The sequence below is a fragment of the Streptomyces sp. NPDC046909 genome (assembly GCF_040644695.1).
Lineage (GTDB): Bacteria > Actinomycetota > Actinomycetes > Streptomycetales > Streptomycetaceae > Streptomyces.
In genome coordinates this window covers 394910-450770 of record NZ_JBEYXC010000009.1, presented here as the reverse complement: position 1 = coordinate 450770, position 55861 = coordinate 394910, and the positions used below count along the sequence as shown (strand labels likewise).

Sequence of the window (55861 nt, the reverse complement as noted above, 5' to 3'; positions counted from 1 at the left end):
ATCGTGCCGTTGGTCTGGGACTTGCGGGCGTCTTCCGCCAGGCGGTGCCACAGGTCGGGGTTGTTGACGAGGACCTGGGGGTCGAGTTCGACGCGGGCTCCGAACGCGTCCCTGAGCACCAGGCGTTGGGCGATGCCGTCACGGCAGCGGACCGAGACCAGCAGGTCGGTACGGACGCGGCGCGGGCGGAGGAGCCGACGGGAGGCGAGCCAGCCCTCGCCGGCCGAGACACGGGAGGGGCACAGCACCACGAAGAGCAGGGCGGCCAGCGCGGCCCACAGCAGGCTCCGCCACAGGGTGAGCGTGCCGGCGGCCCAGTCGACGAGGAAGAGCAGGCCGAGGATGACGGCCGCGCAGCGGATCGAGTCGAGCAGATCGCGTGTCCAACGGCGGTCGTACGCCGTCTCGTTCGCCGTCGCGTTGCGGTGTTCCATCCGGACGACGGTAGGGACCGCGCACGCCGGAACAGCGGACCTTGACGGGACTCTGACGGGAACGCGGCTCTTCTTGACGCGGACCCCGCGACCACAGGAGTCCACGAGTTCGCACGAGTCCACACGACAAAGTGACGTCAAGGTCTGCCCTTCGGGCGCGAAGAACGCGCAAGGAACCGGCGGCACCGGCCGGATACGGACAGAACCTGGGCACAACCGTTCGTTCCGTCCGAAGGAGCCCGCACCCATGTCCGTCCTGACCACCGAGCCCGGGGCGACCCCCGCCGAGGAGGAACCGCCGGATACCGGCGAGCGGCATCGGCTCACCGCCGTCACCGGCCTCGCCGCCCTGTCCCTGGACGCCATGGCGTCGGTGGCCTACGGCCCCGAGGCGATCGTCCTGGTGCTGGCCGCCGCGGGGGCGCACGGGCTCGGCTTCACGCTGCCGGTGACGCTGGCCATCGCCGCCCTGCTGGGGGTGCTCGTGGCGTCGTACCGGCAGGTGATCGCGGCCTTCCCGGACGGCGGCGGGTCGTACGCCGTGGCGAAGACGCATCTGGGAGCACGTACGAGTCTGGTCGCGGCCGGGTCGCTCGTCCTGGACTACGTCCTCAATGTCGCGGTCGCCGTCACCGCCGGTGTCGCCGCGCTGACCTCCGCCTTTCCGGGGCTCTACGCCGACCGGCTGGTCCTGTGCCTGGTCGTGCTGGTGCTGATCACGGCGGTGAATCTGCGGGGCATCGTGGAGTCGGCGAAGGCGTTCATCGTGCCGACGGTCGTGTTCGTGGGGTCGATCCTCGTGCTGATCGTCGTCGGCCTGTTCCGGTCCGGGCCGGTGAGTACCGAGGCCGCGGCCGGACACGCCTCCGTCCTCGCCGACAACGCCACCACGGTGGGCGCCCTGCTCCTGCTGAAAGCCTTCGCCTCAGGCTGTTCCGCCCTCACCGGCGTCGAGGCCATCGCCAACGCCGTCCCCTCCTTCCGCGTCCCGCGCGTCCGACGCGCCCAGCGCGCGGAGGTCGCCCTCGGTGCCGTGCTCGGCGTGATGCTGATCGGCCTGTCGGTGCTGATATCCCGCTTCCATCTCCAGCCGGTCGAGGGAGTCACCGTCCTCGCCCAGCTCGCGGACGCCTCGCTCGGCCACAACTGGGCGTTCTACGTCATCCAGTTCGCGACGATGATCCTGCTCGCCCTGTCCGCCAACACGTCCTTCGGCGGGCTGCCCGTCCTGCTGAAGCTGCTGGCCCGCGACAACTACCTGCCGCATGTCTTCATGCTCAAGGCCGACCGCCAGGTCCACCGGCACGGAGTGCTCGCCCTGGCCGTCGTCTCGGCCGCGCTGCTGGTCTTCTCCGGCGGCGACACCAACACCCTCGTGCCGCTGTTCGCCATCGGTGTCTTCGTCGGCTTCACCATCGCCCAGGTGGGGATGGTCCGGCACTGGCGGCTGGAGCGCGGGCCCGGGTGGCGGGGCAAGGCCCTCCTGAACGGCTTCGGTGCCGTGCTCACCGGTGTGTCCGCCGTCGTCGTCACCGCGACCAAGTTCGAGGAGGGCGCCTGGCTGATCGTCATCGCCCTGCCGCTGCTGGTGGCCGCCTTCGAGACCGTGCACCGCGCCTACGCGCGCATCGGTGAGCGGCTCGGCCTCGGCCGGATCCCCGAGCATCCGCACCGCGACCGGTCCGTCGTGATCGTCCCCGTGTCGTCGCTGTCCCGGCTCACCTCGGAGGCCCTCACCGCCGCCGCCTCCCTCGGCGACGAGGTCCGTGCCGTCTCCGTCTGCTGTCCCGACCCCGAGGACCGGGTCGCCCTGCACGCCCTGGAGCGGGCCTGGGCCGAGTGGGACCCCGGGGTGCCCCTGGTACGGCTGACCAGCGAGCGGCGGAGTCTGGGCCGCCCCATCGCCGCCTACGTCCGTGAGGTCATGGCGTCCGAGCCGGCCACCCGGGTCACCGTGCTGATCCCGGAGACGGAGCCGGAGCGGCTGTGGCAGCGGCTGCTCCAGAACCAGCGGGGCGCTGTCGTCGCGCATGCCGTACGGCGGGAGACCGACGCGGTGATCTGCCGGCTGCGGTTCCGCTTGTCCTGACCTGGCGAAGACCGGCGTAAGAGTCCCGTCAAAGGCGTGCAGCGCCCCGTAAGGGACCCGTCAACGGCGCTCGAATTCGGCCACGCAGGCTGTTTCCTCGAACCGTCCCTGTTCAACGAACCTCACTCCAGGAGTTCACGATGGCCGATCTGGCCTTCGTCGTCATCACGGTCGCGGCCTTCGCGCTGGTGGCACTCGTCGCCAGGGGGGTGACGAAGCTGTGACCGCCGAGAACATCGTCGGCCTCGTCGTGGCCGTCGCCCTGCTGGGCTATCTCGTCCTCGCCCTGATCTTCCCGGAGAGGTTCTGAGAGCAGACATGGGTCCCGTACTCGCAGGCGTTCTCCAGCTGCTCGCCCTGATCGGCGCGCTCGCTCTCGCCTACATCCCCCTCGGCAACTACATGGCCAAGGTCTACTCCTCCGACAAGCACTGGCGTGTCGAGAAGTGGATCTACAAGGGCATCGGCGCCAACCCCGACGCCGAGATGCGCTGGACCGCGTACCTGCGCGGCGTCCTCGCCTTCTCCGCGGTCGGCGTCCTCTTCCTGTACCTGCTCCAGCGGCTCCAGGGCGTCCTGCCCGGATCGCTCGGCTTCTCCTCGATCGACCCGGACCAGGCGTTCAACACCGCCGTGTCCTTCGTGACCAACACCAACTGGCAGTCGTACTACGGCGAGCAGGCCATGGGCCACGTCGTGCAAACCGCTGGTCTGGCCGTCCAGAACTTCGTCTCCGCGGCCGTCGGGATCGCCGTCGCGGTGGCGCTGGTGCGGGGGTTCGCGCGGTCGCGGACCGGTGAACTCGGCAACTTCTGGTCCGACATGGTGCGGGGTGTCGTCCGCGTCCTGCTGCCGGGTGCTTTCGTCGCCGCGATCGTGCTGGTCGCCTGCGGTGCCATCCAGAACTTCTCCGGCATTCACGAGGTCGGGCAGTTCATGGGGGGTTCGCAGCAGTGGAACGGGGGCGCGGTCGCCTCGCAGGAGGCCATCAAGGAACTCGGCACCAACGGTGGCGGTTACTTCAACGCCAACTCCGCGCACCCGTTCGAGAATCCGACGCCCTTCACCAACCTCTTCGAGATCTTCCTGATCCTCGTCATCCCGTTCGCACTGACCCGGACCTTCGGCGTCATGGTCGGCTCGGTCAAGCAGGGTTACGCGATCCTCGCGACGATGGCCACCATCTGGATCGGCTTCACCGCGCTGATGATGTGGACCGAATTCGCCCACCACGGACCGGCGTTCGACATCGCGGGCGGCGCGTACGAGGGCAAGGAGGTGCGCTTCGGCGTCGGCGCCTCGTCGATCTTCGCGACCTCGACGACGCTCACCTCGACCGGTGCGGTGGACTCCTTCCACTCGTCCTTCACCGGCCTCGGCGGCGGCATCACCATGCTCGGCATGATGCTGGGCGAGATCGCGCCCGGCGGTACCGGCTCCGGCCTCTACGGCATGCTGATCATGGCGGTCATCGCGGTGTTCATCGCCGGTCTGATGGTCGGCCGTACGCCCGAGTACCTGGGCAAGAAGATCGGTGCCCGCGAGATCAAGCTCGCGGCCTGCTACATCCTCATCACCCCGGCGCTGGTGCTCATCTTCACCGCGGCCGCGATGGCCCTGCCCACCCCGGGCAACTCCATGACCAACAGCGGGGCGCACGGCTTCTCCGAGATCCTGTACGCCTACACGTCCGCCTCGAACAACAACGGCTCGGCGTTCGCCGGCCTGAACGCGGACACGCAGTGGTTCAACTCGACGCTCGGCCTGTGCATGCTGTTCGGCCGCTTCCTGCCGATGGTGTTCGTGCTGGCGCTGGCCGGCTCGCTCGCCGAGCAGAAGCCGGTCCCGGCCACGGCAGGCACCCTGCGCACCGAGAAGCCGCTGTTCACCGGCCTGTTGGTGGGCGCGATCCTCATCATCACCGGTCTGACCTACTTCCCCGCCCTGGCGCTGGGACCGCTGGCTGAAGGGCTGGCGTCATGACCACCGACGTAAAGAAGCAGGACTCCATGTCCACCTCCACCCTTGCGCCCCACCAGGACGCGCCCACCGGGCACAAGCCCGCGGAGGGGCGTGTCGGAGCGGGCCTCTTCGACCCCAAGCAGCTGCTCAAGTCGCTGCCGGACGCCTTCCGCAAGCTCGACCCGCGGGTGATGGTCAAGTCCCCCGTGATGTTCGTGGTGTGGATCGGGTCCGTGCTGACCACGGTCTTCTCCTTCAAGGACCCGGGCGACTGGTTCGGCTGGACCATCAGCGCCTGGCTGTGGCTGACCGTGATCTTCGCCAACCTGGCGGAGGCCGTCGCCGAGGGTCGCGGCAAGGCGCAGGCCGACACCCTGCGCAAGGCCAAGACCGACACCGTGGCACGCCGGCTGCTCAAGGACGGCGTCGAGGAGCAGGTGCCCGGCACCGAGCTCAAGATCGGCGATCTGGTCGTCTGCGAGGCCGGCGACATCATCCCCGGCGACGGTGACGTCGTCGAGGGCGTCGCGTCCGTCGACGAGTCGGCCATCACCGGTGAGTCCGCCCCGGTCATCCGGGAGTCGGGCGGCGACCGCAGCGCCGTCACCGGCGGTACGAAGGTGCTCTCCGACCGGATCGTCATCAAGATCACGACGAAGCCCGGCGAGACCTTCATCGACCGGATGATCAACCTGGTCGAGGGCGCGGCCCGGCAGAAGACGCCGAACGAGATCGCCCTCAACATCCTGCTCGCGTCGCTGACGATCGTCTTCCTGCTCGCGGTGGCCACGCTGCCGCCGCTCGCGGACTACGCGGGCACGCACCTGACCATGGTCGTGCTGGTCGCGCTGCTGGTCTGCCTCATCCCGACGACCATCGGCGCCCTGCTCTCCGCGATCGGCATCGCGGGCATGGACCGTCTCGTCCAGCGCAACGTCCTGGCGATGTCCGGCCGTGCCGTCGAGGCCGCCGGTGACGTCTCCACGCTGCTGCTCGACAAGACCGGCACCATCACCCTCGGCAACCGCCAGGCGTCCGAGTTCGTGCCGGTGCGCGGGACGACCGAGGCCGAGGTGGCCGACGCCGCCCAGCTGTCGTCGCTGGCCGACGAGACGCCCGAGGGCCGCTCCGTCGTCGTACTGGCGAAGGAGAAGTACGGACTGCGCGAGCGCCACCAGGGTGAGCTCGTCGGGGCCGAGTGGATCGAGTTCACCGCGCAGACCCGGATGTCCGGTGTCGACGTGGACGGGCGCAAGATCCGCAAGGGCGCGGCCGGTTCGGTCATCGCCTGGGTCCAGGAGCGCGGCGGCTCGGTCGCCGAGGACGCGGACACTGCCGCCAACCGCATCTCCGAGGCGGGCGGTACGCCGCTCCTGGTCGCCGTCGAGGACAGCGAGGGCGCCCGGATCCTGGGTGTCATCCACCTCAAGGACGTCGTCAAGGACGGTATGCGCGAGCGGTTCGAGGAACTGCGCCGCATGGGCATCAAGACCGTCATGATCACGGGTGACAACCCGCTGACCGCCAAGGCGATCGCCGAGGAGGCGGGCGTCGACGACTTCCTCGCGGAGGCGACTCCCGAGGACAAGATGGCGCTCATCAAGCGGGAGCAGGCCGGCGGCAAGCTCGTCGCGATGACCGGTGACGGCACCAACGACGCGCCCGCACTGGCCCAGGCAGACGTCGGCGTGGCCATGAACACCGGTACTTCCGCGGCCAAGGAAGCCGGCAACATGGTCGACCTCGACTCCAACCCGACCAAGCTCATCGAGATCGTCGAGATCGGCAAGCAACTGCTGATCACCCGGGGCGCGTTGACGACGTTCTCCATCGCCAACGACGTCGCGAAGTACTTCGCGATCATCCCGGCGCTGTTCGCGGCCGTCTACCCGGGCCTGGACAAGCTCAACATCATGGGCCTGGCCTCGCCGGACTCCGCGATCCTGTCCGCGGTCATCTTCAACGCGCTGATCATCATCGCGCTGGTGCCGCTGTCCCTGAAGGGCGTGCAGTACCGGCCGGTCAGCGCGGACAAGATGCTGCGGCGGAACCTGACGGTCTACGGGCTCGGCGGTCTGATCGCCCCGTTCATCGGCATCAAGCTCATCGACATGCTCATCTCTCTCATCCCCGGAATCGGCTGATCGCGATGAACAACTCCGTATCGAACACGGTCCGGTTGCTGGGGGCGGGCCTGCGTGCCCTCCTCGTGCTGACCCTGGTGACCGGTGTCATCTACCCGCTGGTCGTCACCGGCATCGCGCAGGGGCTGTTCAACAACCAGGCCAACGGCTCCGAGGTCAAGGCGGACGGCAAGGTCGTCGGCTCCTCGCTGATCGGACAGGCCTACAACCTGCCGCTGAAGAAGGGCGAGGAGACCCCGTCGCCCGATCTGAAGTGGTTCCAGGGCCGCCCGCAGAACGGGCTCGGCAGCAACAGCGTCAACACCCAGTACAAGCTCATCCTGTCCGGCGCGACCAACCGGTCCGGTGACAACGAAGAGCTCATCCAGTGGGTGAAGGACGCCAAGGCCGCCGTCATCAAGGACAACTCCACCGCCGACTACACGGTCAAGGCCTCCGAGGTCCCCGCCGACGCGGTCACCTCCTCGGGCTCCGGCCTGGACCCGGACATCTCCCCGGAGTACGCCGACATCCAGGTCCACCGGATCGCCGAGCAGAACGGCCTCTCCGTCGAACAGGTGCGGAAGCTGGTCGACGACCACACCGAGGGCCGCACCCTGGGTTTCATCGGCGAGCCGCGGGTGAACGTCCTCGAACTCAACATCGCGCTCAAGGAACTCGCGGCCAAGAGCTGATGGCTTCAGGTGAACCGAGCGGGAGCCGGCGGCCGGGCAGATCCGGGCGCCGGCTCCCGCAGCCATGGAGAAAGGCGTACACCCATGACCCGGGTGCTGGTGGTGGAGGACGACCCGCAGCTCGTACGAGCCCTGGTGATCAACATGCAGGCACGCCGGTACGGAGTGGACTCCGCGCCCGACGGGGCCACCGCGCTGCGGCTCGTGGCCGCCCGCCAGCCGGACGTGGTGCTGCTCGACCTCGGACTGCCCGACATGGACGGTGTGGACGTCATCAAGACGCTGCGCGGCTGGACCCGGGTGCCCATCCTCGTGCTGTCCGCGCGCCGCGCCTCCGACGAGAAGGTCGCCGCGCTGGACGCGGGCGCCGACGACTACGTCACCAAGCCGTTCAGCATGGACGAGTTGATGGCCCGGCTGCGGGCCGCCGTGCGCCGTACCGAGGAGAGTCCGCTCGCCGCCGGGACGATGTTCGTGGAGACCGCAGACTTCACCATCGACCTGCGTGCCAAGAAGGTCGTCCGGGGCGCCCACGACGTACGGCTCACGCCGACCGAATGGCACCTGCTGGAGATCCTGGTCACCCACCCGGGCCGGCTCATCACCCAGCGGTTCCTGCTCCAGGAGGTCTGGGGGGTGTCCCGGCGCGACAAGACCAACTACCTGCGGGTCTACATGGCTCAGCTGCGCCGCAAGTTGGAGACGGATCCCGCCCGTCCCCGCTATCTGATCACCGAACCCGGCATGGGTTACCGCTTCGAAGGGTGAACATGGCACGCGGCAGACTCCGGATCTATCTCGGTGCGGCACCGGGCGTCGGCAAGACGTACGCGATGCTGTCCGAGGCGCACCGGCGCGTGGAGCGCGGCACCGACTGCGTGGTCGCGTTCGTGGAGCACCACGGCCGGCCGCGCACCGAGGTGATGCTGCACGGCCTGGAGGAGATGCCCCGCAAGGAGCTGGAGTACCGGGGCACCACCTTCACGGAGATGGACATCGACGCCGTCCTCGCCCGCCGGCCCGAGGTGGTGCTGGTGGACGAACTCGCCCACACCAACATCCCCGGCTCCCGCAACACCAAGCGGTGGCAGGACGTGGAGGAGCTGCTCGCGGCCGGGACCGATGTCATATCGACCGTCAACATCCAGCACCTGGAGTCCCTGGGCGACGTCGTCGAGTCCATCACCGGCGTACGGCAGCAGGAGACCGTCCCCGATGAAGTGGTGCGCCGCGCCGACCAGGTCGAGCTGGTCGACATGTCGCCGCAGGCGCTGCGGCGGCGGATGGCACACGGCAACATCTACAAGTCCGACAAGGTCGACGCGGCCCTGTCCAACTACTTCCGGCCCGGGAATCTGACCGCCCTGCGGGAGTTGGCGCTGCTGTGGGTGGCCGACCGGGTCGACGAGTACCTCAACGCCTACCGCAGCGAGCACGAGGTCTCCACGATCTGGGGCTCACGGGAACGGATCGTGGTCGGTCTCACCGGCGGCCCGGAGGGACGGACCCTGATCCGGCGGGCCGCGCGGCTCGCGGAGAAGGGCGCCGGGGGTGAAGTACTGGCCGTCTACATCGCCCGCAGCGACGGGCTCACCGCCGCCTCGCCGAAGGAACTCGCCGTCCAGCGCGGGCTGGTGGAGGATCTCGGCGGCACCTTCCACCATGTCGTCGGCGACGACGTCCCTGTGGCCCTGCTGGACTTCGCGCGCGGGGTGAACGCCACCCAGATCGTGCTCGGCGTCTCCCGCCGCAAGAGCTGGCAGTACGTCTTCGGGCCCGGCGTCGGCGCCACCGTCGCCCGGGACTCCGGGCCCGACCTCGACGTCCATCTGATCACCCACGACGAGGCGGGCAAGGGACGCGGACTGCCCGTCGCCCGCGGCGCCCGTCTCGGACGGTCCAGGGTCATCTGGGGCTGGGCGGTCGGCGTGCTCGGCCCGGTCGTCCTCACGGCGCTGCTGACGAACGCCGTCCCCGGAGTGGGTCTCGCCAACGACATGCTGCTGTACCTGTCGCTGACGGTCGCCGCGGCCCTCCTCGGCGGACTGCTGCCCGCGCTGGCCTCGGCGGTGGTCGGCTCCCTCCTGCTGAACTGGTTCTTCACCCCGCCCGTCCACACGCTCACCATCGCCGACCCCGAGAACATCGTCGCCATCGCGATCTTCATCGGCGTGGCCGTGGCGGTGGCCTCCGTCGTGGACCTGGCCGCCCGGCGCACACAACAGGCGGCGCGGCTGCGGGCCGAGTCGGAGATCCTCTCCTTCCTCGCCGGGAACGTGCTGCGCGGCGAGACCAGCCTGGAGGCGCTGCTGGAACGCGTCCGGGAGACCTTCGGGATGGAGTCGGTGGCGCTCCTTGAGCGGGAGACCGAGGTCGCCCCCTGGACCTGTGCGGGCAGCGTCGGCCCCCGGCCCTGCCAGGACCCGGACGACGCGGACGTCGACGTACCGGTCGGCGACCATCTGGCCCTCGCGCTCACCGGCCGGGTGCTCCCCGCCGAGGACCGCCGGGTGCTCGCCGCCTTCGCCGCCCAGTCCGCCGTCGTACTGGACCGGCAGCGGCTCCAGCACGAGGCCGACCAGGCGCGTGCGCTGGCCGAGGGCAACCGGATCCGGACCGCGCTGCTGGCCGCCGTCAGCCACGACCTCCGGACGCCGCTCGCCGGCATCAAGGCCTCGGTGTCCTCGCTGCGCTCCGACGACGTGGAGTGGTCCGAGGAGGACGAGGCCGACCTCCTGGCCGCGATCGAGGAGGGCGCCGACCGGCTCGACCACCTCGTCGGGAACCTCCTCGACATGTCCCGCCTCCAGACCGGCACGGTCACCCCGCTCATCCGGGAGACCGACCTCGACGAGGTGGTGCCGATGGCCCTCGGCGGGGTGCCCGAGGACAGCGTCGAACTGGACATCCCGGAGACGCTGCCCATGGTCTCGGTGGACCGGGGGCTGCTGGAGCGGGTCGTCGCCAACGTCGTGGAGAACGCCGTCAAGCACAGCCGTGGGGACGAGCCGGTGCTGGTCTCCGCCAGCGCCATCGCCGACCGCGTCGAGGTCCGGGTCGTCGACCGGGGCCCGGGTGTCCCCGACGAGGCCAAGGAACGCATCTTCGCGCCCTTCCAGCGGTACGGCGACGCCCCGCGCGGTGCCGGGGTCGGGCTGGGGCTGGCCGTGGCGCGGGGGTTCGCGGAGGCGATGGGCGGGACGATCAACGCGGAGGACACGCCCGGGGGTGGGCTCACGATGGTGCTGAGTCTGCGGAGGGTGGCGGAGGGACAGGGGCAGGGGCCGGGGGAGCGGGGTGAGGACGGTGAGCCTGAGGTGCCTGCGGCGGTGGTGTCGTAGGGCGCGCCGCTCCTGACGTCTGCTCCTGACGTCTGCTCCTGACGTCTGCTTCTGAGGCCTGTTTCTGGCGCCGGGGCCACCTTGTCCGCGCCCAGGACCGCTCGTACAGTCCGCTCCGTAATGTTCGTGACCGAGACCGAATGTTTCGGTCGGACGGGCCGGAGGTTCACTTATGCGGATGTACGACAACCCCGTGATCGGCGGGTTCCACCCCGACCCGAGTGTGTGCCGGGTCGGGGAGGATTACTACCTGGTTTGTTCCAGTTTCGAGTACTTCCCGGGCGTCCCGCTCTTTCACAGCCGTGACCTCGTCCACTGGCGGCAGATCGGCAACGTCCTGGACCGGCCGGGCCAGTTGGAGCTGCCCGACGACCTCCCCGCGTCGGCCGGCATCTACGCCCCCACCCTGCGCCATCACGACGGCCGCTTCCACCTGATCACCACCAACGTCGGGGCCCGCGGCAACTTCATCGTCACCAGCGAGCGCCCCGAGGGGCCCTGGTCCGACCCCGTGTGGATCGAGCTGGACGGGATCGACCCCGACCTGGCCTGGGACGAGGACGGATCCTGCTGGGTCGCGGTCGCCGGCTGTGCGGTCGCCCGCATCGACCCGGAGAACGGGAAGGTGCTGGAAGGGCCCCTTCCGGTGTGGTCCGGGACGGGCATGCAGGACCCGGAGGCGCCGCACCTGTACCGCATCGGCGAGTGGTGGTATCTGCTGGTCGCCGAGGGCGGCACCGGCCTCGGTCACAGCGTCTCCGTCGCCCGGGCGCGCACCCCGCGCGGGCCGTTCGAACCGGCCCCCGCCAACCCGGTCCTGAGCCACCGCAGCACCGGCTCGCCCATCCAGTGCACCGGCCATGCCGACCTGGTCGAGGCGGCCGACGGCACCTGGTGGATGGTGCTGCTCGGCACCCGCCCGCGCGGCTACTTCCCGTCCTTCCATGTCCTGGGCCGCGAGACCTTCCTGACCCCGGTGGAGTGGGACGCCGACGGCTGGCCCAGGGTCGGTCCGGTGCTCGAACAGCACCCGGCGCCGGCCGCCCGGCGTCCCGTCGAACTCCCGCCCGCGCGCGACGAGTTCGACGCCCCCGGCCTCGCCCCGTACTGGCTCTCCCCGCGCCGCAGGCCGGACGACTCCTGGTCGCTGAGCGAACGGCCGGGATGGCTCACCCTGCGCGCGACGGGAAACAGCCTCGACCGGCTGGGACACACCTTCGTCGGGCGCCGCCAGCAGCACCACGACTGCCGGTTCACGACCCGCCTGGACCCCGGAACGGGCCGCGCCGGACTCTCCGTACGCCTCGACGAGGCCCATCACTACGACATCGAGGTCAGCGGGGGAGAGGCGGCCGTCCTCGCCCGCATCGGACCCGTGCGGCAGTGCCTCGCGCGGCGGGCGGTGGCGGCGGGTCCGGTCACGCTCGGCGTGGAGATCCGCACCGACGCGCTGGTCTCCCCGTCCGGCGAGCAAGGCGTGCGTGCCGGTGGCCCCGACGTGATCGCGCTCGCCGTCGACGGCGTACGGCTGGCCGAGCTCGACGGCCGCTATCTGTCCACGCAGGTCGCGGGGGGCTTCACCGGGCGCGTGGCCGGGATGTACGTCACCGAGGGCACCGCCGCCTTCGACTGGTTCGCGTACGAGCCCGCGCCGGAGCGGTAGTTCCGGAAGGCTCCGGAAACTCTCGGACCGGGCCGGTCGGCGGCAACCGGCCCGGACATCGTGGGAGTTGCCCGCAGATTCACCGCGTACAAGGGGTTGCCACCGTTTGGTAGCTGTCTCTAGGGTGCGGCAACAGCGAAGCTTTCTGGATCAACTCCGAAACTTTCGGTCCAGTGGACGGGCGTGGACGCGCCGTCCCGTACCCAAGGAGCACACCATGGGCGACCCGGCACTGTCCCGCCGCGGCTTCCTGGCGGCGTCCGCCGCGGCCGGTCTGGGCATGACCGCACTGAGTGGTTGCGGCGGCGACTCGGACGAAGGTGAGTCGGCCGACGGGACGACCACGATCGAATGGTGGAACATCTCCACCACTGAGCCGGCCCACACCGTCTGGGCAGGTCTGGCCAAGAAGTTCGAGGCCCAGAACCCCAAGGTGAAGATAAAGATCGTCCAGTTGGAGAACGACGCCTACAAGTCGAAGATGACGGCGCTGATCGCCTCCGGGAAGCTCCCCGACATCTTCCACACCTGGGGCGGCGGCGTCCTCAAGCAGCAGGTCGACGCGGGACTCGTGGAGGACCTCACCGACAAGACCAAGCCGTGGGCCGACGGCCTGCTGAAGGTGTCGAAGGAGGCCTACCTCCTCGACGACAAGGTGTACGGCATCCCGTTCGACATCGGCATGATCGGCTTCTGGTACAACAAGGCGCTCTTCAAGCAGGCCGGCATCACCGAACCCCCCACCACCTGGGGCGCGTTCCTCGAAGCCGTCAGCAAGCTGAAGGCGAAGAACATCACGCCCATCGCCCTCGCGGGCAAGGAGAAGTGGCCCGGCATGTACTACTGGGCCTACCTCGCGATGCGCACCGCCGGCGCGAGCGCCCTCCAGAAGGCCTACGACGACAAGGACTTCACCGGCGCCGAGTTCGTCGAGGCGGGCGCCCACCTCAAGACCCTCGTCGATCTCCAGCCGTTCCAGAAGGGCTTCCTCAACGCCGCCTACTCCACCCCGACCGGCCAGGCGGCCACCGTCGGCAACGGCAAGGCGGCCATGGAGCTCATGGGCCAGTGGGCCCCGAACGTGCAGGCCGACTCCGGCAAGGGCCTCGGCAAGGACCTCGGCTTCTTCCCGTTCCCGGCCGTCGAGGGCGGCAAGGGCACCATCACCGAGGTGTTCGGCGGCGGTGGCGGGCACGCCCTGCGCCGGGGCGCCCCGCAGGCGGCGATCGACTTCCTGAAGTTCTTCGCCTCCGAGGCCACCGACCTGGAACTGGTCAAGAAGACCGGCGCCCTCCCGGTGGTCCCGAACGCCGAGAGCGCCATCACCGACCCCAACATCAAGGCCGTACAGGAGCAGTTGAACGCCGCCACCGGCTTCCAGCTCTACCTCGACCAGGCGTACGCCCCCGCGGTCGGCCAGGAGGTCAACGACAGCGTGGCCGCGCTCATCGCCGGCTCCAAGTCGCCCGAGCAGGTCGCCCAGTCGATCACGAAGGTCGCGAAGGAAGAGCAGTAGCAGCCGATGACCTCCACGTTCCTCGCAGACAAGCGGAGTGGTCCCGGCACCGACGTCCCGCCCCCGGACAACGTCAGGGCCCGGGGGCGGGCCCGGCGGCGCGTCCTCAACTGGCTCACCGCGATGGGCTTCCAGCTGCCCGCCCTGGTCCTGTTCACCGGGCTCGTGCTGCTGCCGATGCTGTTCGCCCTGTACGCCGCCTTCTTCCGCTGGGGCGGCTTCGGGATGCCCGAGGACTACGTCGGTGTCGACAACTTCACCGACCTCTTCGACAACCCGGTCTTCCTGGGTGACCTGTGGCGCTGCCTCCTCCTGGTGCTGCTCACGCTCGCGTTCCAGCTGCCGTTCGCGCTCGCCATGGCCGTCCTGCTCAACCAGCGGCTGCGCGGCCGGGCCGTCTACCGGATGCTGTTCTTCGCGCCCTACGTCCTGTCCGAGGCCATCACGGGCGTGCTCTTCAGCATGGTGTTCACCCCGGACGACGGTCTTGCCGACCACCTCCTCGGCAGCATCGGCCTGGACAGTCTCGGCGGTGAGTGGTTCGCCGACCCCAACTGGGTCATGCCGACCCTCTTCATCGTCATGACCTGGAAGTACTTCGGCTTCCACATGATGCTCTACCTGGCCGGACTCCAGTCCGTGCCGAAGGAGCTGACCGAGGCCGCGCTGATCGACGGGGCGAGCGCCTGGCAGCGCTTCCGCAGTGTCACCCTGCCGCTGCTCATGCCCACCGTCCGCATCAGCATCTTCCTGGCCGTCATCGGCTCCATCCAGCTCTTCGACCTGGTCTGGGTGATCACCCAGGGCGGCCCGGACCACCACTCCGAGACCATGGCCGTGACCATGTTCCAGTACGGCTTCAAGCGCTACCAGGTCGGCTATGCCAGCGCGATCAGCGTGGTCATGTTCGGCATCTGCCTCGTCTTCGCCCTCGGCTACCAGCGGTTCGTGCTCCGCCGCGACCTCGAAGGGGCCACCACCACGATGAGGGGGAACGGCAAGTGACCCGCAAGAGCAAGGCCGCACGCACGCTGCCGCTGCACATCATCCTCGTCGCCGTCGGCGCCGTCATGGTCGTCCCCCTGGTCTACGCCGTCCTGTCCGGCTTCAAGTCCACCGACGAGCTCTCCAGCAACCCCTTCGGGCTGCCCGAGAAATGGCTGACCGGGAACTACACCGAGATCCTCGGCGGCGGCGACTTCTGGCGGCTGCTCGGCAACAGCACACTGATCGCGGTCGCCACGACCGTGATCCTCGTCGCGGTGTCCGCGCTGGCGGCCTTCTCCTTCGCCCGGTTCGCCTTCAGGGGCAGGGAGGTGCTGTTCACCTTCTTCACGATGGGGCTGATGTTCCCCTTCGCGGTGGCCGCCCTCCCGCTGTTCCTGCTGCTGCGCTATCTCGGCCTGCTGGACAACCCGTTGGGTGTGATCCTGCCGCAGGCCGCGTTCGGGCTGCCGATGACCATCATCATCCTGCGCGCCTTCTTCCGGGAGATCCCGGGCGAGTTGGAGGAGGCGGCCACCCTCGACGGGTGCAGCTCCTTCGGCTTCTTCTGGCGGGTGCTGCTGCCCATGGCCCGGCCGGCGCTCGGCACCGTCTCGGTGCTGGCCGTCGTCACCAGCTGGAACAACTTCATGCTGCCGCTGCTGGTGTTCACCGACAACACCTGGTGGACCCTGCCCATCGGCGTCCAGCAGTTCCAGGGCCAGTACTCCGCCGACTACGCGCGCATCTTCGCCTATCTCGTCGTCGCGATGGTTCCCGCCCTCGCCTTCTACTCGGTCGCCGAGCGCCAGCTCGTCGGCGGCCTCACCGCCGGAGCCACCAAGGGCTGACGGCGGTCTCCGAAAAGTACGGCTCACCCACCCCCGCACGTGAGGAGTCGCACCACCATGCACAAGAACCGCCTCAGACTCGTCGGCGCCCTCGCCGCCGCCCTGGTCGCCACCGGCCTCGGCACCCCCGCGCAGGCGCACGACGGGCCACCCACGCTCGCCGAACTGGCCCAGGAACACGGCCGCTATTTCGGCAGCGCCACCGACAACCCCGAACTCGTCGACGAGCCCTACAAGGCCGTCCTCGGCAGCGAGTTCGACCAGATCACCCCCGGCAACGGCATGAAGTGGTACGCCACCGAACCCCAACAGGGCGTCTTCGACTGGACCAACGGCGACGAGATCGTGAACCTCGCCCGCGCCCACCACCAGAAGGTGCGCGGTCACACCCTCGTCTGGCACAGCCAGCTGCCCGACTGGCTGACGAGCAAGGAGTGGACGGCCAAGGAACTGCGGGCCGTCCTGAAGAACCACATCCAGACCGAGGTACGCCACTACCGCGGCAAGGTGTTCGCCTGGGACGTCGTCAACGAGGCCTTCAACGAGGACGGCACCTACCGCGAGACGATCTTCTACAAGACCCTCGGCCCCGGCTACATCGCCGACGCCCTGCGCTGGGCCCGCCAGGCAGACCCCAAGGTCAAGCTCTACCTCAACGACTACAACATCGAGACGGTCGGCGCGAAGAGCGACGCCTACTACAACCTCGCCAAGCAACTGAAGGCGCAGGGCGTCCCGTTGAACGGCATCGGCCTCCAGGCCCACCTCGCCCTCCAGTACGGCTATCCCACCTCGCTGGAGGACAACCTCCGCCGCTTCGCCAAGCTCGGTCTCGACACCGCGCTCACCGAGGTCGACATCAGGATGATCCTGCCCGCGACCGAGGAGAAACTCGCCCAGCAGGCCGAGTGGTACGGCGATCTGACCGACGCCTGTCTCGCGGTGCGCCGGTGCGTGGGCATCACGGTGTGGGACTACACGGACAAGTACAGCTGGATCCCCGCCTTCTTCGAGGGACAGGGCGCCGCGCTGCCGTACGACGAGCAACTCCAGCCCAAGCCCGCGTACTTCGCGATCAGGGACGCGCTGAAGTAGCGGCTTCGCCAGACGCCCGGCGGCTGGGCAAGGAGGGGAGTCCGCCGGGGTGCGACCCGGCCCGGCGGTGTGGCCCACCGCCGGGCCGGTGTCGGTTCAGCGGGCCGCGGGGGCCGTGCTGGCGCGGACCACCAGCTCCGTGCCCAGCTCCACCCGCGGTGAGTCCGGCTGTTCGTCGCGGGCCAGCCGGAGCACCGTACGGACGGCCAGCTTGCCCATGTCGGCGAGGGGTTGGCGGACCGTGGTGAGGGGCGGGGCGGACCACCGTACTTCCGGAAGGTCGTCGAAACCGACCAGGCTCATGTCCTCCGGGACCCGCAGACCCCGCCTGCGCAGTGCCTCGACCGCGCCGAGTGCCATCTGGTCGCTGGCCGCGAAGATCGCCGTAGGGGGTGCGGGCAGGTCCAGCAGGGCGTTGCAGCCGGCGAATCCGGACTCGGGACGGAAGTCGCCCGGGACGACGAGGGTGTCGTCGACCGTGAGTCCCGCACCCTCCAGAGCGGCGCGGTAGCCGTCGAAGCGGGCCCGGGAGCACAGCAGCCGGGGCGGGCCCGCGATCAGGCCGATCCTGCGGTGGCCCAGGGACAGCAGATGCTCGGTGGCCGCCATGCCGCCCGACCAGTTCGCGGCGCCGATGGTGGGGGCGTCCAGCGCGGGGGAGCCCGCCGGGTCGACGACGACCAGCGGGACGCCGAGGATGCGCAACTCCTCGTGCAGCACCGGCTCCAGGTCCGAGGTGACCAGGATGACGCCGTCGGAGGCGCGGGCCCGCAGATTGCGCATCCACTCGCGGGCGTCGCCGGAGCGGCCGTGGATCGCCGAGACCACGGTCCCGACCCCGGCCGCGTGCGCCACCTCCTCGACCCCCCGGATGATCTCCACGGCCCAGGGGCTGTCGAGGTCGTTGAAGACCAGGTCGAGCAGGGCGGCGCCGGTTCCGGAGGCCGTCGGGCGCTTGCGGTAGCCGTACCGGCGCAGCAGCTCCTCGACGCGGGCGCGGGTCTTCGGCGACACGTCGGAGCGGCCGTTGACGACCCGGGAGACGGTCGGCACGGAGACGCCGGCCTGCCGGGCGATCTCGGTGATGGTGATCCGCCCCCCGGTCTCCGCCGGCCCCTCGGTGTCGACCTCGTGTGCTGCCAACTCCCCACCTCCGTCGACGGATCGAAACTTCCAGAAGTCTTCCGGAAAACGGGCGGTCATGGGAAGAGAACCACCATGATGAGCGCGTTCCGCATGGGCGGCTACCCGCAGTGAGCGACCCCGGACACGCGTCGGGGCCGGTGCGCAGTGCGTGACTGCGGCCGGCCCCTCAAGTCACCGGGCGGTCGGTCCCCCCGCCCGGCAGCGCCTCAGGCGGCGGTCATCACCTGTTCACTGCCCAGCGGGCGGTGCGGGGCGATGATCTTGCCGTCGGGCAGGAGCTCACCGGTGTCCTCGAAGAGCAGAACGCCGTTGCACAGCAGGCTCCATCCCTGCTCCGGGTGGTGCGCCATGAGTCGGGCGGACTCCCGGTCGGCGGATTCGGCGGTCGGACACGGTGGCTGGTGCTGGCACATTGGTGGGATCTTTCGCTTTGTCGTGGTTTTCATGGCCGCCCCCGTTGTGATAAGTCGGTCGGAACCAGTGTTGCCCCACGGGCGTCAATCCGCAGGGATTTGGCAGCACCGCTACTCACAGGTTCATGACGCATCACCCGGGCGGACGGTTCATTCCAACTGCACTGTCTCTTCGGATGGTTCGAGATGGTCGGATGGGGCTAGTCCGGATGGGCGCGGACATGAAAAAGGCTCGTACGAGCCGGATTCCGCTCGTACGAGCCAATGTCGTTTCACATCGCCGATTCCGCCGTCTCTCTCAGGCGAGCTGGCCCAGCAGCGGTGCCGGAGAGGCCCGGTGGGTCAGCACCGGCAGCAGCTCGGCGACCCGGTGCGGCCGGTGGGCGGCGATACCGGGCGGCGCGGGGGCGAGCGGGACGAGCAGATCGGTGGCGGCGGGGTGGCCGGTGGCGCCGTCCGCGGTCCAGTCGCCGTGCAGCCAGAGCGTGAGCATGTAGAGCCCAGGAACCGACAGCAGTCGGGGCTGATAGGGCTGTTTCATCGTCTCGGCCTGGCGCAGCGCGCGCTCGGTCGAGGCGATGTAGGGCCCCTCGAAGAAATGCGAGAAGGCCCAGCCGTCCGGCGTCAGCCGGGTCTCGGCGGCGGCCACCGCACGGTCCCCGCAGCGGATCAGGAAACGCCATCCGGCCAGCCGGGTGGCGGACGCGCCCGCGGCGGTGATCTCGTCGAGTACGTGGACGGGCAGGGGGAGTTCGGGTGTCGCGGGTCCCTGGGCGGCGCGCAGGGAGGGAGTTCGGGCCTCGCGGACCGCGGTGGGCGAACCGAGCGCAGTGAGGACGGAGCGAAGTGCGGGTGCGGGAGCCGGGGGAACATGCAGCGGCATGGTGGGTCGCCTCTCATTCGACAGGCACGGTGGCGCGAGGGCGTGGGCGGACGGCGCTGTCAGCTCGCGGGGTCAGAGAGGCGAGGGCCCGGTCAGGGGTACGCGGGGGGTGGGTGAGAGCTGCCGTACGTCACCTAGACGGCAGGATCATTTCGACCGTGGGCGCCAACCTTCTGCCTCGCTCGCGGAGTTTATACGACACGTGTTCAGACGGTGTTTCGTCTAGCCGTATCCGATGTGAAGAGCAAGGGTCCATTCGGTCGGCGTTACGTGGGAATCATCCCGATTCTCGGCGGCCGTACGGACGATGACCTCGATGAATATCGAAGGAGCGGTCGGCCGATTCTCGTCGGCGTTTTTCACGAGGCGGCTGGGGAACTCGAAACTGCACTGTGCCGCATGCCCGGTGAATGTGCCGCCGGTCTTGTGTGACAGCGTAGCGGGCGCCGGGTCGGCGCGGGACGTTATCGAGCGGCTCCGCTGGGCATCATCCCACGTGACCCGATACCGGCGGCCGGATCTTCGGCCCGCCCATCCGAGGAGGGACGCTTCGATGGGGGAGAAGGTCGTGGCAGGTCGGTTCGATCTGTCCGATCGGCAGCTCTACCGCGGCAAGCTCCGCAAGTGCCTGACGGGACTGGAGCGGCTGCTGGCGGAGAAGCGGTTCGATCGCCCGCAGAACCTCATGGGGCTGGAGATCGAATTGAATCTCGCCGGCGCGGACGGCATGCCGAGAATGCTGAATGGCGAGGTTCTCGAACGGATCGCGAGCCGAGATTTCCAAACAGAACTCGCCATGTTCAATCTGGAAGTCAACATAGCCCCACACCGATTGGGAGGCCGGGTATTCGACCGGCTCGCCGAGGAACTCCGCACCTCGCTGGCCTACGCGCATCGAAAAGCGGGCGAGGTCGACGCGGGAATCGTGATGATCGGCATTCTGCCGACCCTGGACCGGGACGACCTGGTCTCCTCCAACCTCTCCGCCGTCGACCGCTACACCCTGCTCAACGACCAGATCGTCGCCGCGCGCGGGGAGGACTTCGTCCTCGACATCGACGGAGTGGAGCGCCTTGTCTGCACCTCGAAGTCCATAGCCCCGGAAGCCGCTTGCACCTCGGTCCAGCTGCACCTCCAGGTCACCCCGGGCCGCTTCGCCGCCGTGTGGAACGCGGCGCAGGCCGTCGCCGCCGCGCAGATCGCCGTCGGCGCCAACTCGCCCTTCCTCTTCGGCCATGAGCTGTGGCGCGAGTCCCGCCCGCCGCTGTTCCAGCAGTCCACGGACACCCGCCCACCCGAACTCCAGGCGCAGGGCGTACGGCCCCGGACCTGGTTCGGGGAGCGGTGGATCTCCTCGGCGTACGACCTGTTCGAGGAGAACCTGCGCTTCTTCCCGCCGCTGCTGCCGATCTGCGACGACGAGGACCCCCTCGCGGTGCTCGACGAGGGCGGTGTCCCCTCCCTCGCCGAACTCGTCCTGCACAACGGCACCGTCTACCGCTGGAACCGCCCGGTCTACGGCATCGCCGACGGCGTCCCGCACCTGCGCGTCGAGAATCGCGTCCTGCCCGCCGGGCCCACGGTCACCGACGTCATCGCCAACGCCGCCTTCTATTACGGCGTCGTCCGCGCCCTCGCCGAGGAAACCCGGCCGGTGTGGACCCGGATGCCGTTCGAGGCGGCCGCCGCCAACTTCGACGCGGCCTGCAAGCACGGTATCGACGCCCGCTTCGACTGGCCCCGGCGCGCGCGGTACGGCGGGATGACCCAGGTCGACGCCGTCACCCTGGTCCGCGACGAACTGCTGCCGCTCGCCGAGGCGGGGCTCGCCGCGTGGGGGGTGGAGGCGGCCGACCGGGACCTGTACCTCGGCGTGATCGACGAGCGGTGCCGCCGCCGGACCAACGGCGCGACCTGGCAGGCGGCCACCTTCCACCGGGCCCTGGAGTCGGGCATCGGCCGCGACGCCGCACTGGCCGCGACGACCCGCCGCTACGCCGAGCTGATGCACCTCGGCGAGCCGGTGCACACCTGGCCGGTGGGGTTGCCGGAGCCGGTGCCGCTGGGGTGAGCCGGAGCGGGAGGAGACAGTGGGAGGAGGGAGCGGGCGAAACCGGCTGCTCCCTCCGGCCCGGTCCGCTCAACGCCGACGGCTCAGCCCAGCCCGCCCAACGTCGACCGCTCGGCCCAGCCCGCTCAGCCCAGCCCGCTCCCCTGGGCCCCCGCCGCCACGATCGCCTTCAGGATCACCTCGTGGATCTCGGCCGGGTCGCTGACCTCCTGGCCCGTGCCGCCGGTGGCCTGCGCTATCTGCTGGGCCTCGGCGCGGTCGGCGTCCGGGCCGACGGCGATCATGATGAGGGGGACCGGCCGGTCGGGGTCGGTGAGCTGCTGGAGACGGTTGATGAGGGCGCCCCGGGAGATGCTGCCGGGGTCCTGGTTGACCCCGTCGGTCAGCACGACCAGGGCGTTGAACTTGCCCTCGGCGTAGGAGGCGGTGGCCTCCTTGTACGCGGCGAGCGTGGTGTCGTACAGGCCCGTCGCCCCGTTCGGGACCGGCGTCAGGCCGCTGAACGCCGCCGAGAGCTTGTCGCGCTGGGTACCGCCGTCGCCGCTGTCGCCGAGCCGGCCGGTCGGTACGAGGACGCGGTAGTCCTTGTCGCCGTCCAGTTTCGTGGAGAACTCCCACAGGCCGATCTCGTCCTCGGGCGTGAACGTGGCGAGCGCCTGGAGCAGGGAGGCCTTGGTGACGTCCATCCGCGACTGGCCGGTGCCCTCGACCAGTTCGGACATGGAGGAGGACGCGTCCACGACCGTCGTGATCCGCGCGCTCTGCACCGTGATCGTCCAGGTGCCCAGCGCCTCCTGGAGCGCCGTCTCCGAGGCCGGCTGGAGGGCGGCCCGCGTGTACGGCTGCGGCTTGCTGCCGCCGGCCTGGGTCACGAGGGTCTGCGGCACCTCGTCGTCGGAGGTGCGGAAGCCGTACTTCTCCAGCAGCCGCTGCTGCTCCGGCTTGCGCAGATAGTTCACGAACCGCAGCGCCGCCCGGCTCTCGTCGGTGCTCAGCCCGGCCTGGTCGACCAGCGCGTACGGATAGTCGAGGCGGGGCGAACCGTCCTTCGGATAGAAGAGGTCGAGCCCGTCGCCGTCGGCCGAGTCGTTGTACGCGAACGCCGCCTGCTCGCTGAGGATCAGCGCCTGATTGCGCTTCGGGTTGCCCTGCTCGGTGCCCGAGGAGTCGCGCGGCAGGGTGTCGAGCACCTGCGTGTCGCTGTCCGAGGTGCGCTGCGACAGGGTCTTCATCATCGCCGCGGCCTGGGTCTCACCACCCTTGATCTTGCCCGCGCCGGCGGCCAGCTGGGTGAGCGCGAGCAGCCCGGTCGCGCTGCGCGAGGGGTCGGCCCCGCCCAGCTTGAGGGAGTCGTCCTGCATCCCGGCGCCGACCAGCTCGATCCAGCTGTACGTCTTCTTAGGCCAGCCCAGCGACTTCGCGGCCGCGGGGACCATGGCCACGCCGACGGGACTGGAGGCGACACTGCCGGCCGGCGTCACCTCCGTCGCCTTGGTCGAGCCCGAGACCCGCTCGATCCACACCTCCGAGTCCGGCACCCACACCTGGACGTCGGTCTTCCCGCCCGCGAGCAGGGTGTCGGCGAGCTTGTACGAGTCCTGCGCGGTCACCTCTACGTCGACGCAACGGCCGTCGGAGGTGAGGCTGTCGTCGCGGGCCCGCTCCGCCGCGGCGCGCAGGGCGGGGGCCATGTCGGGGGAGGCGGCGAGCTTCAGGTCCACCGCGTCGTCCCTGCACGAGGCACCGAAGGAGAGCAGCCCGCTCTGGACGGCGGCCGCCGTACCCCCGGCGACGGTCAGGACGAGCACCGTCGCGATGGCCACCGTGCGGCGGCGGGCGCGTGGGCGGGGGTCGCTGCCGCCCGCCCCATACTGATCGGGCAAGCTGTGACGTCCCATGACGGTGATGTCCCTCCCTGTTGAACCTTCTGCCGGATTCACGGCCGTATGGCATGCAAAGGGGAGGTCAGCCCCGTACGGTGTCCGTCCCCCAACGGCCTGTCACGCACGATCTTCGTAAGTTCTTTCGAGACCCTAGCGGGGCGGCGGTGGGGATGAGGCGGGATTGCTCAACTGGAGGCAGGTGTGCAGGGAGAGGCGGGCCTCGTGGCCGATTCTTTTCCACAGGAGGGACCTTCGCGACGGATCTTCCGTGACGAGACGCTGCTCGTTCTGGGGCTTTCGCTCGGTGCGAGCGGAGTGTCCGCACTGATCAGCTTTGTCGGATCGGTCACCAAACCGGGGGGTCTCAAGGACCAGGCGGCGACCCTCAACGCCTCGGCCGCGCCCGGCCGCCCCTGGCTGGATCTGGCCTGGCAGCTCTTCGGGATCGCCTCGTCCCTCGTGCCCGTCCTGCTCGTCGCGCACTTCCTGCTGCGCGAGGGCGGCAGCCTGCGCACCCTCGGCTTCGACCGCACCAAGCCCTGGTTCGACCTCGCCCGCGGGGCGGCCATCGCGTCGGTGATCGGCAGCGCCGGAATCGCCTTCTACCTGGCCGCACGCGGTCTGGGCTTCAACCTGACGGTGGTGCCGGAGGCGCTGCCCGACGTGTGGTGGAAGTACCCGGTGCTGATCCTGTCCGCGATGCAGAACGCGATCCTCGAAGAGGTCATCGTCGTCGGCTATCTGCTGCGCCGACTGCACCAGCTGGGCTGGACGCCCGGCACCGCGCTGGTGGCCAGTTCCGTACTGCGCGGCTCGTACCACCTCTACCAGGGCATCGGCGGCTTCATCGGCAACATGGTGATGGGCGTGGTGTTCGTCTACCTCTATCGCAGGTGGGGCCGGGTGGGTCCGCTGGTGGTGGCGCATTCACTGCTCGACATCGGGGCGTTCGTCGGCTACGCGCTGCTCGCGGGAAAGGTGGACTGGCTGCCGACGCCTGCCGGCGGCTGAGCCGTGACGAAGCCGCGGCCCGGTGGGGGCTGGGCGCGCAGTTCCCCGCGCCCCTTTCGGGGCGCGGTGGAGCCGCCTAGACGAGCAGGTCGCCCTCGATGGTGGTGACTGCACTGCCCGTGAGAAGCGTGCGGTCACCGCGCAGTCGCGTCCGCACCCGCCCGGAGCGCGGCGAGGCCTGGAGCCCGGTCAGTTCGGTACGGCCCAGGCGCTCGGACCAGAACGGGGCGAGGGCCGTGTGGGCGCTGCCGGTGACCGGGTCCTCGTCGATGCCGTAGTTCGGGAAGAAGCAGCGGGAGACGAAGTCGTAGCCGAGCTCGGGCTTCTGGGCCGGGGCGGTGGCGATGATGCCGCGCTCGGAGAAGGCGCCGAGGGCCTTGTGGTCCGGGGTCAGGGCGTGGACCGTCTTCTCGTCGGCGAGCTCGACGAGCAGGTCGCCCACGTTCGGCCCGGTGTCGAAGGCGGCGAGCGGCTCGGTGCCGAGGGCCGCGGCGACCCCGTCCGGGAGCTCGACCGGGGTGAGGGGCGCGGTCGGGAAGTCGAGGGTGATCGAGCCGTCCTCGTCGGGCGTCGCGATGAGCACCCCGCTGCGCGTGGCGAACCGCACCGGCCCCTCATGGGCGCCCGTGGTGTGCAGCACGTGCGCCGTGGCCAGCGTCGCGTGGCCGCACATGTTGACCTCGGCGGCCGGCGTGAACCACCGCAGCGCCCAGTCGGCCTCCCCGCCCTCGGGAAGGCGGTGGGCGAAGGCCGTTTCCGCGTGGTTGACCTCGACGGCGATGTTCTGGAGGCGCTCGTCGTCCGGGAAGGCGTCCAGGAGCAGCACCCCGGCCGGGTTGCCGGCGAACGGGCGGTCGGTGAAGGCGTCGACGATTCGAATACGCATGGAGACGAAGCTAAAGGGCCACGTGAGCGCGGACCAAGGCCAATTCCGGGTCACTGGACCGATTTGCGGCCCGGGCGTGATCCAGACGCACCCGGGCATGCTCTGGACGCGCCCGGACCGCGGTGCGACTGTCGTCAACGCGCCCCGTGCTCACGACAGTTCAGGAGGTCACCATGACCAAGCCGTCCGTTCTCGCCGCGCTCCTGCACGGACTGCGCGGCGGGTCCATCGAGGTCGTCGATCTCACCGCGCCCCTGTCGTCGGCGACACCGGTGATCCAGCTGCCGGAACCGTTCGGGCAGACGCAGGTGTTCGAGCTGGAGGAGATCAGCCGCTACGACGACCGCGGCCCGGCCTGGTACTGGAACAACTTCCGCACCGGCGAGCACACAGGCACCCACTTCGACGCCCCCAACCACTGGGTCACCGGCAAGGACCTCGCCGACGTGGCCTCCGTACCGGCGAGCCGGCTGATCGCCCCGGCCGCCGTACTGGACTTCTCCGCCCTCGCCGCCAAGGACCCCGACTTCCTCGTCGAGGTCGATCACATCAAGGCCTGGGAGACCGAGCACGGCCCGCTTCCCGAAGGCGGCTGGCTGCTGCTGCGCACCGGCTGGGACGCCCGCTCGGAGTCGCAGGAGGAGTTCCTCAACGCCGACGGCGACGGCCCGCACACCCCGGGCCTGTCCCCGGAGTGCGCCCGCTGGGTCGCCGAGGAGTCACCGGTCATCGGCCTCGGCACCGAGACCGTGGGCACCGACGCCGGGGCGGCCCATTCCTTCGACCCCGTCTTCCCGTGCCACTCGTACCTCATGGGCAACGACAAGTACGGGCTCACCCAGCTGCGGAACCTCGCCGAACTGCCCGCCACCGGTGCCGTCGTCATCGCGGGCCCGCTGCCGATCGTGACGGGCTCCGGCTCACCTGCCCGCGTCCTCGCCCTCGTGGAGCGGCCCGTCGGGGAGCGCTCATGAAGGTCGCCGAAGCCGTCGGCCGGGCCCTGACCGCCGCCGGCGTTGACCATGTGTTCGGCGTGGTCGGTTCCGGCAACTTCCACCTCACCAACGCGATGGTCGCCGCCGGTTCCCGCTATGTCGCCGCCCGCCACGAGGGCGGCGCCGCCACCATGGCCGACGCCTACGCCCGCACGAGCGGTACGGTCGCCGCGCTGAGCGTGCACCAGGGCCCCGGACTGACCAACGCCCTCACCGGCATCGCCGAGGCCGCCAAGAGCGGTACGCCCCTCGTCGTGCTCGCCGCCGAGGCGACCCAGCGCACCTCCAACTTCTACGTCGACCAAGAGGCGTTGGCGCGGGCGGTGGGCGCGGTCACCGAGCGCGTGACGTCGGCGGAGGAGGCGGTCGAGCAGGCCTGCGGCGCGGTCCGACGGGCGGTGCGGGAGCGTCGTACCGTACTGCTCAACCTCCCGCTGGACGTGCAGGCCATGGAGGCGCTCCCGGCCGGGCCGGTCCCGGTCGTCACGCCGCGAGCGCCCGTCGAGCCTTCCTGGTCCGACATCGCCGCGCTGGCCACAGCCCTCTCAGCGGCCCGCCGTCCCGTCTTCGTGGCCGGTCGAGGGGCCCGCTCACCCGGCGCCCGTGACGCCCTCATCGCGCTCGCCGACCAGCACGGCGCGCTCCTCGCCACGTCGGCCGTCGCCCACGGGCTGTTCCACGACCACCCCTGGTCGCTCGGCATCTCCGGCGGCTTCGCGTCCCCCCGCACGGTCGAACTGATCCAGGGTGCCGACCTGATCGTCGGCTGGGGCTGCGCCCTCAACATGTGGACCATGCGGCACGGCCGCCTCATCGGCCCGGACGCCACCGTCGTACAGATCGACGACGATGCGGCCGCGCTCGGCGTCCACCGGGACGTCCACGTCGGCGTCACCGGCGACGTGGAACTCACCGCCCGGCTCGCACTCGATCACACGGGCACGGAGCGGCGGGAGGGCTATCGCAACCGGACTCTCGGCCCCGGTATTCGTCTGCGGAACGTGCCGTACGAGGACGAGAGCACCCGGGACCGTATCGACCCGCGCACGCTCAGCATCGCGCTCGACGACATCCTCCCGGCGGAACGGGTCGTCGGGGTGGACTCGGGCAACTTCATGGGCTACCCGAGTGCCTATCTGTCGGTCCCCGACCACCACGGCTTCTGCTTCACCCAGGCCTTCCAGTCGATCGGCCTCGGCCTCGCGACCACGATCGGCGCGGCGCTGGCCCGCCCCGACCGGCTGCCGGTGGCGGCGCTCGGTGACGGCGGGGCGCTGATGGGGGCGGCCGAGCTGGACACCGTCCGCAGGCTGGGGCTGCCGATGGTGGTGGTCGTCTACAACGACGAGGGCTACGGCGCCGAGGTCCACCACTTCGGACCCGACGGCTTCCCGCTCGACACCGTCACCTTCCCGGCGACCGACATCGCCGCCATCGCCCGCGGCTACGGCTTCGAGGCGGTGACCGTGCGAACGCGCGCCGACCTCAAGGCCGTCGAGGACTGGGTGGCGGGGCCGCGGGCGGAGCCGCTGCTGGTGGACGCCAAGGTGGCGGGGGAGCGGGGTTCTTGGTGGCTGGAGGAGGCGTTCAGGGGCCATTGAGGGGCAGCCGGGCGATTCAGGGGCGGCCGGAGCCGATGGCTGTCAGTCGAGCTGGATCAGCCCCCGCCGCGCGGCCTCCGTCACGGCGGCCGCGCGGTTCTCCACCTTCAACTTCCGGTAGATCCGCACGAGATGCGTCTTCACGGTCGCCTCGCTGAGGAACAGGGCCTGGGCGATCGCCCGGTTGCTCAGGCCTTCCGCCGCCAGCCGCACGACCTCCACCTCGCGTTCGGTGAGATCGACGTCGGGCCGGACCACCTGCCCGACGAGCTCGCCGACCACCTCGGGGGCGAGGGCCAGCACGCCGACGGCGGCCCCGCGCACGGCCCGGAAGAGCTCCTCGGGCGGCCCGGCCTTCAGGACGTACCCCCGCGCGCCCGCCTCCAACGCCCGCACCACGTCGGCCCGCCCGGAGTAGCTCGTCAGCATCAGCACGGGTACGGCGGGGACCTCGGCGCTCATCCGGCGGACCGCGTCGACACCGTCGAGGTCGGCGCCCGCGAACCGCAGGTCCATCAGCACGACGTCCGGCTTCAGTTCCGCGGCCAGCCGTACGGCCTCCTCGCCGCTGCCCGCCTCCGCGACCACGTCGAGATCCGGCTCGCCCTCCAACAGGGCCCGCAGTCCGGCCCGTACGACGGCGTGGTCGTCCGCGATCACCAGGCGTACCGTCATCCGGCGGCCGCCGGGGTCAGCGAGGGAGCCGTCGCCGGGAGGACGGCCCGGACCCGGGTGCCGCGGCCCGGCGCACTGGTGACCCGCAGGTCGCCGCCGCACTCGCGCAGCCGCGCGCGGGCCGCGGGCAGGCCGAAGCCGCGGGCCGGCCGGGCGGCGGCACGGGCCGGGTCGAAGCCCACTCCGTCGTCCTGTACGTCGAGGGCGACGCGGTCCGTCCCGTGGTGGAGGGTGACCAGCACATGCACCGCGCGGGAGTGCTCGCGCACATTCGCGAGGGTGCCCTGAGCGACCCGGAACAGGGCGGCGGCGGCCTGCTCGTCCAGGACGGGACCGGCCTCGGGCTCGCCCGCGGAACGGAACCGCACCTGGGCCGCGGCTCCCTCCTTCTCCGCCTGGGCGCACAGCAGCCGCAGCGAGCCTTCGAGTCCGGCCTCGGCGACGGCGGTCGGGGTGAGGTCCTGGATGATCCGGCGGGTCTCGGAGAGATTGCCGTCCAGACCCTCGGCGACCGCGCGGACCCGGGTGCGAGCCGACTCCGGCCGCCGGTCCCAGTCCCGTTCGGCCGCCTGCAACAGCATGAGACTGCCCGCGAGTTCCTGGGCCAGGGTGTCGTGCAGATCCCGGGCGATCCGGGTGCGCTCGGCCAGCACCCCTGCCCGGCGCTGCTGTTCGGCGAGCACGTCCCGGGTGCTCCGCAACTCGTCGAGGAGGCGCTGGCGTTCGGCGGCGTCCCGCTGCTGGGTCCGGTAGAGGGCGACGGTGCCCCAGACGGCGGCGACCGGGATCAGGGCCATCTCCAGGTCGACCCGGCCGGTGGCGCCGATCAGCCGCCAGCCCAGGACGACGGAGATGGCGGCCACCGCGACCAGCGCCGCCCGGCGCCCGAGGGCACGCAGGGCCGCACAGGCGAGGGGCACCCCGCACCAGGCGTACGCCCAGGTCAGCGGTCCCGGGGCGAGGAACACGAGGGCGCCCCAGAGACCGAGCAGGGTCGTGATCCAGGCGAGGCGGGCAGCGGGGACGAGCCGGCTCCACAGGCCCAGACCGGCCCCGTACACCACGGCCAGCAGCCCGCTGATGCCGACCATGTGCCAGCACAGCGGGGTGTTCAGATCGACGAGCCGCACCGCGGCCACCCCGACGACGAGGAAGAACACGAGGTGCGGGGCGTGTTCCAGGGTGCGTCGGGGGCCGTCGGCGGGCGCGCGGTCGGTCACGGCAGATCCCCTTGGACTCACTGATCCACTTGGACAGGGCGTCCGAGTCTATCGGGGGTTTGTATGACTACTGTGAAGCCCCGGGCATGACCGCTGTGGGGGCCCGTGGCACTACGCCCCGGGGTGCAGCCCGGGCCAGCCCGGCGTCGGGTCGCCCTTCACCTCGCCGAAGTACAGCGCGAAGGTCTGCTTCCAGCGCTCGATCGCGGCCCGGTCGGCCATGAAGCGGGGGAAGCCGTCGATGTGCGCGTTGGGGTACTCCCAGACCGGCTTCAGCCCCGTCGGGGGAGTGACGTCGGTGCGGACGGACCAGCCGTTGAAGGAGCCCTGCTGGGTGGCGAGGGACAGCTGCCAGTTGAGGTACAGCTTGGCGGCGGTCGGGTGCGCGGCCTGCTTGAGGATCGCGGCGCGCTGACCCCACGCCATGAACGGGGCGCTGTCCGGCACGACCCACTTCACGGGCCCGGTGCCGAGCGGGGCGCCCGAGCCGCCGACGCCGATCGCGTGGGTGCCGGCGCGGACCGCGTCGCCGGGGGAGTTGCTGCCGCGCGCGAAGCGGACGTCCTGGGCGGCGAGCTTGGCCACCCACTCCCAGCCGTACGTCTGGGCGTAGAGGGAGTAGAGGTAGAGGACCGCGTCGTCGTCGTGCGGGTAGGAGGAGGCGATCTTCCCCTTCCACTTCGGGTCGACCAGGTCCAGCGGGGTGCTCGGGGCGTCGGAACCGACCGCGGCCGTGGCGTACATGAAGCTGAACCCGATCGCCCCGATGGCGACCCAGGCACCGTGCGGGTCCTTGAACTTGTCGTACACCTGGGAGAACCCGGCGGGCTTGTACCGCAGCAGCCGCCCCTGCTCCTTCCAGCGCGTGAAGTCCTGGAGGGTCTGAAGCTGTACGACGTCGGGGACGAGGGTGTCGGTCGCGAACTGGTTGTCGACGCGGACGTCGTGGTACTTGCTGTAGTCCACCACCAGGGTCAGGTCGATGTCCGGGAAGCGCTTGAGGAACGCCGCCTTGGTGAAGTCCTGCTGGGTCGGGGTGTCCCCGCCCGCGTAGACGACGAGCTTCCCGCCCTCCGCGAGCGCGGCCTGGTACAGCTCGTCGAGGGTCCTGGTCTCCTCGGTACCGGTGCGGCCCGCTGCCTGGGCGGACGTGCTGCTCAGCGCGCCGAACGCGAGTGCGGCACCGGCGCTGGTCGCGAGAACACGGCGTCTGCTGGGGAAGCTGGACATGGCGTGGAGACCTCTCTGTTGGGGGGTGACTCCCGCATCCTGATCGGTTCCGGTGGCCGCCCGCGTCCTCCGTGCGGAGCGAGGGGCGGGCTGAAGAGGTAGGTGCGGTTCAACCGAACGATTGACCTGGCCTTTTCGCCGAAGGCCGGTGAAGGCTTGCCAGTCGAACAGTTCCGATATATCGTTGACGCATCGCGACAGATCAACGATGAATGGAGTGATGGCGATGCGTTCCCATGGATTCGAACGTGGACACGGTGGACCTGGCTCCCGGGGCCGGGGTGGTCGGGGCGGCTTCGACGGTCGGCGGGGTGCCTTCGGCCCCTTCGGGCCGGGCGGTGGCCCCGGTGGCTTCGGCGGACCGGGCTTCGGTCCGGGCCCCTGGGGGCCACGAGGGCGCGGCGGACCGAGGGGGAGGGCGCGGCGCGGCGATGTACGCGCGTCGATTCTCGCCCTGCTCAAGGACCGGCCCATGCACGGGTACGAGATGATCCAGGAGATCGCCGAGCGCAGCGGCGGGGCGTGGAAGCCCAGCCCGGGTTCGGTGTACCCCACCCTTCAGCTGCTGGAGGACGAGGGCCTGATCGTCAGCGAGAGCGAGGGCGGCAAGAAGCTGTTCGCGCTCACCGACGCCGGTCGTACCGCGGCCGAGGAAGGCCCCGACGCGCCCTGGGAGGAAGCCTCCCGAGGCGTCGACTTCGAGGCGCTCGGTGAGATCCGCCAGGCCGGCTTCGGTCTGATGGAGGCCTTCGGGCAGGTCTGGAAGACCGGCAGCAAGGAGCAGCGCGAGAAGGCCCTCGCGGTCATCAACGACGCCCGGAAGAAGCTGTATCTGATCCTCGCCGACGAGGACTGAACAGTAGTGACCGCGCGAAAGAGGCGCCCCGTGGATCCGGTCCACGGGGCGCCTTCACGTGCGCGTGCGTCGGCGTCAGGCCACCAGCCCGGCGAGCTTGCGCAGCGACTCGTTGAGCGCGGCGGTGCCCGAGTCCTTGAGCTTGCCCGCCATGAGGGCGACCGCGGCGCCGGTGAACTCGCCGTCGATGCGGACGGTGGTGGCGTCGCCGTCGGGGGTCAGGGTGTAGCGCGTGGCCACCGTCACCGCCATCGGGCCCTTGCCCTTGATGGCGAAGGTGCGGGCCGGCTCCACCTCTTCGATGGTCCACTCGACCTCGGCCGGGAAGCCCATCAGCTTCATGTTCTCCTGGAAGGTCCCGCCCGCCTCGAGAGCCGCCGGACCGCCCTGGGGGAAGCTGGTGTGCGTGGCGTTCCACTCGCCGTACGCGGACCAGTCGGTGAGTTGGGCCCACACCTTCTCGGTCGGTGCCTCGATCCGTGCCTCCGCGCTGATTTCGGGCATTCGACCACCTCTTTGTCTCGGGCTGTGGTGTCGCGGAACGTAGCCGCAGGGGTCGCAACATTCAATACTGATGAACTGTCAGAAAATGTGGAGACCGCCGCCGGGGCGGCGCTCAGCTCACCAGCCGTATCACCGCCGCGTCGAACAGATCCCATGCGCGCGGGAACGTGCTCTCGTCGTGGCAGTGCCACGCCTCCCAGAACAGGTCGGCGAGCAGCGCGTCCTCCGGGGCGTACACCCGGTAGACGTACTGTCTGCCGTCGATGGCCGGCAGCGCCACCAGCCAGCACCTGCTCTCCATGTCCGTGTGGGACGTACGAGGGGGCACGGCGGTTGCGTACGGGGCGCGTGGCAAGGCGGCTCGCGCCCCTGCGGAGACAACGGCCAGATCTCATCCGTAAGGAGGAGATTTCGGCCGCCGGGGTCCACTCTGTGTGGGACGCGAAAATGGTTCCCTCCGGGGATGACCCGCGTCGGCGTGGCTGATGGGGTGGGGGATGTGCCACCCCGTATCCCCAGGCAGTCCGCGGACGAGCCGGGAAGCAAGCGCGCTGACATCGATGCCAGGCTCGGCGACGAGCTGGCGTCGGTGGTCTCCGGCGCGCGCCGCCGTGCGGTGCGGGACGGGGACCGGCAGATCGACACCGCCCATCTGCTGCACTCGCTCCTGGAGTACGACCCGGAGGCGCGGGCCGTCTTCGAGGACGGCGCGCAGCTCGCCCGGCTGCTCGGCTATCTCGTGCAGCGCAGCATCGGCTACGGGCTGCGCTGGCAGGGCAGCGTCGAGGACTCCGGCGCCGTGTCCGTGGTGACGGTGACAGTGACGGAGGGCTTCTCGCCGCTGGCCGCGGGCGCGCTGGAGTACGCCGGACGGCGGGCGGCCCGCCGGGGCGCCGAGCACGCCTGCGGCACCGACCTCCTCGCGGGCCTCGTCGTCGACCCGGAGGCGCGGGCGGTCGAGGTGCTCGGACGCGCGGGGATCGACGCGGGTGCGGTGCGGGGGCGGGTCGAGAGCCGGGTGCCGAGGGTGTTCTGAGCGCCGGGTGTTCTGAGCGCCCGGTGTCCTGGGCGTCAGGTGTTCTGAGCGCCGGGATTTCTGATGGTCGAGTTTTTCTGAGCCGGGGGCCTTATGGGCCCTGGGTTCCCCACCCCTGCCCGGTCCATCCCCTGAGACAGGTGTCAACGGGGGTGACGCTCATGTCATCGCCTGTCATCATGTGCCGGTGCATACGACTGACAGCAGGGCCGGTACCCAGGGAAAGGGCGTCGGGCTCGGACTCGCGCTCGCGTCGGCGGTCGCCTTCGGAGGATCCGGCGTCGCCGCCAAGCCGCTGATCGAGGCGGGCCTGGATCCGCTCCATGTGGTGTGGCTGCGGGTGACCGGCGCGGCCCTCGTGATGCTGCCCCTCGCCATCCGCCACCGCGCGCTGCTGCGCAGCCGCCCCGCTCTGCTCGCCGGGTTCGGACTGCTCGGCGTGGCCGGTGTCCAGGCGTTCTACTTCGCCTCGATCTCCCGCATACCCGTCGGCGTCGCGCTGCTCGTCGAGTACCTCGCGCCCGCCCTCGTCCTCGGCTGGGTCCGGTTCGTGCAGCGACGCCCTGTCACCCGCGCCGCCGCGCTCGGGGTGGTCCTCGCGGTGGGCGGCCTCGCCTGTGTCGTCGAGGTCTGGGCGGGCCTGAGCTTCGACGCGGGCGGCCTGCTCCTCGCGCTCGGCGCCGCCTGCTGCCAGGTCGGCTACTTCGTCCTGTCCGACCAGGGCAGCGACTCCGGCACCGGCGCCCCCGACCCGCTCGGCGTCATCGCCTACGGCCTCCTCGTCGGCGCCGTCGTCCTCACGGTCGTGGCCCGCCCCTGGACGATGGACTGGTCCGTCCTCGGCGGCAGCGCGGACATGAACGGCACCTCCGTCGCGGCCGCCCTGCTGTTGTCCTGGATCGTCCTCGTCGCCACCGTCGTCGCCTACGTCACCGGCGTGGTCTCGGTCCGCCGGCTCTCCCCGCAGGTCGCCACTGTCGTCGCCTGCCTCGAAGCGGTCGTTGCGACCGTCCTGGCCTGGGTCCTGCTCGGCGAACACCTCTCCGCCCCGCAGATCGCCGGCGGCGCGATCGTCCTCCTCGGCGCCTTCATCGCCCAGTCCTCCACCCCGGTGAAGCCCTCCCCGGACCCGGTGGCGAGCGGCGGCCCGGAAAGGGAGTTGTCGGCCCGTTCGCGGGTCTCCTAGGCTCCGGATCATGCATTCACATCGCGTCATCGCGCCGCCCGCCGCCTGAGGCGGGCCCTGCCGAACCCACGCCCGGCCACCGGCCGGGCGGAACGGCGCTGCCCGCAGACGAAGTCCACGGACCCCACTGAGCCGGGTCCCTCACTTCTGCGTGTCTGCGGAGACGACAAGTGTCGAATGCTGCTTCCGGCCTGCCCATCGGGCGAGGCCTTATCTACCTGATCATCGCCGGTGTCACGTGGGGCACCGCGGGCGCGGTCGCCGCGCTGGCCTACGACGTCAGCGACATCGGCCCCCTCACTCTGTCCTTCTGGCGCTGCGCGTCCGGGCTGGTCCTGCTGGCGGGCGTACGGCTGCTGCGCCCGACGACCCGCGCCCGCACCGCCGTACGAGAACCGCTGCGCCGCAAGGCGCTGCGGGTCGGCGTCACGGGATGCGGGCTCGCCGTGTTCCAGACCGGGTACTTCGCGGCCGTACGGTCCACCGGGCTCGCCGTAGCCACGGTCGTCGCGCTCGGCGCGGGGCCCGTCCTCGTGGCGCTCGGCGCACGGCTCACCCTGGGCGAGCGGCTCGGGCGCGGTGGGGCGGTCACCGTCGTCGGGGCGGTCGCCGGGCTCGGGGTGCTGACGCTCGGCGGTGCGGGTGCCGCCGTACGGCCGTGGGGTGTGCTGTGCGCGCTCGCGTCGGCGGCCGGGGGAGCCGTGATGACCCTGCTCACCCGGCACGCGGGCCGGTCCGGTGGGGCCGACGCCGGGAGTACGTCCGTCGGGGTGTTCGCTGTCACCAGCGCACTGCTGCTGCCGTTCGCGCTGGCCGAGGGACTGGTGCCGCACACCGGTCAACCCGGCCTGCTGCTCTGGCTGTTGGCCTACCTCGCCGCCGTACCCACGGCCCTCGCCTACGGCCTCTACTTCGCCGGCGCGGCCGCCGTACGGTCGGCGACGGTGTCCGTGATCATGCTCCTTGAGCCGGTCAGCGCGGCGGTGCTCGCGGTCGTCCTGCTCGGCGAGCACCTCACGGCGCCGACCCTCGCCGGCACCCTCCTGATGCTCGGCTCCGTCACGGGGCTCGCGGCGGCGGAGGCGCGGGACGCGAGGCGAGCCCTCGTGTGACGGATCAGGCGCGGCGGCGCAGCAGATGCTCGCGCGCCGCCGCGTCCCCCGGCCCGGCCCGCTCCGCCAGTTTCTCCAGGATCCGCTCCCGGACCTCCGCCGTCCGATGGTTCGCGTACTTGAACTTCGCCCGTACGCCGAGGACTTCGAGCCGCACCCCACGCAGACCGGACAGCAGTCTGCCGTACGGCACCTCGCCGACCGCGACCTCGGCCGAGCCGCCCTCCGGCTGGAAGTGGCCCACCAGACGGTTGAGCAGCGCGGCCTTCTCCGCCGGATCGTCCACGACCCGGGCCCGGCACCGGAGTTGGACCGCCGTGTAGAAGCTGGTCGGCGTGCCGTGCTCGGGCGGACCGGCGGGGTCGGCCTGCCAGGGGCCGGGGACGTACGCGTAGTCGTCGACCACGCTCAGCACGACCTCCGGGTTCGCGTGCAACGCGGCCCATATCGGGTTCGGCCGGGCCAGGTGCGTGAGGACCACTCCGCCCTCTCCGCCGTCGCCGCCCTCTCCGCTGTCGCCGCCCTCGGCGTCGTACAAGAAGTGCAGTGGCTGTGCGAAGGGCGGCTCGCCGTCGAGGCCGTTGACGACCAGCGTGCCGAAGTCGTGCGCGGCGAGCCACTGTTGCCACTCGGCGTCCTCGCGGGGCGCGTCCCAGGGGTGGATGAGCATCAGAGGGTCTTGAGGTAGTCCGGGAGTTCGGTCCCCGGAGCCAGGAGGGCGTCGGCGACCGGTGCCTCGTAGCCCTTGCGCAGCGGGACGAGGCCGGCCCAGTGGGGGAGTTCGAGGTCCTCGGGCTCGTCGTTCACGCCGCCCGTGCGCATCTTCGCGGAGACCTCGTTGAGGTCGAGCCGGATCACCGCGGTGGCGGCCAGTTCCTTCTTGTTGGCGCCCCGGTAGTCACGGGACCGGCCGTCCACGATGTGGTCGACGAGGGCGTGGAGGGCGGTCTCCTTCTCCTCCGGGTCCGTCACGTCGTACGCGACGCCGTGCACCACGACCGACCGGTAGTTGATCGAGTGGTGGAACGCCGAGCGGGCCAGGACCAGCGCGTCCACGTGCGTCACCGTGAGACACACCGGCAGACCGGGGTCGGCCTGGCCGGTCATCCGCAGCGGGCGCGAACCCGTCGAGCCGTGGATGTAGAGCCGCTCGCCGACCCGGCCGTACAGCGTGGGCAGCACCACCGGCGCGCCGTCCCGGACGAAGCCGAGGTGGCCGACGTAGGCCTCGTCGAGTATCGCGTGCACGACCTCCTTGTCGTACGAGGCCCGGTCCGCGGAGCGGGTGGGAACCGTGCGGTCGGTCGCCTGGTAGGCGGCGGTTTGTGACGTCGGCTGCTGGGTTCCCTGCATGGCGGTCTCCATCCACGGTCTTCGGCTTGCGGGCGGTGTTGCACTAGTGCATAGTTTGCTTTGTGCTAGGAGGATACAAGATTCAGGGGCGCGGCGCAGCTGAGATCGCGGCCAGCGTCGAGGGTGCGGTGGGTTCCGGTGACCTGGAACCGGGCCAAATTCTGCCGCCCATGCGGGAGTTGGCGGTCGAGTTGGGGGTGAATCCCAATACAGTCGCGGCCGCGTACCGGATCCTGCGGGAGCGCGGGGTCATCGAGACGGCCGGTCGCCGGGGCAGCCGGGTGCGGCCCCGCCCCGCCACGACCGGGCGTGAGCACATCCGGGTCGAGGCGCCGGAAGGCGTGCGGAACGTGGCGAACGGCAACCCCGACCCCGGCCTGCTGCCACCCCTCGCCGAGGCCTTCGCGGCGGCCGCCCGGCGCAACGACGAGACGCCGGTCCTCTACGGGGAGCCCGCCGTGGAGCCGGAGCTGGCCCGTCTCGCGCGGGCCGCGCTGGACGCCGACGGGGTCCCGGACGGGCCCGTCGAGGTGGCTTCCGGTTCGCTCGACGTGATCGAACGCGTCCTCGCGGCCCATCTCAAACCCGGGGACACCGTCGCCGTCGAGGATCCGGGGTGGGGGAGCCTCCTCGACCTCGTCCCCGCGGTCGGGCTCCGCACGGTTCCCGTGGGCGTGGACGACGAAGGTCCGCTCCCGGATGACGTACGCCGTGCGCTGGAGGCGGGGGCGCGGGCGCTCATCGTCACCTGCCGGGCGCAGAATCCGACCGGTGCGGCGGTGAGTGCGGGGCGGGCGCGGGTGCTGCGGGGGGTGTTGCGGGGCTATCCGGCGGTGCTGCTCATCGAGGACGACCATGGGCACGGGATCGTCGACCTGCCGCTGCATCCGCTGGCCGGGGTCACCCGCAGCTGGGCGTTCGTACGGTCGGCGGCGAAGGCGTACGGGCCTGATCTGCGGCTCGCCGTTTTCACGGGGGACACCGTGACCGTGGACCGGGTGCGGGGGCGGCAGCGGCTCGGGCCGGGGTGGGTGAGCCGGATCGGGCAGCGGGCGTTGGCGGGGTTGTGGGCGCAGGGGGCGGTCGATACCAAGGCGGTGGCGGGGGCGTACGCGGGACGGCGCGACGCGTTGATCGCCGCGCTGGCCGAGCGGGGGGTCGCGGCTCATGGGCGTAGCGGGCTGAATGTATGGATTCCGGTGCCGGATGAGACGGGGGCGGTGGCTCGGCTGTTGCACGCGGGGTGGGCCGTCGCGCCGGGGGCACGGTTCCGGATGAGCGCCGCTCCTGGCATCCGGGTCACTGTCTCGACGCTGGACGACGAGGAGACCGTGCCCTTGGCGGAGGCGATCGCGGCGGCGGTGGGACGAGCCACCGTGCGGGGGTATGTCTAGCGGGCTGTGAGGTGGTGGGTCCGGTGCGGCTGAGCGGGGGCTCGTCGCGCCCCGCGGCGGAGCCGCACATCGATGCGGCCCCGCGCCCCTGTGGGGGCGCTGCGGCGGACCTGCGTCAGAGCCGCGCCCGCCAGGACTATTGCCGCCCCCACCGGTGTCGACCAGCTCAGACTCTCCCCGAGGAGGGCTGTGCCCGCGGTCGTGGCGATGACCGGGATGAAGTAGTTCACCAACTGGGCTGTCGTCGGGCCGACTTCTGCGACCAGGCCGTACTGGAGCAGGACCGCCAAGCCGGTGCCCAGCGCTCCCAAGGCCGCGATCGCCAGCAAGGGCTTCAGGGCGAGGTGAGTCGGCAGGCCCGTGAACAGCGGGGTGACGACCGTCAGTTGCAGGCTCGCCAGCAGCAACTGCGCCCCGGTCATGGCCAGGTGGGAGTGGCCGGCGCCCGCGAGTGTGCGGCGGACGTAGATCCAGCCGATCGGGTAGCTCAGTGAGGCCAGGAGCGCCATTGCCGTGCCCCGCGCGTCCAGGCCGTGGAAGCCCTGCCAGGCGCCCAGGACTGTCAGGACGCCCAGGAAGCCGAGGCCGAGACCGGCGACGCGGGTGCGGGTCGGGCGGTCCTCCGAGAGGGCGATCAGGGACAGGGCCATGCCCCACAGAGGCGAGGTCGCGTTGCAGATGCCCGCGAGCGTGGACGGGATCGTCAGCTCGGCGTAGGCGAAGAGGGAGAAGGGCAGGGCGTTGAGCAGGAAGGCCGCCACGGTGAGGTGGGCCCAGGTGCGTGGCCCGCGCGGCAGTCGCTCCCGCTTCATCGCCATGGCTGCCGCCAGTACCGCCGTGCCGAACAGGAGTCGTCCCAGGGTGACTTGGAAGGGGGCGTAGCCCTCGGTGCCCACCTTGATGAGCAGGAAGCTGAAGCCCCAGATCAGGGCGAGGGCGGCGAAGCGCAGGCGCCAGTCGAGGGTGCGGCTCGGGGATTCGGTGACGGTGCTGGTGGCGGGGGTCATGTGAGCAACCTTGACGTCGGCCACCTCGTAGCACAATCGAGATTTTCGACTCGGTATCTCGTAGCATCGCTTACATGTTGAACCTGGAGCGCCTGCGCACCCTCGACGCCCTCGCCCGGCACGGCTCGGTGAGCGGTGCCGCTGAGGGACTGCACATCACGACGTCCGCCGTCTCGCAGCAGATGTCCAAGCTGGAGCGGGAGGTCGGACAGCAGCTGCTCGCCAAGAACGGGCGCGGGGTGCGGCTCACCGATGCCGGGCGGCTGCTCGCCGAGCACGCGGCGCGCATTCTGTCGCAGGTCGCGCTCGCGCAGTCCGATCTGGAGGCCCAACGCGGGCAGGTCGTCGGGGAGTTGAGGATCTCGGCGTTCCCGACCGCCGCGCGCGGACTGTTCCCCGCCGCCCTCTCGGCGCTCGTCGCGGAGCATCCCGCGCTGCGGGTCCGCTCGTGCGAACTGGAGCCGGAGCTCGGGATCGCCGGGGTGGTGCGCGGCGACCTCGACCTCGCCGTCGTGCTCGACTGGTACAACAAGCCGATGCCGTTGCCCGACGGGTTGGTCAAGGCGTCCGTGCTGGACGACCCGGCGGACGTGGCCATGCCGGTCGGGCATCGGCTCGCCGGCCGGGACGAGGTGGACCTCGCCGAGTTCGCCGGGGACGAGTGGATCACCTGGGGGCAGGGTGAGTTCTGCCACGAGTGGCTGATGTTCACCCTGCGCTCGAAGGGCATCGAACCCATCGTCGGCCACCGCGCCGCCGAGACACATACCCAACTCGGGCTCGTGGCCGCCGGGTTGGGCGTCTGTATCGCCCCGCTCCTCGGGCGGCACCCGATGCCCGAAGGAGTCGTCACCGTCCCGCTCAAGCAGCGGGTCCGACGGCATGTGTACGTCGTCTGGCGCGCGGACGCCGACCGCCGTCCGTCGATCCGGGCGGCGGTCGAGGCACTCCGCGTAGCCGCGACCCGGCTGGGCTGAACAGCAGCCCCAGCCCCACACCGCGGCGCCGGCCGAACGGCCTTACAGCGACGCCAACTTGCGGAAGTCCCAGGACACGATCTTCTCCGGCGTCAGCCGCATCCACGCGTGCCGTCCGTCGTGCGGCATCTCGTCGAGGCCGAAGTTCCTGCGCGCGAACAGCGTCTCGGGGACGTCGAGTTCGGCGTACAGGTCGCCTACGCGAGGCGCCTCGCCCACGAACTCCACGGCCCCCGACAGCTCGACGCCGCGCAGCTCGTCGTACTCCTCGCCGGTGTCGACCACGATCGCGACCCGCGGATCGCGGCGCAGGTCGGTCCAGCGCCTGCTCTTCACCACCGAGTACAGCCACAACGAGGTGCCGTCCCAGGCGAACCAGAGCGTGCTCACATGCGGGGCGCCCTCCTTCGACACGGTGGCGACCCGGCACGTGCGCTGGCTGGCGAGGAACTCGTCCAGCTCGCCCGGCGTCATCATGATCTTCCGGCCCCGGCGCTGAGTGGCGGTCATACGGCCCCCTCTTCCTTCTCCCACGTCGTGCCAGAGGAGAGATCCTCTGACATCACGTCAGAAAAGGATGCGGCGTCTTCCGTCGGCACGCAATGGTGGTTACGCTCCCGCTCCACCGTCGGCGACCGGCGACCAAGGGGGAACTGTGGCGTCCCGCGAACAGCTCGGCGAGCTCCTCGACCCGCGCTCCACGGTGCTGCTCACCGTCGAGTGCCAGCAGGGCGTCGTCGGCCCCGACAGCGCGCTGCCCGAACTCGCCAAGGAGGCACGGCAGTCGGGCACCCTCGCCAACGTGGCCCGGCTGGTGACGGCGGCCCACGAGAGCGGCGTCCAGGTGATCCACGCGATCGCCGAACGCCGCCCCGACGGCCGCGGCGCCAACCACAACGCCCGGCTGTTCCGCGCCGCCGGACGGCTCCCCGTCCAGCAGCTGTCCGGCACCACCGCGGTGCGTGTCGCCGCCCCGATCGAGGTCTTCGAGGAGGACTTCGTCGTACGACGGCTGCACGGGCTGTCGCCGATCCAGGGCACCGACGTCGATCCGCTGCTGCGCAACCTCGGCTGCCGCACCCTCGTCGTCACCGGGGTCTCCGCCAACGTGGCCATCCCCAACACCGTGTTCGACGCGGTCAACCGGGGCTACACCGCCGTGGTCGTCACCGACGCCATCGCCGGGGTGCCCTCCGACTACACCCCCGCGATGATCCGCAACACCCTCGCCCTGGTCGCCACCCTCGCGACCACGGCCGAGGTGCTGGCCTGTCTCACGCGAGCGAGATCGAATCGCCGCTCACACTGATCTTCTCCTCGGGCAGCGGCTGGGTGGCGGGCCCCTTCTTCACGCTGCCGTCGGTCACAGAGAACTCGCTCTTGTGGCAGGGGCAGGTGATGACCCCGTTCGCGATCCCCGTCACCGCACACCCCTGGTGGGTGCACTTCGACGAGAAGGCCTTGTACTCACCCGCCGTGGGCTGGGTGACCACCACCCCCGCGTCCGCGAAGATCTTGCCGCCGCCCTCGGGGATGTCGGACGTCTTGCCGAGCGCGGTCCCGGAGGCCGAGGAGGCCCCGTCGTCGTCCGACCCGCACGCGTTCAGCGTGAGGGCGACGCCCACCGCCCCCACCGCCGCCACGACGGTGCGTCGACTCGGGGCCGAGGTGGGATGAAGCGTTTCGCTGGACATGGAGCCGTCCCCTTCCGCGGTGACCTCGTGAACTGCCCAGGGGTACGGACCCGGCGTGCCGGTTGTTCAGCCACCCCTCGGTAACCTGGGGCGATGCTCAAGGAAGCCATCGCGACCCGCTACATCACGCCCCTGCGGGAGGGCGGCTCGCTGCCGGGGCTCGTCGAGGCCGACGATCTCGGGACGTACGTCATCAAGTTCACCGGCGCCGGACAGGGCCGCAAGACCCTGGTCGCCGAGGTCGTCGTCGGCGAACTCGCGCGCCGCCTCGGCTTCCGGATGCCCGGCCTGGTGACCCTCGGCCTCGACCCGGTGCTCGGCCTCGGCGAACCCGAGCAGCAGGTCCAGGACCTGCTCCGGGCCAGCGGCGGCACCAACCTCGGCATGGACTTCCTCTCCGGCGCCCTCGGCTTCGACCCGCTCGCCTTCACGGTGAGCCCGCGGGAGGCCGGCCGGATCGTCTGGTTCGACGCGCTGGTCAACAACGTCGACCGGTCCTGGCGCAACCCCAACCTGCTGATGTGGCACGGCGATCTGTGGCTCATCGACCACGGCGCGACCATGATCTGGCACCACAACTGGCCCGGCGCCGAGGCATCGGCCGCGCGCCCGTACGACGCCTCGGACCACGCCCTCGCCCGCTTCACCCCGGACGTCGAGACGGCGGCCGCCGACCTCGCCCCCCTCGTCACCGAGGACCTCCTCGCCGAGGTCACCGCCGAGATCCCGGACGTCTGGCTGGCCGACGAGCCGGGCTTCGACACCCCGGACGAGCTGAGAAGGGCGTATGCGCGGCCCCTGCTGGCCCGCGCCACCGTCATCCACGACCGTATCCAGGGGATCAAGTGAGCGAGCGCCACATCCACATGGCCGGCAGTGTGGTCGAGCGCCACATCATCAAGGGCGGCCAGGGAAGCGACCGGGACGTCTTCGAGTACGCCCTGCTGCGCGTCGTCCCGCGCGTCGAGCGCGGCGAGTGCATCAACGCCGGCGTGCTCGTCTACTGCCGCGCGAAGGGGTACGTCGGCGCCCGCACCCACCTCGACGAGGCGCGGCTGCTCGCCCTGGACCCTCAGGCGGACGTGGCCGGGATCCGGGCGGCCCTGGGTGCCGTCGAAGGGGTGTGCGGCGGCGCGGACACCGCAGGTCAGGCGGCCGGGGACGACGCCGGGCGGCGCTTCCGCTGGCTGGTGGCGCCCCGCTCCACGGTCGTCCAGCCGGGACCCGTGCACACCGGGCTCACCACCGATCCGGCGGCCGAGACCGAGCGGCTCCTGGACCTCCTGGTCAGGTAATGGATCACACCCGGGCGGCATGGCGTTGACACCGGGTGCCAGGGCTTCTAGCGTCACGTCTGCTGAAGGTACTAAGCGGTCGCTCACCCATGGGGCCGCACATTCTTCAAGGGCGAGGAGAACGAGCAATGTCCACCACTGAGCAGCGGGTAGCCATCGTCACCGGCGCCGCGCGCGGCATCGGTGCCGCGACCGCCGTACGACTGGCCGCCGAGGGCCGCGCGGTCGCCGTGATCGACCTCGACGAGGCCGCCTGCAAGGACACCGTGGAGAAGATCACCGCGGCGGGCGGCAAGGCGATCGCCGTCGGCGCGGACGTCTCCGACGAGGCCCAGGTCGAGGCGGCCGTCGCGCGCGTGGTCGCCGAGCTCGGCGCCCCGACGATCCTCGTCAACAACGCGGGCGTGCTCCGCGACAACCTGCTGTTCAAGATGAGCGCCTCGGACTGGGACACCGTTCTCAACGTCCACCTGCGCGGCTCGTTCCTGATGACGAAGTACGTCCAGAAGCACATGGTCGACGCCGGCTTCGGCCGCGTGGTCAACCTGTCCTCCTCCTCGGCGCTCGGCAACCGCGGCCAGGCCAACTACTCCGCCGCCAAGGCCGGTCTCCAGGGCTTCACCAAGACCCTCGCCATCGAGCTCGGCAAGTTCGGCATCACCGCCAACGCCGTCGCCCCCGGCTTCATCGCCACCGACATGACCGCCGCCACCGCCGCGCGCGTGGGCATGGGCTTCGAGGAGTTCAAGGCCGCGGCCGCCACCCAGATCCCCGTCGCGCGCGTGGGCGAGCCCGAGGACATCGCCAACGCCATCGCCTTCTTCACCGACGAGGCCGCCGGCTTCGTCTCCGGCCAGGTGCTGTACGTGGCCGGCGGACCGCTCGACTAAGCGATCAAGGGACCTAGGGACCACCGACATGACTGAACTGCCTGAGCTCTCCGGCAAGGTCGCCCTCGTCACGGGCGCCAGCCGGGGCATCGGCTACGGCGTCGCCGAAGCCCTCGTCGCCCGCGGCGACCGCGTGATCATCACCGGCCGCAACGAGGACGCCCTGAAGGAGGCCGTCGAGCAGCTCGGCGCCGACCGCGTCATCGGCGTCGCCGGCAAGGCCCACGACGAGGAGCACCAGGCCGTCGCCGTCGCGCGCGCCATGGAGGCCTTCGGCCGGGTCGACTACCTGGTCAACAACGCCGGTACCAACCCGGTGTTCGGGCCGATCGCCGACCTCGACCTGAACGTGGCCCGCAAGGTGTTCGAGACCAACGTGATCTCGGCGCTCGGCTTCGCCCAGAAGACCTGGCACGCCTGGCAGAAGGACAACGGCGGCGCGATCGTCAACATCGCCTCCGTCGCGGGCATCGCGCCCTCGCCCTTCATCGCCGCGTACGGCGTCAGCAAGGCCGCCATGATCAACCTGACCGAGCAGCTCGCCCATGAGTTCGCGCCCAAGGTGCGGGTCAACGCGATCGCCCCGGCGGTCGTCAAGACCAAGTTCGCGCAGGCCCTGTACGAGGGCCGGGAGGCCGAGGCCGCCGCCTCCTACCCGCTGGGCCGGCTCGGCGTGCCGTCCGACATCGGCGGCGCCGCCGCGTTCCTGACCTCGGCGCAGTCCGACTGGATCACCGGCCAGACGCTCGTCATCGACGGCGGCATCTTCCTCAACGCCGGCGTCGGCTGACCGGAACCGCACATCCCACGGGCGCCACTGGACACCGGTGGCGCCCGTGTCCATGTACAGAACGCGCACAGACCCCTGACACGGTGGTCACAGCACCCCCGAATGTCCACAGGGCGGAGGGCCCGGTTCAGTTCGGGTAAAGCTGCGGTATGGTCTGCCAACCCTTGGTATGGCAGCTCTAGGAGCGTGCGCGTGTTCAACCGGAACAGAGGCCTTCGGCGGATAGCGTCCATCGCGTCCATATCGACCCTGGTGGCCGGATGTGGAGTGTTCTCCTCGGATTCCTCCGACGACGGGGAGGCGATCGTCGTCGGAACCACCAGCGCCCCGGCCACGCTCGACCCCGCGGCCTCCTGGGACAACTCCTGGGAACTGTTCCGCAACGTCTACCAGACGCTCCTCAACTACTCGCCCGGCGGCACCGCCCCCGAGCCCGACGCCGCCGAGAGCTGCGAGTTCACGGACACGTCGAGCACCGAGTACAGCTGCACCCTGCGCGAGGGCCTGAAGTTCTCCAACGGGCACACCCTGGACGCCGACGCCGTCAAGTACTCGATCGACCGGATCAAGAAGATCAACGTCAACGGCGGTCCCGCGGGCCTGCTGGGCACGCTCTCCCGGGTGCAGGTCAAGGGCGACCGCGAGGTCGTCTTCCACCTCAGCCAGCCCGACGCCACCTTCCCGCTGGTGCTCACCACGCCCGCCATGTCGATCGTGGACCCCGAGGACTACTCCGCGACCGCGATCCGCAAGGACGGCCGGATCAGCGGCTCGGGGCCCTACACCCTCGACGGCTTCGACGAGGGCGAGAAGGCCGAACTCGTCCGCAACGACAACTACAAGGGCATCGCGGACCGCAAGAACAGCGCCGTCACCATCCGCTATTTCCAGCAGTCGGACGACATGGTCGAGGCGCTCAGGAACAAGGAGATCTCGGTCATCTACCGCGGTCTCGCCGCCGCCGACACCATCGACATCGAGGACAACCAGCGCGAGGAGGGGCTCCAGCTCGTCGAGAACGCCACCTCCGAGATCAGCTACCTGGTGTTCAACCCCAGCGACCCCTGGTCCGCGAAGCCCGCGGTCCGCAAGGCCGTCGCCCAGATCGTCGACCGCGGGGCACTCGTCCACAAGGTCTACAAGGACACCGTCCAGCCGCTGTACTCGATGGTCCCGGCCGGACTCACCGGCCACACCACGGGCTTCTTCGACGACTTCGGAAACCCCAGCGTGGCCAAGGCCAAGCGGATCCTCACCGAGGCGGGGATCACCGACAAGGTCCCGCTGACCCTCTGGTACACCAGCGACCGCTACGGCTCCACGACCAAGCCCGCCTTCGAGGAGCTGAAGCGGCAGCTGGAGGACTCCGGCCTCTTCACGATCACCCTCAAGAGCCGCCCCTGGAAGACCTACGTCGAGGGCTACCAGAAGGGCGAGTACCCGGTGTTCGGGCGCGGCTGGTTCCCCGACTTCAACGACGCCGACAACTTCATCGCCCCCTTCGTCGGTGAGCAGAACGCGCTCGGCACCCCGTACGACGCCCCCGAGATCACCGGCAAGCTGCTGCCCGAGTCGCGCGCGGAGAGCGACCGCGGGGCCGTCGCCCAGCAGATCGAGGACGCCCAGCAGATCTTCGTCGACGACGCACGGCTGCTGCCGCTGTGGCAGGGCAAGCAGTACGTGGCCGCGGACGAGGAGGTCGGCGGCCTGGAGAACGTCATCGACCCGGCGACCATGATGACGATGTGGGAGCTGTACCGGAAGACCAGCTGGTAGGCGGGGTTTCCCGGGGAGCGCGGTCCGTTGTCAGTGGTCGCCTGTAGGTTCTGAGACCTGAAGCGACCGCACGACATAAGGACGTTGACGTGACCGACACCGCCATGCTGCCCGAGTCCTGGCGCGGGGTCCTGGGCGACGAGCTCCAGCAGCCCTATTTCAAGGAGCTGACCGAGTTCGTCGAGGAGGAGCGGGCGAAGGGTCCCGTCTACCCCCCGCGCGAGGAGGTCTTCGCCGCGCTCGACGCTACGCCCTACGACCAGGTGAAGGTCCTGATCCTCGGTCAGGACCCGTACCACGGCGAGGGCCAGGGCCACGGCCTGTGCTTCTCGGTGCGCCCCGGCGTCAAGACCCCGCCCTCGCTGCGCAACATCTACAAGGAGATGAAGGAGGAGCTGGGCACCCCGGTCCCGGACAACGGCTATCTGCTGCCGTGGGCCCAGCAGGGCGTCCTGCTGCTCAACGCGGTGCTCACCGTCCGCTCCGGCGAGGCGAACTCGCACAAGGGCAAGGGGTGGGAGAAGTTCACCGACGCGGTCATCCGCGCGGTCGCCGAGCGGCCCGACCCGGCGGTCTTCGTGCTGTGGGGCAACTACGCCCAGAAGAAGCTCCCGCTGATCGACGAGAGCCGGCATGTGGTCGTGAAGGGCGCGCACCCCTCGCCCCTGTCGGCGAAGAAGTTCTTCGGCTCCCGCCCGTTCACGCAGATCAACGAGGCGGTCGCCCAGCAGGGTCACGAGGCGATCGACTGGACGATCCCGAACCTGGGCTGACCTGGTGCGGGGCCGGTCCGCCGGGTCGGCCCCGCCTCGCCGGGAATGCCGGTGGCTGCGGTTAGCGTCGGGTGCGACCAGGACGGCCCGAGGGTGTGGAGGACGCGGTGGCGGAGCGACAGGAGCAGACGGCCCCGGATGCCGTGATGACGCGGATCGGGCAGGTCGTCATGCTGCATCACGCGGGCGACCGCGAGGAGGCCCGGCACCGCTTCCTGGACCTCTGGGCGGAGATCGGCGAGACCGGCGACCCGCTGCACCGCTGCACCCTCGCCCACTACATGGCCGACACCCATGACGACCCCTCCGACGAACTCGCCTGGGACCTGCGGGCGTTGACCGCCGCCGAGGAACTCACCGACGACCGCCTCGCCGAGCACGAGGGCGCCCTCGCGGTCCGGGCCCTGTACCCGTCGCTGCACCTGAACCTGGCGGCGGACTATGTGAAGCTCGGCAGCACCGAGGCCGCCCGCACCCATCTCGGGCGCGCACGCCGGGCCGCGGAGACCCTCGGCGACGACAGTTACGGGGACGGCGTCCGGGCGGCGATCAGCCGTCTGGAGCTGCGGCTGGGGGACAGCGGCGGTGGCTGGATGCCGCCACGCCGACGCCCCTGACCCGTTCCGGCTAACGCCCGTAGGTCTGCTCGCAGATCACCGCCTCCGGGCTGTCCTTGCGCCAGCCCCCGTACTGCTTGCCGAGCTTGCACACGTCCGGGTTCTTCGGCACCGACTTGGCGACGTCGGGGATCTCCACCCGCGGCTGCCGCGGGGCCTTGGGGTGCCGCTCCGGATGGGCCGGACCGGGGTGCGGGTGGACGCGGGGGGCCTGTTGCCCGGGTGCCGGTGCGGCGGCGGAGGCGGCGGGGGCCGCGTCCCGGGACACCGGCGCGCTCGGGGCCGCGCGGCGGGACGGCTCGATGAGCTCCAGGGCCTCCTTCGCCGGTGCCTGCACGATCTGCGGCTCGGCCCGGCCGTCCGGGCGGGGCGCCGACGGCTGGGACGGCAGCCCGGCCGGAGGGCCGGGGAGGACTGGGCGCTGGACCGTCACACAGCCGGAGAGGGCCGAGACAGCCACGGTGACCAGGAGCGTTGCGGTCGTCGTCGTTCGATGCACCTGCGCAACTCTGCTGGGTCGCACCGGGTTTGGGACAGCGGACAAGCGCAGGTTGCCCCACACGGGTGATCTCCGGCCCCGTACGGAGGGCGCGCCCCCGGCGAGGCTGACGTCAGTCGCCGGTAGCGCCGTCGAGCCGCTCGCGGATCAGGTCGGCGTGACCGTTGTGACGGGCGTACTCCTCGATCATGTGGGTGTAGATCCACCGCAGACTGAAGCGCTCACCGGTGCGCCGGTGCTTGCCCGCCGACATGTCGTCCAGGGCGAAGCGCGCCGCGTGGCTCCGGGCGACGGCGATCTCGGCCTGCCAGGTGGCGTGGGCCTCCGCCCAGGTGTCCGCCTCGGTGAGACGGAACTCCCCGTCCGGGTCCTCGTCGCTGTAGTAGATCGGCCCCGCACCCTCGTCGGCCAGCACCTTGCGGAACCAGCCCCGCTCGCACTCCGCCAGATGCCGCACCAGCCCCATCAGGGAGAGCGCGGAGGGCTCCACCGCGGCGGTCCTGAGCTGGGCGTCGGTCAGGCCCTCGCACTTCCATGCCAGGGTCTGCCGGTGATAGTCGAGCCAGCCCTCCAGCATGGTCCGTTCGTCGGCGTCGGTGGCGGGTTCCCTGCGCTGCGTCGTCATGCCCGCATCGTGTCCCAACCCGTCCGCCGCGGCCACGTATTTCGGGGCCGTATGCTTCCGTCAGGTCAGGCGCGGGCAAGCGGTAGGGGAAGTCAGTGAAGGTCGGCTGCATCGGACTCGGCGACATCGCACAGAAGGCCTATCTCCCGGTGCTCGGCAGCCTTCCCGCCGTCGAACTCCATCTCCAGACCCGCAACCCCGCCACCCTCACCCGGATCGCCGACGGCCTCCACCTCCCCGAAGGGCAGCGGCACGCGGATCTCGACTCGCTCCTCGCCGAAGACCTCGACGCGGCGTTCGTGCACGCGGCCACCGTCGCCCACCCGGAGATCGTGACACGGCTCCTGGAGGCGGGCGTACCGACGTACGTCGACAAGCCGCTGGCGTACGAACTCGCCGACTCCGAGCGACTGGTGGCGCTCGCCGAGGAGCGCGGGGTGTCCCTCGCCGTCGGCTTCAACCGGCGTTACGCGCCCGGGTACGCGCAGTGCGCCGACCACCCGCGCGAGCTGATCCTCCTCCAGAAGAACCGCATCGGGCTGCCCGAGGAGCCGCGCTCGATGATCCTCGACGACTTCATCCACGTCGTCGACACCCTGCGCTTCCTCGCCCCGGGCCCTGTCGACGACGTGACCGTGCGCGCCCGCGTCGAGGACGGCCTGCTGCACCATGTCGTGCTCCAGCTCTCCGGCGACGGCTTCACGGCGCTCGGGATCATGAACCGGCTCAGTGGCTCGGCCGAGGAGATCCTGGAGGTGTCCGGGCAGGACACCAAGCGCCAGGTGGTCAACCTCGCCGAGGTCATCGACCACAAGGGGCAGCCGACCACGAGGCGCCGCGGGGACTGGGTGCCGGTGGCCCGGCAGCGCGGCATCGAACAGGCCGTGCTGGCCTTCCTCGACGCCGTGCGCGCGGGAAAGGTGCTCAGCGCCCGGGACGCGCTGGCGACCCATGAGCTGTGCGAGCGGGTGGTACGCGCGGTGCGGCAGCGGGCCGCCTGAGCTGCAACGTCTTGACACCCCACCCGGCGGCCCAGGCGGCGACCACGAACAGCGCCACCTGCACCGGCCAGTCGCCGAAGCGGACGTACGGCGTGACCCCGGTGGCCAGCGGCACCTCGTACACCGCCGTCGTACGGGCGCTCGTGCCCAGCCACGAGCCGATGCGCTGTCCCTCCGGGCCGTAGACCGCGGAGACCCCGGTGAGGGTCGCGTGCACCATCGGGCGGCCGGTCTCGGCGGCGCGCAGGGCGGCGAGCGAGGCGTGCTGTTCGGGGGCCCAGCTCTGCTGGAAGGACGAGGTCGCCGACTGGGCGACCAGTACCTCGGCGCCGTCCTGGGCGAGATGCCGGCTCATGTCGGGGAACGCCGACTCGAAGCAGACCATCGGACCGACCTTCAGCCCGTGCCCGACGTCCATCACGACCTGCTCGCTGCCGCGCCGCCGGTCCTCGCCCGCCGCCTTGCCGACCGAGGTCGCCCAGCCGAGCAGCGAGCGGAACGGGACGTACTCGCCGAAGGGCACGAGCCGCATCTTGTCGTAGCGGTCGCCGGTGAGCCCGTCGGGGCCGACGAGCACCGAACTCTTGTAGATGCCGGGCTTGTCGGAGCGCCGGGCGTCGACGTTGACGAGGATGTCGGCGCCGGTCTCGCGGGACAGCGCGGCGAGGCGCCCGGCGAGGTCGGGGCGGTCGCCGAGGTCGTATCCGACACTGCTCTCGCCCCACACGATCAGGTCGACGTCCTGCCCGACGAGGCGCCGGGTGAGCTGTTCCTCGCGGGCGAAGCGTTTGGCGCCGCTGCCGAGCCCGTCGACGACCCCCGGCTGCACGACGGCGATCCGCACGCCGCCGTCGGCGTCCGGACGCGGCGACCACATCCAGGCCGCGGAGGTGACGGCGGCGGTGGCCACGAGCCCGGCCACCGCGGGGACCCGGGACTGCCGGACGGCGACGAGTACGGCGACCGCCACATTGACGGCCACCACCAGGAAGCTGAGCAGCCACACCCCGCCCACCGAGGCCAGCCGCAGCGCCGGCTCCACCTCCCACTGACTCGACCCGAGCATGCCCCACGGCCCGCCCAGTCCCTGGAAGGACCGGACCAGCTCGACCAGCAGCCAGCCCGACGGCAGCACGAGCAGCGCCCCGGCGATCCGGCCGCGCGAGGGCGTCCCGGCGAGGAAGTGACGGACCAGCAGGCCCCAGGGCGCCCACAGCGCGCCGAGGAGGGCCGCGATGACGAGCGTGAACACATGCAGGCTCGGCAGCAGCCAGTGGTGCATCGCCAGCATGAACCCGAACCCGCCCGCCCAGCCGTCGTAGGCCGCCCGCTTCCCGGTCGGCGCGGAGCGGGCCAGCGCGATCCAGGGGACCAGAGCGACGTAGGCGAACCACCACAGGGACGGGGCGGGGAAGGCGAGCACCGGCAGAGCGGCGGCGAGTGCCGCGAGCGCGGAACGCCGCCATGGGGAGGTGAGCCAGCTGCCGAGCGTCTTCATGCGGCGCCTCCCTGCCCCGTGCGTCCCTCCAGTGTGCGCGGTACGGACGCCCCGGGGACAGAGGGCGTCCGCTCAGTTGATCATGGACGGGGTGCGGGGACCGGGAGGCGCCGCCACTTCTCCTGCACGACGACCTCGCGCAGCCGCCAGCCGTCATAGGTGCGCAGCGCCACGAACGCGTAGCGGCCACCGCAGATGAAGTCGGGGGCGGAGGCGTCGCCGTCCTGTTCGATCCTCATGGGATTGACGTAGTCGGCCTGGACGCGGGCCGTGTCGCCCGTGTCGTGGTCCCACTGGCCGAAGGTGACACGCCGGTTGACGATCAGATGCTGCCGCATCGAGAACACCCGCAGACTCTCCGCGAGCCACGCGGCGACCTCCCCGGCGTCCCCCTCGACCCCGCCGGCCGAACGGTAGTCCGCCCGCCCGTCCGGGGTGAACAGCCTCCGGTACGCCGTCCAGTCGCCGTCGTCCACCGCCACCGCGTAGTCGGTGACCAACTCGTCGACGGCCAGCCGGTCCATCACGGTGGCGAGCTCCACACGCTGCGTCATCGGCTCAGTGTTGGGCATGGGACGGGCGGGGCCAAGAGGCGTGCGGAGACATTCGCACGCGTGGGGGCGGCGCCCGCCCGTCGGAGGTGTGGCAGGGGGCTCTTCATGACCCGTCGGCCACCCACGCGGCCGCCACCGGCAGGAAGCGGTGCTCGGTGGCGTGCGCCGCCATCCGGGCGTTCCGCGCCTCGGCCTCGGGACCGTCCGGCAGATGGAACTCCTCGCCCGCGCTCGCGGAACGCGCCTGCATGGAAGTGGCGGTGGCCAGCCGTCGCCGCACATACCGTTCGAGCGCCTCCGGTACGTCGTCGGCGTCCGCGCCCGTCAGACAGTCGCCGAGCACGTCCGCGTCGACGATCGCCTGGGCCGCGCCCTGGGCCTGGAACGGCACCATCGCGTGGGCGCTGTCGCCCAGCAGAGCCACCCGGCCGAGGTTCCAACGGGCGAGCGGGGCCCGGGTGTAGATGCCCCAGCGATACATCCGCCCCGCACGCTCCAGGACCCGCACCACGCGCGCGTCCCAGCCCTCGAACGCCCGCAGCGGCTCCCCCGGTTCCGCCAGCGCGGTCCAGGACTCCTGGGCCGTCTCCGTCCCGAATACGGCGACGACATTGAGGAGTTCACCGCGGCGCAGCCAGTAGTGGACGAAGTGCCGGCCGGGCCCGAGCCAGATCCCGGTGTCCGGCAGATCCAGGTCGGCGACCGCGGCGGTCGGGAGGAGCGCGCGGTAGGCGGCGGTCTTCGAGAACACGGCCTCGTCCGCGCCGAAGAGCCACTGCCGGGCGGCGGACCGGATACCGTCCGCGGCGACGACGAGATCCCCGGTCAGCCGCTCACCGCTCGCCGTCGTCACCGCGGCGGACTTGTCGTCCTGGTCGATGCCCACTACCTCGGTGTCCAGAAGGACGGACCCACCCGGCACCGCCGCGGCCAACGCCTGTTGCAGATCGGCCCGGTGGAGCTGGAGATAGGGCGCCCCGAACACGTCGTCGACCTCGCGCCCCAGCGTGTAGCCGCAGATCTCGGCACCGTTCGACCAGCTCCGGAAGCTCAACTCGCCGCGCGGAGCGGCCTGTTCGGCGACCGCCTCCAGCCGCCCCAGCCGGCGCAGCACCCGTGTGGCGTTGGGGGCGAGCTGGATCCCGGCGCCGAACTCGGTGAACCGCGGGGTCTGTTCGACCAGCACGACCTCATGGCCGCCGCGCCGCAGACTCAGCGCCGCGGCGAGTCCTCCGATGCCCGCGCCTATGACGATCGCTCGCATGGCACGACGGTAGCGAACGGGACTCCGTCGCCGTGCGAGGTATTCGGCCGACGTCAGGGCACTTCGAGCCGGTGGGGGAGGGGATCTTCCAGGGGTGAAGACATCTCCATCATGACAGGTCGGAGGCGGTTTTCGTAGGACGGACGGCACAGCTCTGAAACCTTGTTCGAGCAGGGCTCCGACTCTCAGAATCGCCGTCATGGATGAGGCGGACAAGGTCGATCAGGACGCGGTGTTCAGGGCACGGACGACACTGCTCGCATCGGCGTCGAGCGTCGAGCAGCGGGTCGAGGCGTACCGCGTGCTGGCGGTGGTGAACCCGTTGGTGTATCTGCCGAGACTGACCGAGGCGCTGATCTCGTACGCGTGCGCGTACGAGATCCGGGATCTGCCCGACGTGGCGCTGGCCCGGGACATCGAGGCAGTGGCCACCGCACGGCGTATCGACGAGAGCGTTCCTACGCGGACCGAGCTGCTCGTGCGGGCCCTGTCCGGCTATCTGGGGGAGCTGTACCGCGCCGGTCGCCGGGCGGAGGCGCTTGCGGTCTGCGAGGAGATGGCCGCGGCCGGCCGGTGGGGATACGAGCACGGGTACGAGAAGTATCCGGCGTACGGGTGCTGGGCCTTGGCGGTGGCGTTGGCCGAGGAGGGACGGCACGGCGAGGCGGCGGAGATCCGCGAGCTGATGGTCGGGTGGGAGCGGGAATCCGGCAGAAGGATCTCGTTCTGGAAGGGAGTCGGGTGGATGGCCGAACTGGCGGCCGCCGGACGGCACGAAGCGGCTCTGGAGGCCTTCGCGGAACTGGTGGACACCACACGCGCCGAAGCCGACGCGGAAACCGCTCCGCTGGCGGCCCTGGTCTACGTACTGGTCCACCATGCGGACATGCTGTCCGCGGCAGGCCGGCCGGGGGAGGCACGAGCGGCCCGGCAGGAGGCCCTCGGCGTCCTCACCGAACTGGAACACACCGGGGAGCGCCGGAACCGGGGCACCGGCTGGCACTGGTGGGTCAGACTGCTCACTCTGTCGGGCCGGCCGGCGGAACCCGCCCCGACCCGGGACGCGTCGGCGCCCGCGTTCGGGGAGGAGCCGGGAAATTGGTCGCCCGACGTCAGGAAGGCGTACTTCGACGGAGTGAGGCCCTTGGAGAAACAGGTCGCCACGGCGCGGCAGGACCCGTCCGTTCCGCTCCCCGAACTGATTGCCCTGCACCGCAGACTGACCGTCCGCACCGCCTGGTGTCTGGAGCATCGGGACCGCGAGCTGAGGCCTCTGCGCCCCGCCGTCGACGAGGGCGTGGCGCTGGCCCGCCGGCTCGGCGAACGCGAGGTGCTGGGCCGGGCCTTGACGGACCGTTCGATGTTCCTGGTCGCCGCCAAGCAGTACGGCGAGGCCCACGAGGACTTCCGTGAGGTCTGCGAGCTCCTCGACCGGTGACCCGTGAGGTCAGCGGGCCGCGCGCAGCCGCTCGAACGCGGTCGGCGTGGGGCGCGTGGGCAGGAACTCCTTGATGCGCAGGGCGCATTCCCGCGGGGTGGCGAGGCTCGTGTCGTACTCGACGTCGTACACCCCGTGGGAGTGCACCTGCTCCATCTGCCGCGCCGCGAGCCCGGGCGGCCGGTCACCCCGCTCACGCTCCCGGCGGGCCAGCTCCTCGGGGGGACAGTGCACACCGACGAGCACCACGTCCCGGGGTGCGAAGAGCGAGAGACAGTCGTCGAGCCGCCACCGCGCGCTCAGCACATGATCGACGACGACGTTGTTCCCCGCGGCCGCCATCCCCGCGACCGCGCGGTGAAACCCCTGCCAGGTGCGGTGCAGCACCGTGCCCACCTCCTCCTCGGGTACGGGCGCGCTCGACCGCATCGCGTGGAACGCGTCCACGGGCATGTGGAAGTACGGTTCGTCGAGGATCCGCAGCAACTCGGCGGCGATGCTCGACTTGCCCGAGCTGGACGTGCCGTTGAGGAAGATGACGAGGCCTTGGCGCGGGGGGACGCTGTCGAGGTGCTCCATGGAATGGATCTTAGGTGGGGCGGTGATGGGGGATGATCGGCCGGTGACGTACGCCGCTTCCTTCCGCCACCAGTCCTGGGGCGAGGGCAGCTACGAGCTGGGCATAGAGGTCGGTTCGACGGAGGACTCCGGGCTTGAGGCCGTCCTCGTCGCGGTGTGGACCGCGGCGGGTGCGGAGGGCTGCTATGGGCATGGCGACCGGGAGCCGGAGGAGCAGGAGTCCGTGCCGTGCACGGTGGCCTCGCTGGAGGAGTTCGGGCGACTCTACGGGCGGGTCCGGCTGCCGTCGGGAGAGCTTGTCGCGTGCGAGGTGATGGTGGTCCGCTGCGGTGACGACGACGGTGGCGGCGACTGGCTGGACTTCGGGGTGCCCCTG

At 70.8% G+C, this 55861-nt stretch carries 55 protein-coding genes (2 of these 55 cut by a window edge); 33 read left to right on the top strand and 22 right to left on the bottom strand.

Annotation, left to right across the window (positions count from 1 at the left end; translation table 11 throughout):
• Positions 1–434, bottom strand: the 5' portion of a protein-coding gene (locus ABZ928_RS30325; RefSeq protein WP_361525761.1) for a hypothetical protein. Its footprint begins 91 nt before the window's first position; only the first 434 of its 525 coding nucleotides appear in the window; the start codon lies at positions 432–434; the stop codon falls past the left edge of the window.
• Between the two features lie 247 nt (positions 435–681).
• On the opposite strand from ABZ928_RS30325, the gene ABZ928_RS30320 reads away from it, so the two are divergent.
• The 12 genes from ABZ928_RS30320 to ABZ928_RS30265 all read left to right on the top strand — a co-directional run bounded on the left by ABZ928_RS30320 (position 682) and on the right by ABZ928_RS30265 (position 16753).
• Positions 682–2523 (top strand): APC family permease, encoded by a 1842-nt coding sequence (locus ABZ928_RS30320; protein ID WP_361525758.1) that lies wholly within the window; start codon positions 682–684, stop codon positions 2521–2523.
• Positions 2524–2743: 220 nt separating this feature from the next.
• Positions 2744–2833, top strand: a complete 90-nt coding sequence (gene kdpF, locus ABZ928_RS30315) for a K(+)-transporting ATPase subunit F (RefSeq protein WP_016434100.1) — start codon at positions 2744–2746, stop codon at positions 2831–2833.
• Positions 2834–2841: 8 nt separating this feature from the next.
• Complete coding sequence (kdpA, locus tag ABZ928_RS30310; protein ID WP_361525755.1) at positions 2842–4506, top strand: potassium-transporting ATPase subunit KdpA; 1665 nt, start codon at positions 2842–2844, stop codon at positions 4504–4506.
• Entirely contained in the window at positions 4503–6629 is a 2127-nt protein-coding gene (kdpB, locus tag ABZ928_RS30305; protein WP_361525752.1) for a potassium-transporting ATPase subunit KdpB, read from the top strand. Before kdpA ends, kdpB begins: the two co-directional genes overlap by 4 nt.
• 5 nt (positions 6630–6634) lie before the next feature.
• Entirely contained in the window at positions 6635–7303 is a 669-nt protein-coding gene (locus tag ABZ928_RS30300; RefSeq protein WP_361525749.1) for a potassium-transporting ATPase subunit C, read from the top strand.
• Positions 7304–7387: 84 nt separating this feature from the next.
• The gene (locus ABZ928_RS30295) at positions 7388–8071 is read left to right on the top strand and encodes a response regulator (protein ID WP_361525747.1); all 684 of its coding nucleotides are present in this window, start codon (positions 7388–7390) and stop codon (positions 8069–8071) included.
• A 2-nt stretch (positions 8072–8073) separates the two neighbouring features.
• On the top strand, positions 8074–10644 hold the full coding sequence (locus tag ABZ928_RS30290) for a DUF4118 domain-containing protein (protein WP_361525744.1): 2571 nt from the start codon (positions 8074–8076) through the stop codon (positions 10642–10644).
• A gap of 172 nt (positions 10645–10816) precedes the next feature.
• The gene (locus tag ABZ928_RS30285; RefSeq protein ID WP_361525742.1) at positions 10817–12307 is read left to right on the top strand and encodes a glycoside hydrolase family 43 protein; all 1491 of its coding nucleotides are present in this window, start codon (positions 10817–10819) and stop codon (positions 12305–12307) included.
• 217 nt (positions 12308–12524) lie between these two features.
• Complete coding sequence (locus ABZ928_RS30280; protein ID WP_361525739.1) at positions 12525–13823, top strand: extracellular solute-binding protein; 1299 nt, start codon at positions 12525–12527, stop codon at positions 13821–13823.
• A 6-nt stretch (positions 13824–13829) separates the two neighbouring features.
• Positions 13830–14828: a sugar ABC transporter permease gene (locus tag ABZ928_RS30275; protein ID WP_361525736.1), complete on the top strand. Its 999-nt coding sequence runs from the start codon at positions 13830–13832 to the stop codon at positions 14826–14828.
• Positions 14825–15658, top strand: coding sequence for a carbohydrate ABC transporter permease (locus ABZ928_RS30270; protein WP_361525734.1), 834 nt, complete (start codon positions 14825–14827; stop codon positions 15656–15658). The genes ABZ928_RS30275 and ABZ928_RS30270 overlap by 4 nt, the downstream gene beginning before the upstream one ends.
• A 57-nt stretch (positions 15659–15715) precedes the next feature.
• The gene (locus ABZ928_RS30265) at positions 15716–16753 is read left to right on the top strand and encodes an endo-1,4-beta-xylanase (protein ID WP_361525731.1); all 1038 of its coding nucleotides are present in this window, start codon (positions 15716–15718) and stop codon (positions 16751–16753) included.
• Positions 16754–16849: 96 nt separating this feature from the next.
• Here the strand turns inward: ABZ928_RS30265 and ABZ928_RS30260 are convergent, their stop codons facing one another.
• The 3 genes from ABZ928_RS30260 to ABZ928_RS30250 form a co-directional block, all read right to left on the bottom strand.
• A complete protein-coding gene (locus tag ABZ928_RS30260) occupies positions 16850–17896 on the bottom strand; it encodes a LacI family DNA-binding transcriptional regulator (protein WP_361525728.1) in 1047 nt (348 codons plus the stop codon).
• Between the two features lie 209 nt (positions 17897–18105).
• Positions 18106–18312: a DUF5999 family protein gene (locus ABZ928_RS30255; RefSeq protein ID WP_171145087.1), complete on the bottom strand. Its 207-nt coding sequence runs from the start codon at positions 18310–18312 to the stop codon at positions 18106–18108.
• Between the two features lie 298 nt (positions 18313–18610).
• A complete protein-coding gene (locus ABZ928_RS30250; RefSeq protein ID WP_361525725.1) occupies positions 18611–19195 on the bottom strand; it encodes a hypothetical protein in 585 nt (194 codons plus the stop codon).
• 553 nt (positions 19196–19748) lie between these two features.
• On the opposite strand from ABZ928_RS30250, the gene ABZ928_RS30245 reads away from it, so the two are divergent.
• Entirely contained in the window at positions 19749–21266 is a 1518-nt protein-coding gene (locus tag ABZ928_RS30245; protein WP_361525722.1) for a glutamate--cysteine ligase, read from the top strand.
• 125 nt (positions 21267–21391) lie between these two features.
• On the opposite strand, the gene ABZ928_RS30240 is transcribed toward ABZ928_RS30245, so the two are convergent.
• Positions 21392–23164, bottom strand: a complete 1773-nt coding sequence (locus ABZ928_RS30240) for a substrate-binding and VWA domain-containing protein (RefSeq protein ID WP_361525719.1) — start codon at positions 23162–23164, stop codon at positions 21392–21394.
• A gap of 186 nt (positions 23165–23350) precedes the next feature.
• Here ABZ928_RS30240 and ABZ928_RS30235 point away from each other — a divergent pair, with 186 nt between their 5' ends.
• A complete protein-coding gene (locus ABZ928_RS30235; RefSeq protein ID WP_361525717.1) occupies positions 23351–24160 on the top strand; it encodes a type II CAAX endopeptidase family protein in 810 nt (269 codons plus the stop codon).
• A 76-nt stretch (positions 24161–24236) separates the two neighbouring features.
• Here ABZ928_RS30235 and ABZ928_RS30230 read toward each other — a convergent pair whose 3' ends face one another.
• Positions 24237–25046, bottom strand: coding sequence for a PhzF family phenazine biosynthesis protein (locus ABZ928_RS30230; protein ID WP_361525714.1), 810 nt, complete (start codon positions 25044–25046; stop codon positions 24237–24239).
• 173 nt (positions 25047–25219) lie between these two features.
• On the opposite strand from ABZ928_RS30230, the gene ABZ928_RS30225 reads away from it, so the two are divergent.
• The gene (locus ABZ928_RS30225) at positions 25220–26020 is read left to right on the top strand and encodes a cyclase family protein (protein ID WP_361525711.1); all 801 of its coding nucleotides are present in this window, start codon (positions 25220–25222) and stop codon (positions 26018–26020) included.
• A complete protein-coding gene (locus ABZ928_RS30220; protein ID WP_361525708.1) occupies positions 26017–27642 on the top strand; it encodes a thiamine pyrophosphate-binding protein in 1626 nt (541 codons plus the stop codon). Before ABZ928_RS30225 ends, ABZ928_RS30220 begins: the two co-directional genes overlap by 4 nt.
• Positions 27643–27684: 42 nt before the next feature.
• Here ABZ928_RS30220 and ABZ928_RS30215 read toward each other — a convergent pair whose 3' ends face one another.
• From ABZ928_RS30215 to ABZ928_RS30205, 3 genes are all read right to left on the bottom strand, one after another.
• Complete coding sequence (locus tag ABZ928_RS30215) at positions 27685–28317, bottom strand: response regulator transcription factor (protein ID WP_361525706.1); 633 nt, start codon at positions 28315–28317, stop codon at positions 27685–27687.
• Positions 28314–29537 (bottom strand): sensor histidine kinase, encoded by a 1224-nt coding sequence (locus ABZ928_RS30210; RefSeq protein WP_361525703.1) that lies wholly within the window; start codon positions 29535–29537, stop codon positions 28314–28316. Before ABZ928_RS30210 ends, ABZ928_RS30215 begins: the two co-directional genes overlap by 4 nt.
• A 111-nt stretch (positions 29538–29648) precedes the next feature.
• Positions 29649–30767 carry an ABC transporter substrate-binding protein gene (locus ABZ928_RS30205; RefSeq protein ID WP_361525700.1) on the bottom strand — a complete coding sequence of 373 codons (1119 nt, stop codon included), beginning with the start codon at positions 30765–30767 and terminating at the stop codon, positions 29649–29651.
• A gap of 226 nt (positions 30768–30993) precedes the next feature.
• Between ABZ928_RS30205 and ABZ928_RS30200 the strand changes: the two genes are divergently transcribed.
• A complete protein-coding gene (locus ABZ928_RS30200) occupies positions 30994–31623 on the top strand; it encodes a PadR family transcriptional regulator (RefSeq protein ID WP_361525697.1) in 630 nt (209 codons plus the stop codon).
• Positions 31624–31698: 75 nt separating this feature from the next.
• Here ABZ928_RS30200 and ABZ928_RS30195 read toward each other — a convergent pair whose 3' ends face one another.
• Together ABZ928_RS30195 and ABZ928_RS30190 are read right to left on the bottom strand one after the other, a co-directional pair.
• Complete coding sequence (locus ABZ928_RS30195) at positions 31699–32127, bottom strand: SRPBCC family protein (protein WP_361525694.1); 429 nt, start codon at positions 32125–32127, stop codon at positions 31699–31701.
• 112 nt (positions 32128–32239) lie between these two features.
• Positions 32240–32428, bottom strand: a complete 189-nt coding sequence (locus ABZ928_RS30190; RefSeq protein WP_361525873.1) for a hypothetical protein — start codon at positions 32426–32428, stop codon at positions 32240–32242.
• A 162-nt stretch (positions 32429–32590) separates the two neighbouring features.
• Between ABZ928_RS30190 and ABZ928_RS30185 the strand changes: the two genes are divergently transcribed.
• From ABZ928_RS30185 to ABZ928_RS30175, 3 genes are all read left to right on the top strand, one after another.
• Positions 32591–33163, top strand: a complete 573-nt coding sequence (locus tag ABZ928_RS30185) for a Clp protease N-terminal domain-containing protein (RefSeq protein WP_361525691.1) — start codon at positions 32591–32593, stop codon at positions 33161–33163.
• A 181-nt stretch (positions 33164–33344) separates the two neighbouring features.
• Entirely contained in the window at positions 33345–34349 is a 1005-nt protein-coding gene (locus ABZ928_RS30180; RefSeq protein WP_361525689.1) for an EamA family transporter, read from the top strand.
• 170 nt (positions 34350–34519) lie between these two features.
• The gene (locus ABZ928_RS30175; protein WP_361525686.1) at positions 34520–35461 is read left to right on the top strand and encodes an EamA family transporter; all 942 of its coding nucleotides are present in this window, start codon (positions 34520–34522) and stop codon (positions 35459–35461) included.
• Between the two features lie 4 nt (positions 35462–35465).
• Here ABZ928_RS30175 and ABZ928_RS30170 read toward each other — a convergent pair whose 3' ends face one another.
• Together ABZ928_RS30170 and ABZ928_RS30165 are read right to left on the bottom strand one after the other, a co-directional pair.
• On the bottom strand, positions 35466–36131 hold the full coding sequence (locus ABZ928_RS30170; RefSeq protein ID WP_361525683.1) for an FMN-binding negative transcriptional regulator: 666 nt from the start codon (positions 36129–36131) through the stop codon (positions 35466–35468).
• Positions 36131–36814 (bottom strand): pyridoxamine 5'-phosphate oxidase family protein, encoded by a 684-nt coding sequence (locus tag ABZ928_RS30165; RefSeq protein ID WP_361525680.1) that lies wholly within the window; start codon positions 36812–36814, stop codon positions 36131–36133. The genes ABZ928_RS30170 and ABZ928_RS30165 overlap by 1 nt, the downstream gene beginning before the upstream one ends.
• A gap of 62 nt (positions 36815–36876) precedes the next feature.
• Here ABZ928_RS30165 and ABZ928_RS30160 point away from each other — a divergent pair, with 62 nt between their 5' ends.
• Positions 36877–38208 carry an aminotransferase class I/II-fold pyridoxal phosphate-dependent enzyme gene (locus ABZ928_RS30160; protein WP_361525677.1) on the top strand — a complete coding sequence of 444 codons (1332 nt, stop codon included), beginning with the start codon at positions 36877–36879 and terminating at the stop codon, positions 38206–38208.
• Here the strand turns inward: ABZ928_RS30160 and ABZ928_RS30155 are convergent.
• Positions 38205–39215 carry a DMT family transporter gene (locus tag ABZ928_RS30155; protein WP_361525674.1) on the bottom strand — a complete coding sequence of 337 codons (1011 nt, stop codon included), beginning with the start codon at positions 39213–39215 and terminating at the stop codon, positions 38205–38207. The two genes, ABZ928_RS30160 and ABZ928_RS30155, sit on opposite strands and share 4 nt — an antisense overlap.
• A 74-nt stretch (positions 39216–39289) precedes the next feature.
• On the opposite strand from ABZ928_RS30155, the gene ABZ928_RS30150 reads away from it, so the two are divergent.
• Positions 39290–40192, top strand: a complete 903-nt coding sequence (locus tag ABZ928_RS30150) for a LysR family transcriptional regulator (protein WP_361525671.1) — start codon at positions 39290–39292, stop codon at positions 40190–40192.
• A 42-nt stretch (positions 40193–40234) separates the two neighbouring features.
• Here the strand turns inward: ABZ928_RS30150 and ABZ928_RS30145 are convergent, their stop codons facing one another.
• The gene (locus ABZ928_RS30145; RefSeq protein WP_361525668.1) at positions 40235–40702 is read right to left on the bottom strand and encodes a pyridoxamine 5'-phosphate oxidase family protein; all 468 of its coding nucleotides are present in this window, start codon (positions 40700–40702) and stop codon (positions 40235–40237) included.
• A 145-nt stretch (positions 40703–40847) separates the two neighbouring features.
• On the opposite strand from ABZ928_RS30145, the gene ABZ928_RS30140 reads away from it, so the two are divergent.
• The gene (locus tag ABZ928_RS30140) at positions 40848–41501 is read left to right on the top strand and encodes a cysteine hydrolase (RefSeq protein WP_361525665.1); all 654 of its coding nucleotides are present in this window, start codon (positions 40848–40850) and stop codon (positions 41499–41501) included.
• Here the strand turns inward: ABZ928_RS30140 and ABZ928_RS30135 are convergent.
• Positions 41467–41886 carry a Rieske (2Fe-2S) protein gene (locus tag ABZ928_RS30135; RefSeq protein ID WP_361525661.1) on the bottom strand — a complete coding sequence of 140 codons (420 nt, stop codon included), beginning with the start codon at positions 41884–41886 and terminating at the stop codon, positions 41467–41469. The genes ABZ928_RS30140 and ABZ928_RS30135 overlap by 35 nt on opposite strands.
• 93 nt (positions 41887–41979) lie before the next feature.
• Between ABZ928_RS30135 and ABZ928_RS30130 the strand changes: the two genes are divergently transcribed.
• The 7 genes from ABZ928_RS30130 to ABZ928_RS30100 all read left to right on the top strand — a co-directional run bounded on the left by ABZ928_RS30130 (position 41980) and on the right by ABZ928_RS30100 (position 48027).
• Positions 41980–42735: a HipA family kinase gene (locus tag ABZ928_RS30130; RefSeq protein WP_361525658.1), complete on the top strand. Its 756-nt coding sequence runs from the start codon at positions 41980–41982 to the stop codon at positions 42733–42735.
• Complete coding sequence (locus ABZ928_RS30125) at positions 42732–43181, top strand: DUF3037 domain-containing protein (RefSeq protein WP_361525655.1); 450 nt, start codon at positions 42732–42734, stop codon at positions 43179–43181. Before ABZ928_RS30130 ends, ABZ928_RS30125 begins: the two co-directional genes overlap by 4 nt.
• 128 nt (positions 43182–43309) lie before the next feature.
• Positions 43310–44071 carry a 3-oxoacyl-ACP reductase FabG gene (fabG, locus tag ABZ928_RS30120; protein ID WP_361525652.1) on the top strand — a complete coding sequence of 254 codons (762 nt, stop codon included), beginning with the start codon at positions 43310–43312 and terminating at the stop codon, positions 44069–44071.
• 28 nt (positions 44072–44099) lie between these two features.
• A complete protein-coding gene (locus ABZ928_RS30115) occupies positions 44100–44861 on the top strand; it encodes an SDR family oxidoreductase (RefSeq protein ID WP_361525649.1) in 762 nt (253 codons plus the stop codon).
• 192 nt (positions 44862–45053) lie between these two features.
• Positions 45054–46637, top strand: a complete 1584-nt coding sequence (locus tag ABZ928_RS30110) for an ABC transporter substrate-binding protein (protein ID WP_361525646.1) — start codon at positions 45054–45056, stop codon at positions 46635–46637.
• 89 nt (positions 46638–46726) lie between these two features.
• On the top strand, positions 46727–47410 hold the full coding sequence (locus ABZ928_RS30105) for a uracil-DNA glycosylase (protein WP_361525643.1): 684 nt from the start codon (positions 46727–46729) through the stop codon (positions 47408–47410).
• A gap of 107 nt (positions 47411–47517) precedes the next feature.
• Complete coding sequence (locus ABZ928_RS30100; protein WP_361525640.1) at positions 47518–48027, top strand: hypothetical protein; 510 nt, start codon at positions 47518–47520, stop codon at positions 48025–48027.
• A gap of 10 nt (positions 48028–48037) precedes the next feature.
• Here ABZ928_RS30100 and ABZ928_RS30095 read toward each other — a convergent pair whose 3' ends face one another.
• Positions 48038–48526, bottom strand: a complete 489-nt coding sequence (locus ABZ928_RS30095) for a hypothetical protein (protein ID WP_361525637.1) — start codon at positions 48524–48526, stop codon at positions 48038–48040.
• Between the two features lie 112 nt (positions 48527–48638).
• Positions 48639–49151: a DinB family protein gene (locus ABZ928_RS30090; protein WP_361525634.1), complete on the bottom strand. Its 513-nt coding sequence runs from the start codon at positions 49149–49151 to the stop codon at positions 48639–48641.
• Positions 49152–49246: 95 nt separating this feature from the next.
• Between ABZ928_RS30090 and ABZ928_RS30085 the strand changes: the two genes are divergently transcribed.
• Positions 49247–50152: a Gfo/Idh/MocA family oxidoreductase gene (locus ABZ928_RS30085; RefSeq protein WP_361525631.1), complete on the top strand. Its 906-nt coding sequence runs from the start codon at positions 49247–49249 to the stop codon at positions 50150–50152.
• On the opposite strand, the gene lnt is transcribed toward ABZ928_RS30085, so the two are convergent.
• The 3 genes from lnt to ABZ928_RS30070 form a co-directional block, all read right to left on the bottom strand.
• Positions 50076–51650 carry an apolipoprotein N-acyltransferase gene (gene lnt / locus ABZ928_RS30080; protein WP_361525628.1) on the bottom strand — a complete coding sequence of 525 codons (1575 nt, stop codon included), beginning with the start codon at positions 51648–51650 and terminating at the stop codon, positions 50076–50078. The two genes, ABZ928_RS30085 and lnt, sit on opposite strands and share 77 nt — an antisense overlap.
• 80 nt (positions 51651–51730) lie before the next feature.
• Positions 51731–52204 carry a nuclear transport factor 2 family protein gene (locus ABZ928_RS30075; RefSeq protein ID WP_361525626.1) on the bottom strand — a complete coding sequence of 158 codons (474 nt, stop codon included), beginning with the start codon at positions 52202–52204 and terminating at the stop codon, positions 51731–51733.
• A 103-nt stretch (positions 52205–52307) separates the two neighbouring features.
• The gene (locus ABZ928_RS30070; protein ID WP_361525623.1) at positions 52308–53468 is read right to left on the bottom strand and encodes an FAD-dependent monooxygenase; all 1161 of its coding nucleotides are present in this window, start codon (positions 53466–53468) and stop codon (positions 52308–52310) included.
• Between the two features lie 199 nt (positions 53469–53667).
• On the opposite strand from ABZ928_RS30070, the gene ABZ928_RS30065 reads away from it, so the two are divergent.
• Complete coding sequence (locus ABZ928_RS30065; protein ID WP_361525620.1) at positions 53668–54906, top strand: hypothetical protein; 1239 nt, start codon at positions 53668–53670, stop codon at positions 54904–54906.
• Between the two features lie 9 nt (positions 54907–54915).
• Here ABZ928_RS30065 and ABZ928_RS30060 read toward each other — a convergent pair whose 3' ends face one another.
• Positions 54916–55485: an AAA family ATPase gene (locus ABZ928_RS30060; RefSeq protein ID WP_361525617.1), complete on the bottom strand. Its 570-nt coding sequence runs from the start codon at positions 55483–55485 to the stop codon at positions 54916–54918.
• Positions 55486–55528: 43 nt separating this feature from the next.
• On the opposite strand from ABZ928_RS30060, the gene ABZ928_RS30055 reads away from it, so the two are divergent.
• A protein-coding gene (locus ABZ928_RS30055; RefSeq protein ID WP_361525614.1) for a hypothetical protein crosses the window boundary here: on the top strand, positions 55529–55861 show its 5' portion. The gene runs 255 nt beyond the window's last position; only the first 333 of its 588 coding nucleotides appear in the window; its start codon is at positions 55529–55531; its stop codon lies beyond the right edge, outside the window.

Excerpts from the sequence above, each read along its gene's own strand:
- ABZ928_RS30320 (WP_361525758.1), top strand. The coding sequence starts at position 682 with ATGTCCGTCCTGACCACCGAGCCCGGGGCGACCCCCGCCGAGGAGGAA.
- kdpA (WP_361525755.1), top strand. The coding sequence starts at position 2,842 with ATGGGTCCCGTACTCGCAGGCGTTCTCCAGCTGCTCGCCCTGATCGGC.
- kdpB (WP_361525752.1), top strand. The coding sequence starts at position 4,503 with ATGACCACCGACGTAAAGAAGCAGGACTCCATGTCCACCTCCACCCTT.
- ABZ928_RS30300 (WP_361525749.1), top strand. The coding sequence starts at position 6,635 with ATGAACAACTCCGTATCGAACACGGTCCGGTTGCTGGGGGCGGGCCTG.
- ABZ928_RS30295 (WP_361525747.1), top strand. The coding sequence starts at position 7,388 with ATGACCCGGGTGCTGGTGGTGGAGGACGACCCGCAGCTCGTACGAGCC.
- ABZ928_RS30290 (WP_361525744.1), top strand. The coding sequence starts at position 8,074 with ATGGCACGCGGCAGACTCCGGATCTATCTCGGTGCGGCACCGGGCGTC.
- ABZ928_RS30285 (WP_361525742.1), top strand. The coding sequence starts at position 10,817 with ATGCGGATGTACGACAACCCCGTGATCGGCGGGTTCCACCCCGACCCG.
- ABZ928_RS30280 (WP_361525739.1), top strand. The coding sequence starts at position 12,525 with ATGGGCGACCCGGCACTGTCCCGCCGCGGCTTCCTGGCGGCGTCCGCC.
- ABZ928_RS30275 (WP_361525736.1), top strand. The coding sequence starts at position 13,830 with ATGACCTCCACGTTCCTCGCAGACAAGCGGAGTGGTCCCGGCACCGAC.
- ABZ928_RS30265 (WP_361525731.1), top strand. The coding sequence starts at position 15,716 with ATGCACAAGAACCGCCTCAGACTCGTCGGCGCCCTCGCCGCCGCCCTG.
- ABZ928_RS30255 (WP_171145087.1), bottom strand. The coding sequence starts at position 18,312 with ATGTGCCAGCACCAGCCACCGTGTCCGACCGCCGAATCCGCCGACCGG.
- ABZ928_RS30250 (WP_361525725.1), bottom strand. The coding sequence starts at position 19,195 with ATGCCGCTGCATGTTCCCCCGGCTCCCGCACCCGCACTTCGCTCCGTC.
- ABZ928_RS30245 (WP_361525722.1), top strand. The coding sequence starts at position 19,749 with ATGGGGGAGAAGGTCGTGGCAGGTCGGTTCGATCTGTCCGATCGGCAG.
- ABZ928_RS30240 (WP_361525719.1), bottom strand. The coding sequence starts at position 23,164 with ATGGGACGTCACAGCTTGCCCGATCAGTATGGGGCGGGCGGCAGCGAC.
- ABZ928_RS30230 (WP_361525714.1), bottom strand. The coding sequence starts at position 25,046 with ATGCGTATTCGAATCGTCGACGCCTTCACCGACCGCCCGTTCGCCGGC.
- ABZ928_RS30225 (WP_361525711.1), top strand. The coding sequence starts at position 25,220 with ATGACCAAGCCGTCCGTTCTCGCCGCGCTCCTGCACGGACTGCGCGGC.
- ABZ928_RS30220 (WP_361525708.1), top strand. The coding sequence starts at position 26,017 with ATGAAGGTCGCCGAAGCCGTCGGCCGGGCCCTGACCGCCGCCGGCGTT.
- ABZ928_RS30215 (WP_361525706.1), bottom strand. The coding sequence starts at position 28,317 with ATGACGGTACGCCTGGTGATCGCGGACGACCACGCCGTCGTACGGGCC.
- ABZ928_RS30205 (WP_361525700.1), bottom strand. The coding sequence starts at position 30,767 with ATGTCCAGCTTCCCCAGCAGACGCCGTGTTCTCGCGACCAGCGCCGGT.
- ABZ928_RS30200 (WP_361525697.1), top strand. The coding sequence starts at position 30,994 with ATGCGTTCCCATGGATTCGAACGTGGACACGGTGGACCTGGCTCCCGG.
- ABZ928_RS30195 (WP_361525694.1), bottom strand. The coding sequence starts at position 32,127 with ATGCCCGAAATCAGCGCGGAGGCACGGATCGAGGCACCGACCGAGAAG.
- ABZ928_RS30190 (WP_361525873.1), bottom strand. The coding sequence starts at position 32,428 with ATGGAGAGCAGGTGCTGGCTGGTGGCGCTGCCGGCCATCGACGGCAGA.
- ABZ928_RS30185 (WP_361525691.1), top strand. The coding sequence starts at position 32,591 with ATGACCCGCGTCGGCGTGGCTGATGGGGTGGGGGATGTGCCACCCCGT.
- ABZ928_RS30170 (WP_361525683.1), bottom strand. The coding sequence starts at position 36,131 with ATGCTCATCCACCCCTGGGACGCGCCCCGCGAGGACGCCGAGTGGCAA.
- ABZ928_RS30165 (WP_361525680.1), bottom strand. The coding sequence starts at position 36,814 with ATGCAGGGAACCCAGCAGCCGACGTCACAAACCGCCGCCTACCAGGCG.
- ABZ928_RS30155 (WP_361525674.1), bottom strand. The coding sequence starts at position 39,215 with ATGACCCCCGCCACCAGCACCGTCACCGAATCCCCGAGCCGCACCCTC.
- ABZ928_RS30150 (WP_361525671.1), top strand. The coding sequence starts at position 39,290 with ATGTTGAACCTGGAGCGCCTGCGCACCCTCGACGCCCTCGCCCGGCAC.
- ABZ928_RS30145 (WP_361525668.1), bottom strand. The coding sequence starts at position 40,702 with ATGACCGCCACTCAGCGCCGGGGCCGGAAGATCATGATGACGCCGGGC.
- ABZ928_RS30135 (WP_361525661.1), bottom strand. The coding sequence starts at position 41,886 with ATGTCCAGCGAAACGCTTCATCCCACCTCGGCCCCGAGTCGACGCACC.
- ABZ928_RS30130 (WP_361525658.1), top strand. The coding sequence starts at position 41,980 with ATGCTCAAGGAAGCCATCGCGACCCGCTACATCACGCCCCTGCGGGAG.
- fabG (WP_361525652.1), top strand. The coding sequence starts at position 43,310 with ATGTCCACCACTGAGCAGCGGGTAGCCATCGTCACCGGCGCCGCGCGC.
- ABZ928_RS30115 (WP_361525649.1), top strand. The coding sequence starts at position 44,100 with ATGACTGAACTGCCTGAGCTCTCCGGCAAGGTCGCCCTCGTCACGGGC.
- ABZ928_RS30090 (WP_361525634.1), bottom strand. The coding sequence starts at position 49,151 with ATGACGACGCAGCGCAGGGAACCCGCCACCGACGCCGACGAACGGACC.
- lnt (WP_361525628.1), bottom strand. The coding sequence starts at position 51,650 with ATGAAGACGCTCGGCAGCTGGCTCACCTCCCCATGGCGGCGTTCCGCG.
- ABZ928_RS30075 (WP_361525626.1), bottom strand. The coding sequence starts at position 52,204 with ATGACGCAGCGTGTGGAGCTCGCCACCGTGATGGACCGGCTGGCCGTC.
- ABZ928_RS30070 (WP_361525623.1), bottom strand. The coding sequence starts at position 53,468 with ATGCGAGCGATCGTCATAGGCGCGGGCATCGGAGGACTCGCCGCGGCG.
- ABZ928_RS30065 (WP_361525620.1), top strand. The coding sequence starts at position 53,668 with ATGGATGAGGCGGACAAGGTCGATCAGGACGCGGTGTTCAGGGCACGG.
- ABZ928_RS30060 (WP_361525617.1), bottom strand. The coding sequence starts at position 55,485 with ATGGAGCACCTCGACAGCGTCCCCCCGCGCCAAGGCCTCGTCATCTTC.